The 47867-nt window shown below is 64.8% G+C and carries 51 protein-coding genes and 1 tRNA gene; 12 read left to right on the plus strand and 40 right to left on the minus strand.

Annotated features, from left to right (window positions below; all coding sequences use genetic code 11):
- The first annotated feature begins 154 nt into the window (after positions 1–154).
- Complete coding sequence (locus OCH7691_RS21715) at positions 155–703, plus strand: hypothetical protein (RefSeq protein ID WP_085885725.1); 549 nt, start codon at positions 155–157, stop codon at positions 701–703.
- A 492-nt stretch (positions 704–1195) separates the two neighbouring features.
- On the opposite strand, the gene OCH7691_RS21720 is transcribed toward OCH7691_RS21715, so the two are convergent.
- The 10 genes from OCH7691_RS21720 to OCH7691_RS21765 all read right to left on the minus strand — a co-directional run bounded on the left by OCH7691_RS21720 (position 1196) and on the right by OCH7691_RS21765 (position 8303).
- The gene (locus tag OCH7691_RS21720) at positions 1196–1891 is read right to left on the minus strand and encodes a hypothetical protein (protein WP_217808194.1); all 696 of its coding nucleotides are present in this window, start codon (positions 1889–1891) and stop codon (positions 1196–1198) included.
- Complete coding sequence (locus tag OCH7691_RS21725; RefSeq protein WP_085885726.1) at positions 1882–2625, minus strand: terminase large subunit domain-containing protein; 744 nt, start codon at positions 2623–2625, stop codon at positions 1882–1884. The genes OCH7691_RS21720 and OCH7691_RS21725 overlap by 10 nt, the downstream gene beginning before the upstream one ends.
- On the minus strand, positions 2612–3175 hold the full coding sequence (locus OCH7691_RS21730) for a hypothetical protein (protein ID WP_139839854.1): 564 nt from the start codon (positions 3173–3175) through the stop codon (positions 2612–2614). The genes OCH7691_RS21725 and OCH7691_RS21730 overlap by 14 nt, the downstream gene beginning before the upstream one ends.
- Positions 3176–3179: 4 nt before the next feature.
- Positions 3180–3437, minus strand: coding sequence for a hypothetical protein (locus OCH7691_RS21735; RefSeq protein ID WP_085885728.1), 258 nt, complete (start codon positions 3435–3437; stop codon positions 3180–3182).
- Between the two features lie 35 nt (positions 3438–3472).
- On the minus strand, positions 3473–4222 hold the full coding sequence (locus tag OCH7691_RS21740; RefSeq protein ID WP_085885729.1) for a hypothetical protein: 750 nt from the start codon (positions 4220–4222) through the stop codon (positions 3473–3475).
- 614 nt (positions 4223–4836) lie between these two features.
- Complete coding sequence (locus OCH7691_RS21745) at positions 4837–5904, minus strand: AAA family ATPase (protein ID WP_085885730.1); 1068 nt, start codon at positions 5902–5904, stop codon at positions 4837–4839.
- Positions 5901–6401, minus strand: a complete 501-nt coding sequence (locus OCH7691_RS21750; protein WP_085885731.1) for a hypothetical protein — start codon at positions 6399–6401, stop codon at positions 5901–5903. The genes OCH7691_RS21745 and OCH7691_RS21750 overlap by 4 nt, the downstream gene beginning before the upstream one ends.
- The gene (locus tag OCH7691_RS21755) at positions 6401–6628 is read right to left on the minus strand and encodes a helix-turn-helix transcriptional regulator (protein WP_085885732.1); all 228 of its coding nucleotides are present in this window, start codon (positions 6626–6628) and stop codon (positions 6401–6403) included. Before OCH7691_RS21755 ends, OCH7691_RS21750 begins: the two co-directional genes overlap by 1 nt.
- 83 nt (positions 6629–6711) lie before the next feature.
- The gene (locus OCH7691_RS21760) at positions 6712–7077 is read right to left on the minus strand and encodes a hypothetical protein (protein WP_085885733.1); all 366 of its coding nucleotides are present in this window, start codon (positions 7075–7077) and stop codon (positions 6712–6714) included.
- Positions 7077–8303 carry a tyrosine-type recombinase/integrase gene (locus OCH7691_RS21765; protein ID WP_176245203.1) on the minus strand — a complete coding sequence of 409 codons (1227 nt, stop codon included), beginning with the start codon at positions 8301–8303 and terminating at the stop codon, positions 7077–7079. Before OCH7691_RS21765 ends, OCH7691_RS21760 begins: the two co-directional genes overlap by 1 nt.
- Positions 8304–8556: 253 nt before the next feature.
- Here OCH7691_RS21765 and OCH7691_RS21775 point away from each other — a divergent pair, with 253 nt between their 5' ends.
- The 4 genes from OCH7691_RS21775 to OCH7691_RS21790 all read left to right on the plus strand — a co-directional run bounded on the left by OCH7691_RS21775 (position 8557) and on the right by OCH7691_RS21790 (position 12011).
- On the plus strand, positions 8557–9888 hold the full coding sequence (locus tag OCH7691_RS21775; RefSeq protein ID WP_085885768.1) for a serine/threonine-protein kinase: 1332 nt from the start codon (positions 8557–8559) through the stop codon (positions 9886–9888).
- Positions 9885–10595: a PP2C family protein-serine/threonine phosphatase gene (locus OCH7691_RS21780; RefSeq protein WP_176245204.1), complete on the plus strand. Its 711-nt coding sequence runs from the start codon at positions 9885–9887 to the stop codon at positions 10593–10595. The genes OCH7691_RS21775 and OCH7691_RS21780 overlap by 4 nt, the downstream gene beginning before the upstream one ends.
- Positions 10596–10871: 276 nt before the next feature.
- Positions 10872–11285: an STAS domain-containing protein gene (locus OCH7691_RS21785; RefSeq protein WP_139839855.1), complete on the plus strand. Its 414-nt coding sequence runs from the start codon at positions 10872–10874 to the stop codon at positions 11283–11285.
- Between the two features lie 138 nt (positions 11286–11423).
- Positions 11424–12011, plus strand: coding sequence for a HupE/UreJ family protein (locus OCH7691_RS21790; protein ID WP_085885737.1), 588 nt, complete (start codon positions 11424–11426; stop codon positions 12009–12011).
- A gap of 67 nt (positions 12012–12078) precedes the next feature.
- Here the strand turns inward: OCH7691_RS21790 and OCH7691_RS21795 are convergent, their stop codons facing one another.
- A complete protein-coding gene (locus OCH7691_RS21795; protein WP_503125010.1) occupies positions 12079–12528 on the minus strand; it encodes a DUF8744 domain-containing protein in 450 nt (149 codons plus the stop codon).
- A gap of 76 nt (positions 12529–12604) precedes the next feature.
- Between OCH7691_RS21795 and OCH7691_RS21800 the strand changes: the two genes are divergently transcribed.
- Positions 12605–13609 carry a LysR family transcriptional regulator gene (locus OCH7691_RS21800; RefSeq protein ID WP_085885739.1) on the plus strand — a complete coding sequence of 335 codons (1005 nt, stop codon included), beginning with the start codon at positions 12605–12607 and terminating at the stop codon, positions 13607–13609.
- Here OCH7691_RS21800 and OCH7691_RS21805 read toward each other — a convergent pair.
- The 21 genes from OCH7691_RS21805 to OCH7691_RS21905 all read right to left on the minus strand — a co-directional run bounded on the left by OCH7691_RS21805 (position 13602) and on the right by OCH7691_RS21905 (position 35256).
- Positions 13602–15632, minus strand: a complete 2031-nt coding sequence (locus tag OCH7691_RS21805; RefSeq protein ID WP_085885740.1) for a sensor histidine kinase — start codon at positions 15630–15632, stop codon at positions 13602–13604. The two genes, OCH7691_RS21800 and OCH7691_RS21805, sit on opposite strands and share 8 nt — an antisense overlap.
- Positions 15633–15753: 121 nt before the next feature.
- Positions 15754–15975, minus strand: coding sequence for a hypothetical protein (locus tag OCH7691_RS21810; protein WP_085885741.1), 222 nt, complete (start codon positions 15973–15975; stop codon positions 15754–15756).
- Between the two features lie 98 nt (positions 15976–16073).
- Positions 16074–16283 (minus strand): DUF2783 domain-containing protein, encoded by a 210-nt coding sequence (locus OCH7691_RS21815; protein WP_085885769.1) that lies wholly within the window; start codon positions 16281–16283, stop codon positions 16074–16076.
- A gap of 2 nt (positions 16284–16285) precedes the next feature.
- Entirely contained in the window at positions 16286–17977 is a 1692-nt protein-coding gene (locus OCH7691_RS21820; protein WP_085885742.1) for an FAD-dependent oxidoreductase, read from the minus strand.
- A 19-nt stretch (positions 17978–17996) separates the two neighbouring features.
- Positions 17997–19307, minus strand: coding sequence for a phenylacetate--CoA ligase PaaK (gene paaK, locus OCH7691_RS21825; protein WP_085885743.1), 1311 nt, complete (start codon positions 19305–19307; stop codon positions 17997–17999).
- On the minus strand, positions 19304–19834 hold the full coding sequence (paaI, locus tag OCH7691_RS21830) for a hydroxyphenylacetyl-CoA thioesterase PaaI (RefSeq protein ID WP_085885744.1): 531 nt from the start codon (positions 19832–19834) through the stop codon (positions 19304–19306). The genes paaK and paaI overlap by 4 nt, the downstream gene beginning before the upstream one ends.
- A gap of 35 nt (positions 19835–19869) precedes the next feature.
- Entirely contained in the window at positions 19870–20664 is a 795-nt protein-coding gene (paaG, locus tag OCH7691_RS21835) for a 2-(1,2-epoxy-1,2-dihydrophenyl)acetyl-CoA isomerase PaaG (RefSeq protein ID WP_085885745.1), read from the minus strand.
- A 163-nt stretch (positions 20665–20827) separates the two neighbouring features.
- Positions 20828–21790 carry a GGDEF domain-containing protein gene (locus OCH7691_RS21840; RefSeq protein WP_176245205.1) on the minus strand — a complete coding sequence of 321 codons (963 nt, stop codon included), beginning with the start codon at positions 21788–21790 and terminating at the stop codon, positions 20828–20830.
- A gap of 242 nt (positions 21791–22032) precedes the next feature.
- On the minus strand, positions 22033–22734 hold the full coding sequence (locus OCH7691_RS21845; RefSeq protein WP_085885770.1) for an ABC transporter ATP-binding protein: 702 nt from the start codon (positions 22732–22734) through the stop codon (positions 22033–22035).
- 5 nt (positions 22735–22739) lie between these two features.
- Positions 22740–23498, minus strand: a complete 759-nt coding sequence (locus OCH7691_RS21850; protein ID WP_085885747.1) for an ABC transporter ATP-binding protein — start codon at positions 23496–23498, stop codon at positions 22740–22742.
- Positions 23491–24459, minus strand: a complete 969-nt coding sequence (locus tag OCH7691_RS21855) for a branched-chain amino acid ABC transporter permease (protein WP_085885748.1) — start codon at positions 24457–24459, stop codon at positions 23491–23493. Before OCH7691_RS21855 ends, OCH7691_RS21850 begins: the two co-directional genes overlap by 8 nt.
- Positions 24460–24462: 3 nt before the next feature.
- Complete coding sequence (locus tag OCH7691_RS21860; RefSeq protein ID WP_085885749.1) at positions 24463–25386, minus strand: branched-chain amino acid ABC transporter permease; 924 nt, start codon at positions 25384–25386, stop codon at positions 24463–24465.
- A 108-nt stretch (positions 25387–25494) separates the two neighbouring features.
- The gene (locus OCH7691_RS21865; RefSeq protein ID WP_085885771.1) at positions 25495–26664 is read right to left on the minus strand and encodes an ABC transporter substrate-binding protein; all 1170 of its coding nucleotides are present in this window, start codon (positions 26662–26664) and stop codon (positions 25495–25497) included.
- A 163-nt stretch (positions 26665–26827) separates the two neighbouring features.
- Positions 26828–28471, minus strand: a complete 1644-nt coding sequence (locus OCH7691_RS21870; protein ID WP_085885750.1) for an AMP-binding protein — start codon at positions 28469–28471, stop codon at positions 26828–26830.
- Between the two features lies 1 nt (position 28472).
- Positions 28473–29921, minus strand: coding sequence for an oxidoreductase (locus OCH7691_RS21875; RefSeq protein WP_085885751.1), 1449 nt, complete (start codon positions 29919–29921; stop codon positions 28473–28475).
- A 1-nt stretch (position 29922) separates the two neighbouring features.
- Complete coding sequence (locus tag OCH7691_RS21880) at positions 29923–31095, minus strand: acyl-CoA dehydrogenase family protein (protein WP_085885752.1); 1173 nt, start codon at positions 31093–31095, stop codon at positions 29923–29925.
- Positions 31096–31115: 20 nt separating this feature from the next.
- On the minus strand, positions 31116–31937 hold the full coding sequence (locus OCH7691_RS21885) for an enoyl-CoA hydratase family protein (RefSeq protein ID WP_085885753.1): 822 nt from the start codon (positions 31935–31937) through the stop codon (positions 31116–31118).
- 3 nt (positions 31938–31940) lie between these two features.
- The gene (locus OCH7691_RS21890; protein ID WP_085885754.1) at positions 31941–32441 is read right to left on the minus strand and encodes a MarR family winged helix-turn-helix transcriptional regulator; all 501 of its coding nucleotides are present in this window, start codon (positions 32439–32441) and stop codon (positions 31941–31943) included.
- On the minus strand, positions 32438–33265 hold the full coding sequence (locus tag OCH7691_RS21895; protein ID WP_217808196.1) for an SDR family NAD(P)-dependent oxidoreductase: 828 nt from the start codon (positions 33263–33265) through the stop codon (positions 32438–32440). The genes OCH7691_RS21890 and OCH7691_RS21895 overlap by 4 nt, the downstream gene beginning before the upstream one ends.
- Positions 33266–33420: 155 nt before the next feature.
- Positions 33421–33663, minus strand: a complete 243-nt coding sequence (locus OCH7691_RS21900; protein ID WP_085885755.1) for an Lrp/AsnC ligand binding domain-containing protein — start codon at positions 33661–33663, stop codon at positions 33421–33423.
- 15 nt (positions 33664–33678) lie between these two features.
- The gene (locus tag OCH7691_RS21905) at positions 33679–35256 is read right to left on the minus strand and encodes a DEAD/DEAH box helicase (RefSeq protein ID WP_085885756.1); all 1578 of its coding nucleotides are present in this window, start codon (positions 35254–35256) and stop codon (positions 33679–33681) included.
- Positions 35257–35492: 236 nt separating this feature from the next.
- Here OCH7691_RS21905 and OCH7691_RS21910 point away from each other — a divergent pair, with 236 nt between their 5' ends.
- Both OCH7691_RS21910 and OCH7691_RS21915 read left to right on the plus strand, forming a co-directional pair.
- Positions 35493–36041 carry a hydrolase gene (locus OCH7691_RS21910; protein WP_085885757.1) on the plus strand — a complete coding sequence of 183 codons (549 nt, stop codon included), beginning with the start codon at positions 35493–35495 and terminating at the stop codon, positions 36039–36041.
- 10 nt (positions 36042–36051) lie between these two features.
- On the plus strand, positions 36052–36777 hold the full coding sequence (locus tag OCH7691_RS21915) for an alpha/beta fold hydrolase (protein ID WP_085885758.1): 726 nt from the start codon (positions 36052–36054) through the stop codon (positions 36775–36777).
- Here OCH7691_RS21915 and OCH7691_RS21920 read toward each other — a convergent pair.
- The 3 genes from OCH7691_RS21920 to parE all read right to left on the minus strand — a co-directional run bounded on the left by OCH7691_RS21920 (position 36774) and on the right by parE (position 40045).
- Positions 36774–37394: a hypothetical protein gene (locus OCH7691_RS21920; protein WP_085885759.1), complete on the minus strand. Its 621-nt coding sequence runs from the start codon at positions 37392–37394 to the stop codon at positions 36774–36776. The genes OCH7691_RS21915 and OCH7691_RS21920 overlap by 4 nt on opposite strands.
- Positions 37395–37407: 13 nt before the next feature.
- Complete coding sequence (locus OCH7691_RS21925; RefSeq protein WP_085885760.1) at positions 37408–37980, minus strand: hypothetical protein; 573 nt, start codon at positions 37978–37980, stop codon at positions 37408–37410.
- Between the two features lie 106 nt (positions 37981–38086).
- Positions 38087–40045 carry a DNA topoisomerase IV subunit B gene (parE, locus tag OCH7691_RS21930; RefSeq protein WP_139839856.1) on the minus strand — a complete coding sequence of 653 codons (1959 nt, stop codon included), beginning with the start codon at positions 40043–40045 and terminating at the stop codon, positions 38087–38089.
- A 146-nt stretch (positions 40046–40191) separates the two neighbouring features.
- Between parE and OCH7691_RS21935 the strand changes: the two genes are divergently transcribed.
- On the plus strand, positions 40192–40581 hold the full coding sequence (locus OCH7691_RS21935; protein WP_217808197.1) for an acyl-CoA thioesterase: 390 nt from the start codon (positions 40192–40194) through the stop codon (positions 40579–40581).
- A gap of 79 nt (positions 40582–40660) precedes the next feature.
- Here OCH7691_RS21935 and glnA read toward each other — a convergent pair whose 3' ends face one another.
- From glnA to OCH7691_RS21950, 3 genes are all read right to left on the minus strand, one after another.
- Entirely contained in the window at positions 40661–42073 is a 1413-nt protein-coding gene (gene glnA / locus OCH7691_RS21940) for a type I glutamate--ammonia ligase (RefSeq protein ID WP_085885762.1), read from the minus strand.
- Positions 42074–42156: 83 nt separating this feature from the next.
- Entirely contained in the window at positions 42157–42495 is a 339-nt protein-coding gene (locus tag OCH7691_RS21945) for a P-II family nitrogen regulator (protein ID WP_085885763.1), read from the minus strand.
- A 203-nt stretch (positions 42496–42698) separates the two neighbouring features.
- A complete protein-coding gene (locus OCH7691_RS21950; RefSeq protein ID WP_217808198.1) occupies positions 42699–43895 on the minus strand; it encodes a pyridoxal phosphate-dependent aminotransferase in 1197 nt (398 codons plus the stop codon).
- Positions 43896–43984: 89 nt separating this feature from the next.
- Here OCH7691_RS21950 and OCH7691_RS21955 point away from each other — a divergent pair, with 89 nt between their 5' ends.
- Complete coding sequence (locus OCH7691_RS21955) at positions 43985–45145, plus strand: aminotransferase (protein ID WP_085885764.1); 1161 nt, start codon at positions 43985–43987, stop codon at positions 45143–45145.
- 117 nt (positions 45146–45262) lie between these two features.
- Positions 45263–45339: transfer RNA gene (locus OCH7691_RS21960), tRNA-His, on the plus strand.
- A 533-nt stretch (positions 45340–45872) separates the two neighbouring features.
- Here the strand turns inward: OCH7691_RS21960 and OCH7691_RS21965 are convergent.
- A complete protein-coding gene (locus tag OCH7691_RS21965; RefSeq protein WP_085885765.1) occupies positions 45873–46541 on the minus strand; it encodes a hypothetical protein in 669 nt (222 codons plus the stop codon).
- A 66-nt stretch (positions 46542–46607) separates the two neighbouring features.
- On the minus strand, positions 46608–47150 hold the full coding sequence (locus OCH7691_RS21970) for a hypothetical protein (protein WP_139839857.1): 543 nt from the start codon (positions 47148–47150) through the stop codon (positions 46608–46610).
- A gap of 380 nt (positions 47151–47530) precedes the next feature.
- Between OCH7691_RS21970 and OCH7691_RS21975 the strand changes: the two genes are divergently transcribed.
- Positions 47531–47867, plus strand: a 337-nt coding sequence (locus OCH7691_RS21975) for an acyltransferase family protein (protein WP_217808199.1), incomplete at its 3' end; no start/stop codon positions are given.

Here is a 47867-nt window from a genome sequence, read left to right on the forward strand (position 1 = left end):
GCGCCCGACTCGCGCCAGGGCAACAAGCTGTTCCCTGAACTCAGGCGGGTAAGGGTTCCTCGTTCTCGGCATGATGACACTCTCCTCTCACAACTCGGATTGTGTCCACGAAACCGGGGGAACTCCAGAGATCGGTCGCGAGGCGAACCTGAGTATGGAAGAACTACGTAGTAACGCACTTGCGAAAACCGAGGAGAAGGAAACGACCTCCAAGATAGCGGAACTGGACTTGCAGGTCGCCGAACTCAAGAAGGAACTCGCTCGTCTTGATGCAGTGGCGAACTCCAAAGGTATCGATCCGCCTTGCTGGTACGACGAGATAGAGGCGGACGACGGTAGGCGCATCGAAAGAGCCGTTCCCTTGTTTGATGTTGCGGTGTTCGACAATCATATTGTTGTCAGGGACCGAATCCCCCCCGAGCGATACGCTAAGGAGCGGGCCGGGCTTCCAATCGGTGAGGGCATTTTCCTTCGCCCAGTGTCAGACCCCGAGTTCAGGGAAGTGATGCGTCCGATCCGGCGGATGGGCAAGGAAGACAGGCGGATTCGCCCTTATAGTTGTGTCTTCTATGTGCGGGTTTGGGACAAAACCTCTCCGGCATCAAAGGAAAGATGGAAACAAGCGACTGAGATCACGATCGGGAACGCGTTCTATCGCGAAACCGTTCGAACCGAACCGTGGGAACGAGCCGATGACGGTTGAATCCGCCGAGCGGCGGTTGGCCGAGATCCAAAAAGAAGTTCAGTCGTTAGTCGCGGACGCAAGGAAGTCGAGAAACCCAACCTTCAGTGCCTTGATTTTGCGGGTTTTCAGAGATCGTATTCGACGGCTGATCTGGTTTGCGCGACGATGAAGTTGGGGATAGCGACACTGTCTCCGTCCCATTTATCTATCTTGTGAAGTCCTGAATAAACGGCGACGTCATGTAACCGGCTCCCCTACGAGTCCGCGCTTAAAAGCTAGCCTTGTTCTGGGTTCGGTCGTCGTCCGACAATTGGTGTCGCTCCCGCGGCGCTAGCCCATCCAGGCTTGAAGTTTAGCGTTCATGATGGCAGTCGTCGCGCTAAGGCGCGATCAATCGGCAGGCATAGCGCGCGTTCGCAAGGAGATGCTCGTTGAGACTATCTACCAATCCGTTTTGCGTCGTCTGCTTCCTGATTTCCTCGATCTGGGATTGCGCGCTCTTCCGGGCCATCAGAGCCCCGCAATCCGGCCGACGCCGACGCGATATTGCTTCCGTTGGCCGTACCAGAGGGAAATCGCGGCCGCGAGCACAAGGTCGTCATGAGCGCCGACACGAGCGGAAAACGTCGCACGCCCGGCGGCCGTTACGTGACGCCGGAAGTCCTTCATCTCTGCGGCCAGCACCGATGCCTCACTGAGCCCGGATGCGATCTTCAACGCACCGACATGCAGACGGGCCTCAAGGGTCGAGATCAACTCGGTCTTACTTGCCCGCCATTGATCGTCCGCGACCTTCATGGACGACTCTCCGGCCGTGATGGTAACGCCGACAGCCGGCACACCGATTTTCTTGAAGAGGTCGAAGACCGGCCGCCCGACTCCCGACTGGTCAATGACAAGCGAGGCATTGCCGACAAGGGGCGGGCGCTGCATCAGCAGAGCCGTGTAGTCGACTATCTCGGGATAGCTCTTGCCGAGGGGAAGCCGTTCGAGGTGGCGAAGCTCCTGCCGCTCGATGCCGATCTCCCAACGTGACTTGTCCGGCCTGTACTCGCATTTTCCGGTGCCCTCGGTGATGTGCTCGATAATTGCAATCGCGGTCGGATCGACGGACTGGCCAAGGTCAACGCCGACGACGAAACGGCGGAGCGCGGCAACCCGATGCGTCTTGGGATCCGCGAAGTCTGTCTCGTGCGTCACTGCCATAGCGGCACCACATCGGCAGAGAATGCCGCGTCGATGATCGCGGTCGGGAACACGCTCTCGTCGGTATCCAGAAACTCGCAATCAAACTCCTGCCGGCAAATCAGTTCGCCCCGCATTTTCTTATACATTTCAACGAATTCAGGCTTGATGCGCGGGCACTGTTTCCAGGTGATTTCAGTGCGCTTCCAATCGTCGTCGCCGGTCCAAGCCTCGTAGAACCATCCCTGCCGGCCGTTCGGTGTAGACACTGCAATCAACTCCCCGTCACTTACGGCGAGCATGGGGACGACGGCGGATATCAGCGCCTCGGAGCAGAAGGCCGCTTCATCGGCGATCACGAGGGCCGGCGCAGAATAGCCGCGCACGGTGTCGTCACTTCCGGGCAGCGAGACAATCCGGGAGCCGTTCGCGAACTCCACCCGTAGGGCCGATTCGCGAGCGACCGGCGGCACGTCATGCAAGGCGTTGTAGGTCTGCATTGTCTTCAGGAACAGTTCCCCGGACTGCCGCAGGGACGGCGACAGCAAGAGGGTCAGGCTGTTCGGAAGGTAAAGAGCCTTCTGGAGCCCCTTTGCCGCGGACACGGTGCTCTTGCCCGACTGGCGGCAACATAGAAGCAGCTGCCGCTTGGCGGTGCTGTTCAGAACGTCCGACTGCCACGGGTCAGGCGGCATGCCGGCTTCGCGCATGATAGCACCAGCGTCCAGAGCACGGGCAATGTCACTCGCAAGCATCGATCACGCCCCTCTGCGCCGCGTCTTCGGCTTGTGTCAGAAGGTTTGCAACGGCTTGCCGGGCCTCGGGATACGGCTCAAGGGCACGCACGAGATTCACGCGAAGCTCAAGATACTCAGGCGCGATGATGAGGCTCTGGTGGATATGCTGCGCGGCGGTCTGAAGCTCACCCAGGAACTTTGCCTCCAGTTCCCATGCGCGCATCAACTTGTCATAGAAAACGGCTGCCAGCCGGTAGTCGCCGTCGTCGGTGCACTGGTTGACGATTGCGACCATGTGCCCCCGGTAAGCCACGAGGCTCTGGAGCAGTCCTTCGCCCTCGTCCCGGCGCAGCTTCTCAAGGTCGAGGTCGGACGGCCTCCGGTCTGCAATCAACGCCGCCTTGATGGCCGGTGGCATATGCCGGGCGCGATGGCGCGACAGTGCCGCCAGCGAGAAACAGCCAGGAAAACGTTCTTCAATCACGCGCAAGGGCACTGCACGCGCAAGCATCAGTTCGATGCGCGCTCGATCCGCGTGATGGCAGACCTTGCAGGAGTTCGACGCCACGCCGTCAGACCGTTTTCGCTCGCCCGGTGACGGTCCCGGCGGTGCCGCTGAAGCCGCTCCTGTCATAGTCGATGGCCTCGCCGTGGTTCGCCAGGAAATGCGACATGTGGGATAGCGCGCCGGCGGTCGGGCCGGTGCCGACTACCTGGACGGCAAAGACTTTTGCGTTGGCCGGGATGGTGGCGGGCATGGCGGTCGAGGTCTTGAGGACGGTCGTCTTGCCGTCGAAAGCGAATATCTTGAAGTGTCGGGTGGTGCTCATGGGTCTTTAGGGCCGGGATGCCGGCCGCTTTCCAGCTAGGCCGACGCGGCCTGTTCGGTGTTGTCGTCCTGCATGCCGATCTTCACCAGCGGCGCGCCATCGCCCAGGGCGTCGGTTATCTCGCTCTCGACAAGGCGGATGGAGTTCTCAACGTCGGCCGCTATGCGTGACAACTCGGCAAACTCACTGAAGGCATCGGCATCGCCGTCGAACAAAACAAGTTCGCGGATCTCCTTCAGCTTCTCGGGATCGGCGCCCTTCAGCGGCTCCCACGTTGCCGGAGCGCGAACCACTGCGGAAAGCGTCTCGTAGTCATCAGCCAGCTTCGCATTGGCGATAACGCCGGCGATGTCCGCCGCAGTGATCGTGCGGCGAATGTCCTGTTCCCGGAGTTCGCGCAGCAGGCGCATGATCGGATCTTTCGGCCCCTCCTGCCCACGCTCCCGCATCGCCTGTACCTGTCGTGCCAGTCGGCCGGCGAGGTGGCGCGTATGTTCCATTTCGGAGCGGGTCGCACCGGCAATCTTCACGATCTCGCGATGCCGGCCGATAGCGGTCAAGCCATCGTCCTTGTTCAACTCGGTGACGCGCTTGTTGAAATTGCGCCAATGGTCCCGGACCCGGACGATGGCGGATGTCCCCGTATGCTTCGGGCCGGACTCGAAGGCCGTGCCGCCGAAATCCTCCGGGGGCACGAGCCAGTCGGGCACGCCGCCGAAAACTGCAATCTCGCGGAATTCGTCCTCGGTCTTGGCTCCGGCAGCGTCGACAATTCGATAGCTCATATCGCTTCCTCTCGAAGAGCACGGGCCGGGCAGCAGAAAGGATCTGCAAAGGGCTGCCCGTTCCCGGCGCGCCAGCATCTCGCCGTCGCTGATGTCTGTGATGATGCCAGCGTCTCGCCGACTGGTGGGTACCGTTAAGCGCCGTAACGCCGCCCGGATGCGTACACAGTGTGTACTTCACTAATGATGGTATCGGATAATCCGCAGTTTTGCAAGTATTTCGGTGCAAAAACCCCGAGATTGTCAATCATGGGGTCGGATGGTGCCCGGCCGCCGTTCCACCCGGACGGGGCGCGGGCAGTAAACGCCCGGAATAACGTCGCAAGTTGTGACGAAAAGCAGGCTCTGTATGACGCGCGAAGGAATAATAGTGGGACAAATTGTCCCGAAAGTCTGTCCGCCATTCCGGGTCTGTAGACCCTTGGACAGGCCGCCGCTGAAAGGCGGCTGGTCCCCTACGTAGTAGAGGACACCGAACACCGACACACCCGTCAATGATATCAATGGGTTACAAGACACCGGACAACCGAGCAGGAACACCGCGTACACCTAATGAAATCAAAGACTTACGAGGAACCAAGTAGGACCGGGTAGGGACCGGGTAGGGCAGGGAATCAACCATCTGTCGGCCGGATGACGCGCCGGTTCCGGGATGGTGGTCCGACTGGTTCGAGCCGGATGTCGCCAGCGTCGAAGGCCTCATTCATCGCCCGGAGAAGTTCGCCGACCGCGTAGCCCTCGGCGTCGGCCATCGATGCCATGACGCGGGGTGCGAAATTCGACGCGTTGGAGGATTCCGAGACATCCCGTCCTTGAGCCATCAGAGCCCACAGGCAGGCCATGAAGGCATTTCGGGCTGTACCCCTCCGGATCGACGCCACAACGCCCTGAGCCCCTACCAGGGGCGCGAGAATGCCGTCCTTGAAGCGCAGGTCGATCACCTCGCCCGCCGGCGCGTAGTTGGACTTCTGGCGAGTGAGCTTGCGGCGATCCTTCGCGCCCTCGACGCCTTTTAGGTAGAGCCGCGACCTGACCGCGCCGTTCCAGGCCGTCGAGCCTGAATATCCGCTGCCGTCCGCCATGCCGGCCCGCGACGGGTGCGCGGTCAGAACGATAGCCCCGTTCATCTCCGTCGCCAGACAGCGAAGCGCCCCGATGAACGCCCGCGCCTGTGTCCGACTGTTCTCCGAGCCGGTAAAAAGGTCGTGCAGGCTATCAAGGACGCAGAGCCGAACGTCGCCGCCCGCCAACTGTGCATGCAGCTGGCCGAGTAGGGCCGATTCCGTGAACCGCTCAAATTGATCGAAGTGGCCTAACGAATTGTCGAGGCCGACGCGCGACGTCCATTCCATACGTTCGAGGTCGCGGAAATCGACGCCGTAGGCCGCATTGATCGCGGCCTGCCGGTGGTGAAGTTCGGCCGTCTCATCTTCGGCGAACAGACCGAAAGCGCGGCAGGGCGTCGTCTCGACGCCCAGCCACGGCTGCCCGATGGCGCACGCGGTCATCAGCTGCTGCGCCAGCAGTGTCTTCCCCTGGCCGCCGTCGCCGCCGATCATGGTGACAGACCGCGACGGGATCCACCCCGGAACGATCCACTCGCGCTCAGGGACGGGCTGCCCCTGGAGCGTGACAGGCGCGGTGATGTCGAGGGGGAATGGAATCTTTCTCGTCTCGTTCATGCAGCCGCCCGCAACGCCAGCCGGGGCGTCAAGTTGCGACGATGGAGTGCCGCGATGTCGCGGGCGTGGTCGCGGTCTTCTGGGACGATCTCCGCCCGGAGGGACAGCGGCCACATGTTGCCTAGGATCACGGCTCCGTCACACCCGGCGCAGAGCCACGCAAGGGGTGTGCGAAATAGTCTTATCGACATTTCTGACAGTGCGGCGGAAATCGCGGCGTCTTCGCCAAGGATCGCCGCCCCGCGCTCGCTCCACCATTGAGCAGGTCGGGTAGGCCGAAACGCAATGCGGTCCACGGTCACCCCACCTAAGGTCACCGGCGTCACCCATGCCGCGAAGCCGGTGCGGTCTTCGATGAACGTGTCGCCGTCGAGAAGAATTGATGCAGCGATCACCGGGACCGCGTGCAGCCGGTCATAGGCTGATATGATCGCGCGCCCGGTGATGCCATGCCGCGCCAGTTCGGCAGCGGCCGGCGTTGCCCCTTCCTCGACCATTAGCGGGCCTTGTAGCCGAGCGGCTCCGTCTTCGTGCTCTTGATCCAGTCGGCAACATCGGCGCGAAGGAATAGCACCCGCTGCCCGACGCGACAGAACGGAGGCCCGACACGGAAATGCTGCCAGTTGGCGATGGTGCGAACAGTAACCCCGAGTTCCTCGGCAAGTTCTTCGCGGCTCAGATAGTCCGACAGGAGGTCAGATTTGTGGGTAGCAGTATCGGGCATTTCAAATTCCTTTCGCATCGCTCGGAGTGAAGAATTCATCCGGCTTCGCGAAAGGTAATTCAGGCTCGATATGTCCCTTACGGCTAGGATCCAACTTTCTTGGTGAGAAATTTCCGAAGGTGTCCGGGCTCGAATTTCGTCTTGAAGTTGGCCAGTTGGTTGGTATTTACAAGCCATTCAGCCGCAGCCTTCGCGCCGCGTTCCGGGTGCCGAAGGAAGTATTCGTCGGCCAAGCGTTGTGCCTCGGCTAGATATTCGGCCCTGTCGGGACGCGTGCCAAGATGGCGATTTCGCGGACCCGCCCCCGACCTTTCAGACGTCTCGTCAAGCATTGTCGATGCCGTTATGGCCGCATCCCTGCTGAAGTCGAAGACCTTCTTGCGGGTTTTCGACAAGTTGTATTCGTCCAGTCTGGCAACGACTTGGGCGATTTTCGACTTGTCGTCCATCACGCGCCTCCGTCGATAAGGGTAAGGCTCGGCTTTCCGGCTGCGCTGTCGATGATCGATCCCACGGAATCCGCCGCTGCCCGTTCGCGTTCCTTGAAGATGTGTCTGTATCTTTCCGTCGTCGCCTGCGATGCGTGGCCCAGAATTGCCCCGATATCGCCAAGGCCGTATCCGGCATCGGCCAGCAGTGATGCCACAGTGTGGCGCAGGTCATGGATGCGCAGGTCTTCGATTTCGGCTGCCTCGCAGATCTCCGCCCAGGGCTTCTTAAGCTCCCGGAAGGGTTGCCCGGGTCGGCGCGGCGACGGGAAGACATACTCGGACACGCGGGGAAGTCCGCGCAGCATGGCGACTGCACCCGGCGGTAGGTTGGCCCGGTGTTCGGTCTTCTGCTTCGTAGTTGAACCCGGCTTGATCCAGAGGCCGGCGTCGAGGTCGAAGTCTGACCACTTCGCGGCGCATGTCTCGCCCTTTCGCGCGCCCGTGTAGAGAAGCAATCTGAGAATGGCACCAGCAGTCTTGTTTCGGTGTGCGGCGATGGCTGCGAGCAGGCGCGGCAGTTCCTCTCGCGTTACGTAACGCTTGCGGCCCTCTTCCCGATTCTTGATGGCTCCTTTAACGGGATTGTGATCGACGCTTTCGCCCACTTCCCGGTTGAAAATCGTTGAAAGCAGCGACCGTACGCGATTGGCCCGCACCGGCTTTCCGTCGTCACGGATCTTCCGCAGCAGACGGTTAATGTCGTCCTTGCGAATGTCTCGCGCCTTCATGTTGCCGAGATGCGGCTTGATGTGGTCGCGGATCATTCGCCGGTCGTCCTCGGCGCTGGCGGGTCGTTTGTCGGGAAGGTGGTTCTCGACATAATCGTCGCACAGGTCGGCGACAGTCTTCGCGCCGCGTTCCTCCGCCCGCTTCTGTGTGGCCTCGTCACGGGCCTTTCGAGCATCGACAACAGGGTCTGCGCCGCCCCGGATCGCTGCCAACATGTCGCGAGCCTCGCGCCGTGCCGCCGCGACAGACAGCAACGGGGCAGGCCCGAACCGCCCTATGGTCGCTCGGCTCTGCCGTCCCGTCTTGGTGCGATAGGTGAGGATGAATGACCGGACGCCGGTCGCCGTCACCCGGATGCCGAATCCCGGAGTCGTCGCGTCGTCGTCGTAGGTCAATCTGTAGCCCTTAGCGGGCGGCGGCAGGCGCTCGATGAGTTCTTTCGTCAGGTGCGGCATTCCGGATACCCCTTGCACATGTGCACGCCATGTGCACGTCGTTTGGTGTCCTCTGCTGCATCTAATATGTATCAGATTTCCTTTGCGCGCAATGCGATTTCCCTTTGTCAACAATGAATTAGATGGGTAGTTGCCGAAATGTTCTTTGAACTCAATGTGTTGACAAACGACAATCATCGAGACTTCTAATCTTGTGGTCGCAGGTTCGAATCCTGCCGGGGTCACCATTTTTCGACCGTATTGAGGGCCAGCAATGAATCTTAGTTACATTCGAGGACTTGGCAGCGGCGGCTTTGGGGTGGTTGATCTCGTTCAGGACGACCAATCGAACCAGTATGCAAGGAAGACTTTTTCTGTTTCACAAACGCTAAATTATCAAGTGATTGAAAACGTAAAAAGACGATTCTCTCGAGAAGTAAAAATTCAGTCTGGAATTAATAATCGCAACATTGTTCCGGTATTGTATTCAGACTTGAACGCAGATCCGCCCTTTTATCTGATGCCCCCTGCAATATGTAGCCTGCAAGATGAAATTTCGAAGGATAAATTTCTATACGGAAATTGGATTTCTGCAATTAGTGATATCGTGTCGGCATTAGATGAACTGCACAGCGCAGGAATTTATCATCGTGATCTGAAACCACAAAACGTTCTAAAATACGAGTTTATCGGTCCCAGTGGAAAAGAATATCATTATGCGGTTAGTGATTTTGGCTTGATTGCTATGAACGAGACCCGAGTGTCTGTTCTTACTGTAACAGGAATGGCTAAAGGGACTGATTACTACACTGCTCCTGAAATCACATCCGATCTGCGGCGAGCCTCACCGCAGTCGGATATATACTCTCTAGGTTGCATTTTGCACGAGATGGTTGGAACTGCCCCCAGAATTCCCTGCAACGAAATTAGAGAAGAAGGCCTCTACGGCGCAATTCTTCGAAACTGTACGCGAAGTGATCCGGCTCGACGATTTGGTTCAGTCCGCTCTGTGCTAGATGCAATAATGACAGTCTCGGCGGGATTGCCTCCAGTTACAACAGCTGTCCCTATCGAGTTTTCAGGTAAGTTGGCCACTGGAGAGCTCTTAGACGTTACCTCTTGGCAAGCGCTCGTTACTTTCGTTGAAGATAACGAAGGGCAAACGAGTGCCGATGATGTATTGACGCGCCTACAGTTTGATCAAATTATCCACCTTTATGAAAATTGGAAAGATCTCGCAGATCGCCTAGCTATAACTTACGCGCAGTGGGTTCATCGTACTTCATTTAATTTCAACAGATGCGATTCTCTTGCGAATATTCTAGAAATATTTGTAAATTTCGGTTCATTTGAGGCGAAATCTGACGCATTGATGTCCCTGTTGGAATTAGGAACTTCGCACAACCGTTGGTATGTGGAGGAGAAGTTTCATAGATTGTGTGGCTTTGCGATGGACAATTCATTGGCGAAGCGCGTCGCAATCGAATTTCGTGCGGCTCCAGAAAAAGTATGCCGGTCAATCAGTCATTTAGAAGCGTCTATTGGCGTCAATCGAACGAAGTTGCACCCGGTCCTTCAACATACTCTCGCAGAAATCTGCCGATGAGGTTCAAATACGCAACTGCATCTGAGGCTGGTCCGCGCACTGTCAATGAAGACGCAATCGGGGTGTGGCGCGAAGGAGAAGATAAACTTGCGGTCGCTATTGCCGATGGATTGGGCGGCTATCAAGGAGGCCAACAAGCCGCTGATTTATCCATTCGTATGTTCGGATCCGCTATAGGCCGAGGCGCTGATTTTGACATCAAGAACATAGCGTTCGCCATAAACGGCGCTATCCGTCGAGAGCAAGAAGCTAATCCCGAATTTCGGGGGATGGCCACGACATTATCTGCTGCTGTTTGCGGCGATGGCCGCGTGGATTTCGTGCATTGTGGCGACACGCGTATTGTATTGCAGAGGCATAATGGTATACGACGCTTGACAGTAGATCATACTGAGGCTCAGAGACTTTTCGATTTAGGGGTAATTACCCGTCAAGAATTCTCAAATTACCCTCGAAAAAATGTTCTTGAAAGTGCCTTGGGGATTTCCGATTCCCCCCGAGTTGATATTGGGCAACAGGAAATATTGTCGGGGGATCGGATGTTCGTTATGTCTGATGGAATTCATTCGAAAGTCTACCTGCGGGAAATCCGTGACATTTCTGTCCGTTCACGTGAACCATCTGAGGCAGTCCGAGACATCGTCGATCTTGTCAGCGCGCGAGGCCCGGAAGACAATTTCAGTATCGTGGCAATTTTCATCGACTGATTCCATTCTAGCCGGTTCGATAGCCGTCTACGTGATTTAACGACCACACACCAATATATTTGCGGATCCCGAAGTTGTTATAGTGGCAGATCACTAGGCATGTTGTTTCAGGGCGATCCATTAATACTTGTGACAAAATGCGTTTGCGGATTTCAATGCGATCTTTGGCCATATAGTTGAACACTTTCTTAACCGTCCCTGTTCACTCTGGAACCATTGGCGTGCCCGTCAATGCCGGCTCCTGTCTGTCGGCGGGGAAAACGCCCGGAGTTGTTCATGCCAGGGCGCATTACCGTCTCGACCGAGCATCGCGAACACATCATGGTCATCGCCATGACCGGCGAGATCGTCGAAGAGGATATCGTCTACGCGATCCGGACCAATTATCCGAAGGCCCGCAACCTGGACGTCATCTGGGACATGAGCGGCGCCTCGGTCTCGGGCATCGAGACGGAGGGCTTCCACCGGATCGCCCGACTGGCACGCCGGATCACCGGGCGGCGAAGCGGGCGGCGAACCGTGCATGTCGGCAGCGGCTTCGCCCCGGCGCTCTACCGGATGTACGGCGCAATCGCCCATTCGGCCGGGCTCGGCGCCGAGTACCGGGTCTTCGAAACGGTCGAGGACGCACGCGGCTGGCTTCTTTCCGAACGCGCCGCGGGGCACCGGCCACGGGCCGCCACCGGCTGAGCGTTCGGCGCCTCGCGCCCGGTGGTTGACGTTGCCGGAAGCCCGAGCCTTGGGGCCGTCATCGTCGTTGCCCTTCATGTTGCACTGCAATAAGCTCGATCGCGGCAGCGTTCGAAAAGCTAATCTGCAGGAGGCGACATGCGTTTTCTCACAATCCTCGTACTGGCGGTTTGCGCTGCCACGACAGCCGAAGCCCATTCCGCGGCCGGCGTTGCGGCCAGCTTCGCGCAGGGCTTCGTCCATCCGCTCGGCGGTCTCGACCATCTCCTCGCCATGACCGGCGTCGGGCTGTTCGCCTGGCATCTCGGCGGGCGGGCGCTTTGGGCCCTGCCGCTTGCCTTCCTCGCGACGATGGCGACCGCCGCGGCGCTCGCCGGCCTCGGCCTCGTCCTGCCGGCGGTCGAACTCGGGATCGCGCTCTCCGTCGTCGTCTTCGGCGCCCTGGTGGCCTTCGGCCGGACCGTGCCGACAGCGCTCGCCGCGGTCCTGGCAGCGGTCTTCGCGGCCTTTCACGGCCACGCGCACGGCGCCGAGATCCCGTCTGGCGCCACCCTGTCCGGCTACGCCCTCGGCTTCCTGCTTGCCACGCTGGCGCTGCACGGTGCCGGTCTTTTCACCGGTTACCTCACGGCCCGCGTGAACGGGGCCCGCGCCCGCGCATTCGCCCGCCTTGGCGGCGCGGCGATTTCGGCGGCAGGTGTCGTCCTGCTCGGCGGCGCGGTCTGACAGGCGCCGCGGCACCCGGCAGGGAAACCGCGAGGCGGCATTCGCGGCCTTCGACGGTCGGCGGGACTCAGCGCGCGGTCGCGGGCCGCTTCATGGTGAACAGCATGAAGGCGAACATCAGCGTGCCGACCAGCACGATGAGGCTGCCGATAGCGACGACGGCCATGTCGGTCGGATCGTTGCTGACCAGTATCTTGCCAACGACCAGGACAACCGCGCCGATCTGGTAGATCCAGTATTGCGCGACCGCGAGCCGGGACTCGCGGAGCGCCGGCAGGACGATCACTATCAACCCGAACAGCGCGGAAAGCACGAAGCCGACAAGGTTGGCGTGCGCGTGCGGGTTGGAATATTGCAGGTTCTCGGTTGCCCCCAGCCAGGCGCCGAAGGTCATGCCGACCAGGAGCCAGATGAATCCCGTTTTCAGATAGATCTCGCCGAGACGTTCGCGCATCGAGTTTCTTCCTCTTTTCGTGGCCGGATCCCGAGATGGACGATCAGGATTTCCGTGGCTTATTCAGGCGTCGAGATTGAGCCTATCAGAGCCGGAAATCACGTGGAAATTCATATACGGAATTCATACTATTGATGGCATGAATTTCGCGACCTTCGATCTCAACCTCCTGCGAGTCCTCGACGCCCTGTTCCGGGAGGAGAACGCGACCCGCGCGGGCGACCGGCTGCGGCTCAGCCAGCCGGCGGTCAGCGCGGCCCTGAACCGGCTGCGCCGCCATCTCGACGATCCGCTTTTCGTGCGCCAGAAGAACCGGATGGTGCCGACCGCGAAGGCGCTGGCACTGAAGGATACGGTGCGGGAGGCGCTTGTCGGCCTGGAAGAGGCGATGACCGCCATTGCCGGCTTCGACCCGGCCTCCGCCCGGCGTTGCTTCCGGATCTACGGATCGGATTATTTCGCCGACATGCTGATGCCGGCGCTGTCGGCGACACTGCGCCGGGCGGCGCCCGGAATCGTCCTGCAACTGATCGACAACAGCAGCGGCGACATGCAGGACCAACTGGCCGACCGGGCTGCCGATCTGGCGCTCGAACCGGCGACCGCGGTGCCCGCATGGATCTCCTGCGAACCGGCGTTCCATTCGAGCTTCGTGGTCGTCGCCGCCGCCGACAACCCGGCAATTCGCCGGCTCGGCCTGCAGGAGGGCGAGGAAATCCCGCTCGATGCCTTCTGCGCGATGCCGCAGACATTCGCCTCGGCGAATGGCCAGCTTGCCGGAATCGTCGACAAGGCCCTGGCGGTGGTCGGGCGGCGCCGAGAGGCCAGCCTGACCCTGCCGCAGTTCCACAGCGTCGCCGTCGCGGTCGCGGAAGGCACGCTGGTCGCGACCCTGCCGCGCGCCATCGCGACCAAGTATGCAGCATCGCTCGGCCTGCGGATCTATGCCGCGCCGGTCGCCGTTCCGCCGGCCGACCTGCGCCTCTACTGGCACGTCCGGCATGACGCCGACATGGGCCACCAGTGGCTTCGCGCGCGCGTCAAGGCGATCCTGGCCGGCTATGACGAGGGACCCGGATCGGCGAGGCAGGGAACGCATTCCGCGGCCGCCGGGAACGCCAACGGCAGGCCCGCGCCTACTTGACGAGGCGGAGCGGCTGGCGGGGCATGCGGACCCGTTCCGCCGGGAAACGCACGGTGAAGGTCGAGCCCTTGCCGAGTTCGCTTTCGATCAGGAACTGGGCATTGTGCAGCCGGGCGAAGTGGCTGACGATGTTCAGTCCGAGACCGATGCCGCGGCTGATGCGGCGCCGGGTCGAGGGCCGGTCATGGTCATCGCCGGCCTGGAAGAACGGTTCGGTCAGCCGGTCGAGATGCTGCTCGGCGATGCCGTTGCCATCGTCCCGGACGAACAGTTCGCCACAGCCGTCCGCGTCGATCGACCAGCCGACGGTGATCGCCGCATCGTCGCCCGCATACTTGATCGCGTTGCCGATCAGGTTGTCGAGAATCTGTATGACGACCCGGCGGTCGGCAAGCAGCCGACATTCCCGCCCGGCCCCGACGGTCGTGATCCGCTCCAACAGTTCGCCGTCGCTTTCCGGCGCGTTCCGCGCCCGCGCCAGGTCAAGCTCCCGGCCGATCTCGAGCCATTCCTCGTGCAGCGTGTACTCGCCGCTTTCGACCTTGGCGAGTTCGAGGATGGTGTCGACGAGCTGCACGAGCTGGTTGCCGCAATCGTGGATATGGTCGGCATATTCCTCGTAGCGCTCGTTGTCGAGCGGGCCGAAGATCTTCGACTGCATGATCTCGGAGAAGCCGACGATGGCGTTGAGCGGCGTGCGCAGGTCATGGCTCATGTTGGCGAGGAACTCGGACTTCGCCCGGTTGGCCTTGTCGGCTTCGGCACGAAGCCGCCGCAGATCCTCGATGGCGACGATTTCCCGGGTCACGTCGCGGCCGGTGCAGCGATAGCCGGCGAACGCGCCCCGGGCATCGAAGACGGGTTTGCCGCTTGCCGACAGCCAGACAGTGGTGCCGTCCGGCCGGGTACGCGAGTTGACGAAGTTGCGGAACTCGCGGCGTCCGGTGAGCGTCGCGAGGTGGGACTGCCAGAGTTCCGCCTCGACACCCGGCGGCCGTTCGCAGTCGGCAACTGTCCTGCCCAGAAAGCCAGCGGCCTCGAGTCCGGTGACTTCTCCGAAGCGGGGCGAGAAATAGCTGTAGCGAAGTCTTGAATCGAGTTCGTAGAAATAGTCCGAACTGGCCTCGGAGAAGTCGCGGAAGCGTTGCTCGCTGACCATGATCGTCGCGTTCTGCCGCGTCACCAGCCAGATGAACCAGGCGATCGCCGTCGAGACGGCGAGACCGGCGACCAGCAATATGCCTTCGACGGAACCCGCCCGGCTTGCCGTCAGCGCCGGCTGCGGCGACAGGGTCAGCGTCCATTGCCGGTTCCGCAGGCCGATCGACCGGCTGACCGCGTCGTTGGCGTCGGCGGCAATCCGCTCGCCATAGATCGTCGCCGCGGAATCGACCATTGCGATGCGGTAGTTGGTGCAGATCTCGGGCGAGAGAGCGGCCTCGATCAGGGGCCCGGCTCGGAAGACCAGATTGACGAAGCCGGTGACAATGCCCTGCGCGACGATCGGGCGATAGGCGACGACGCCGGTGCCGCCCTGGGCAAGTTCGAGCGGGGCGCTGAGGACAGTTCGTCCGCTCTCCCTGGCTTGCCGCAGGAATTCGCCCGCGAAGGGATGGTTTTCGATGTCGAGCCCGAGCGCCTTGCGGTTCATCTCCAGCGGCACCGCCTCGGTGATGATCCCGGCCGCGTTGATCCGATTGACCGCAAGGGTGTCGGGGAAACGCTCGACGAACGCCTCCGCTTCGATCCGGAAATCATGCTCGAGGATTCCGATCCGGGCGCCGTGGGCCTGCACCTGGCCGAGGTCGGTCGCGACATGTTCGATGATCGAGAGGCGGGCTTCGATGAAGGATTCGACGCGGGTCGCCACGGCAGCGGCCACGAGTTCGTCGGACTTGGCGTGGGACTGCTTGCGCAAATCGCCGATCACCCGAACCCCGGTCGTCACCATGATCGCCAGGATGAGGCCGACGGCGGCGGGCTTCCAGAGGGTCGCGAAGGCTGACCGCACGCGCGAGATCATCGGCAATCCGAACGGCGGATGGCCGGGCTGTCGGCAGCCTGTTCCATGCCCGCCCGAACGGCGCAGCAAACCGCGACACCCACCATACCACTACCCGACTTTCGGGAACCGCCGACGACCGTCAGTGAATCGGTCCGCGGAACTCCATTTCAATCAGCTTGTCCATCGCGTTGATCAGGGCGACGCAGGTTCGATAGTCTTCCTCGACCCCGTTGGCGCGCATTTCCTCGGCACGCAGCTCGAGCAAATCCCGCCCGTCCGTACCCTGGGCGGAGAATATCTCGAACGCGGCCTCGAAAATATCCTGCGGCGTGTTGATCGGATACTGGTCGGACAAGCGCATGGCAAACTCTCGGTACTGTTCTGGACCGTACAAGTACGAAGAATTTTATTAACCTGGCGTAAACAAACCCTTAACGCGCCGAACACATATCAGGGAAATCAGGCGGCGGGCTCGCCGGCGGCGGCAAGACGCAGGGCTTCCGCCAGGATCGCGTGATCGCCGACATGGTTGGCGAGCAGCAGGATCAGCCGGGCCGAGAAGGCGAGCGCCTCTTCCGGCGGCAGGTCGCGGCACGATTCGACGAGGGCCGCGTAGAAGCGATCCGGATCGTCGAGATTGGCGTCGAGGATGAGGGCGGAACTGCTCATGATCATGCTCCCCTCGGATTGACGGCGCCGGACCGGCCGCAGATCCGGTCGAGCGCCGATGCGACCCGGGCCGGGTCGAAGGCAGGCCAGCGGGCCGCGACATGCTGGTCGGGGCGGACCAGCCAGCAGGCGCCGTCCTCCGCCCCGAAGGCGTCGGCAAGCAGCCCGCCGGGATCGGGCAGATGATCGGCGTCCGCCGTGCCCCCGGCCCGGTCGACGATCAGGGTCCGGACCGGAATATCCGCGCCGGCCAGCGCCGCGAAGGCGCGCCGGTCATCGGCCGACAACGTCGTTCGCCCGTTGACGAACAGCAGGCAGACGAACCCGGCGCCGTCGAGCCGCCCGAGCAGATGGCCGGGTGCGCCGTCGCAGGAAATGGCCGGAAGGTTGGGGCAGGGGGCACCGACCGGGACCCCCGACCGGACCGTCGAACCGCCGACGTTCCCCGGTCCGTCCGCCGGCAGCACGGTCGCCGTCGACAGCCGCCCGGAATTGACGAAGGCCCGCGCGAAGGGCAGGCGTCCGGCGAGTTCCAGCGTCGCATCGCGGAAAATCCGGCTGACATCGGTCTTCGGCGTGATGAACTCGGTGGCCCGGGTCGAGTGGCCGATATTCTCGTCGGCCGCGTGCACACGTTCGGCGTCATAGCTGTCGAGCAGGCTTTCCGGCGCCCGCCCGTCGAGCACGAGGGCAAGCTTCCAGCCGAGATTGTCGACGTCCTGGACGCCGCTGTTGCCACCGCGCGCGCCGAACGGCGAGACCTGGTGGGCGGCATCGCCGACGAACAGCACGCGGCCGTGGCGGAAGCGATCCAGCCGGCGGCACTGGAAGGTGTAGATGCTTACCCATTCGAGCTCGAAGGCGATATCCTCGCCGAGCATCCGGCGAACACGGCTCCTGACGGCCTCGGGCTCGAGTTCCCTGTCCCGGTCGATGTTCCAGCCGAGCTGGAAATCGAGCCGCCAGACCCGGTCGGGCTGCATGTGCAGCAGCGCCGACTGCCCCGGCGCGAAGGGCGGATCGAACCAGAACCGCCGCTCGGCCGGGAAGGGCGCGTCCATGACGATATCGGCGATCAGGAAATGGTCCTCGAAGACCTTGCCGCGAAACTGGAGGCCGAGCTGGCGGCGGATGGTCGAGCGCGCCCCGTCGGCGGCAATGACGTAGCGGGCGGGCATCTCGTAGCCGCCTTCGGGTGTCTCGACGCCGAGCCGCAGCGGCTCGCCGGCGACATCGATCGCGGTCACCCGGTTGCGCCAGCGGAGATCGATCAGCGGTTCGCGGTGTGCCGCCTCGGCAAGGGTCGCCTCGACATGATACTGCTGCAGATTGATGAAGGCGGGGAAGCGGGCCCGGGAATCCTTGCGCAGGTTGAAACTGTAGAGCTCGCGGTCACGGTGATAGACCCGGCCCTCGTTCCAGGTCACGCCGCGCGCCATCATTGGCTCCGCGAGGCCGAGGCGGTCCCAGACCTCCAGCGTCCGCTGCGCCTGGCAGATGGCGCGACTGCCGTGGGAAACCGTGTCGTCCTCGTCGAGAACCACCGTCCCGACGCCGCGCCGGGCCAGCTCCAGCGCCATGGTGAGGCCGACCATGCCGCCGCCGACGATGGCAACGTCCGCGGTCGACGTGCTTCTGGCCTTCAACTCGGCGAGCGGCCGGGCGGCGTAGCGTGGGTAGTCGTAGGTTCCCATGCAGGCTCCTCCGGCCGCGCTACTTGCCGCGCAGGTCGATCACCCTCTTGGCCTTGCCGATCGAGCGCTCGACCGTTCCCGGATCGACCACCCGAACTGCGGCCGTCACCCCGAGGAACGACTTGATATGGGCCTTGAGCTCGCGTTCCGCGGCCGCCCGCGCGTCCGCGTCGCCGGCCAGCGCAGGCGTCACCTCGACAACGGCGGTGAGCGTGTCCAGGCTGCGCTCGCGCCCGAGCTCGAGCACGTAGTGCGGCGACAGCCGCGCGTCGCCGACCACCAGTTCCTCGACCTGGCTCGGGTAGAGATTGACGCCGCGCACGATCAGCATGTCGTCGCTGCGGCCGGTGATCCGGGTCATCCGCCGCATGCTCCGCGCCGTGCCCGGCAGCAGGCTGGTCAGGTCGCGGGTCCGGTAGCGGATCATCGGCAAACCCTCCTTGGCGAGGGTGGTGAAGACTAGCTCGCCGGTCTCGCCGTCGGGCAGGGTCGCGCCGGTCTCCGGGTCGATGATCTCGGGATAGAAATAGTCTTCCCAGACATGGAGGCCGTCCTTGCTCTCCACGCATTCCTGGGCGACGCCGGGGCCGGTGATCTCGGACAGCCCGTAGATGTCCACGGCATCGATCCCGAAGCGCTCCTCGATCTGCCGGCGGATCGGCTCTGTCCAGGGCTCGGCGCCGTGGATCCCGACCTTCAGCGCGGTCGCGCGCGGATCGAGCCCCTGGCGCTCGAACTCGTCGCCGATCGCCAGCATGTAGGACGGCGTGACCATGATCGCGGCGGCGCCGAGATCGCGGATCAGCTGGACCTGACGCTCGGTCTGGCCGCCCGACATCGGCACCACCGTGCAGCCGAGCGCCTCGGCCCCGTAATGGGCGCCGAGACCGCCGGTGAACAGGCCGTAGCCGTAGGCGACATGGACCACGTCGCCGGGCCGGACGCCGGCGGCGCGCATCGATCGCGCGACCATCGCCGACCAGATGTCGAGATCGCGCTTCGTGTAGCCGACCACGGTCGCCTGACCGGTCGTGCCGGACGAGGCATGCAGGCGCAGGATCTGCTCGCGCGGCACGGCGAACATGCCGAAGGGATAGCCGTTGCGCAGGTCCTGCTTGGTGGTGAAAGGGAACTTCGCGAGATCCTCGAGCCGCCGGCAATCGTCCGGATGCACGCCGGCCTCGTCGAAGCTGCGGCGATAGTGGGGGACATTCTCGTAGGCATGGGCGAGCGACCATCTGAGCCGCTCGAGCTGGAGTGCCGCGATCTCGTCACGGCTGGCGATCTCGATCGGCTCGAGACTGTCCCGGGGCGCGGGGCTCGCTTTCATGTCTCTCTCCCCTGCTTGTTCGGGGCGGCCGCCGGTCCCGGACCGGGATCCTCGGTGACCCTGCCGCCGATGGTACGTGACTGGCCGCGGAAGAGCGCGATCACGCGCCCGTTCTGGTCGCTGACTGTGATGTCGTAGATGCCGCTGCGGCCGGCACGGTGCTGTTCGCGCGCTTCCGCGGTCAGCCGGTCGCCGGAATGGCCGGCGGCGAGAAAGCGGATATCCGCCATCTGGGCGACCGCACGCTCGTCGTACGAGTTGCAGGCATAGGCGAAGGCGCTGTCGGCCAGGGTGAAGGTCATGCCGCCATGCAGAAGGTCGTGGCCGTTGACCATGTCGGGGCGGACCGTCATGGCGAGCCGCGCATAGCCCGGGCCGACCGCCTCGATCGATATGCCGTGCGCCTTGACCGCGTGATCCCGGGCATACATCGCCTCGGCGACCCGTTCCGCCAGCCGCGCGGCCTCGCTCGGCCCCGCCTCGTTTCCTGCCGCCGCCTGCACGGCGCCCCCATCGTTGTCCGACATCGCTGCTGCCTCCGCTTCCGCCGATCCGGGACCGCTCATTTCCCCTTGAAGGTGGCCGGACGCTTGCCGAGGAAGGCGGTGACACCCTCGGCGAAATCGGCGGTGCGGCCGGCGTCGCGCTGCAGCACGCGTTCGAGGCCGAGCTGCTGGTCGAGATCGTTGCCGAGGCTGGCATTGAGCGCCCGCTTGATCATGCCGAGCCCCCTGGTCGGACCGTTCGCGAGCTTCGCGACGAGTGCCGCGGCGGTCTCGCCGAGCTTGTCGTCGTCGACGCACTTCCAGATCAGTCCCCAGCGCTCGGCCTCCTCGGCCGGCAGTTTCTCGCCGAGCAGGGCCATCCCGGCGGCGCGGGCGGAACCGGCGAGGCGGGGCAGGAAGAAGGTGCTGCCGGCGTCCGGCACCAGGCCGATATTGCAGAATGCCTGGAGGAAATAGGCGGAGCGGGCGGCGACAACCACGTCCGCCGCCATGGCGAGACTCATCCCGGCGCCGGCGGCCGGACCGTTGACCGCGGCGACCACCGGCTTCGGCAGTTCGCGCAGCCCCTTGATCAGCGGATTGTAGTGGCGCTCGAGGGTGAGGCCGATATCCATGCCGCCCTCGCCGTCGCTGGCCGGGCCGGTCTGGGTCAGGTCGGCGCCGGCGCAGAAGGCCCGTCCGGCGCCGGTGATCAGCAGGCAGCGAATCGTGTCGTCCGCGGCCACCGCATCGAGCGCCTGACGGAGCTCCCCGTGCATCCCGTCCGTGAAGGAATTGAGACGGTCAGGACGGTTCAGGCGGATCGTCGCGGCCTGATTTTCCGTCGTGAATTCGATGCTCTCGAAGCCCATGCGCGCTCTCCCGATACGGTATCCGTCACTTCGGCGGACGGCTTTCCGATCATGATACAAAAACCCGAGAGCGCGGGCAAAATTTGTAATCCTTCGGGAGTTCTCGGTCGGCCGGGACGGGCGGAAGCCGGTCGCGACGTCCGCCTGTTCTTCGGCCGGCCAGTCAGGGGGCGCAGGAAACCCGGTCGCGCCCGCCATCCTTGGCCGCATAGAGCGCAGTGTCGGCACGCTGGATGAAGTCGCATGCCTGCTCGCCGGGGCGGAGCAGGGCGACGCCGAGCGACATGGTGATCCGTCCGACCGACTGGCCGGTCGACTTCTGCACGAGCCGTTTCTCCGACAACCGCTGGCGCAGCTGCTCGGCGACCGTGCAGGCGTCGGCAAGGCGCGTGCGCGGCAGCAGGACGGCGAACTCCTCGCCGCCGTAGCGCGCGACCAGATCCTCGCCCTTGATCCCGCCCATCAGTGTCGCGCCGACCAAGCGCAGCACCTGGTCGCCCATCTGGTGGCCGAACCTGTCGTTGAACTTCTTGAAATGATCGATGTCACACATCACCAGCGCAAGCGGCTCGCCCTTCGCGGCCGAGCTGCCGATGAGTTCCGCCAGGCGCACGTCGAAGCTTTTCCGGTTGGCAACACCGGTAAGGGGATCGGTCAGGCTTTCCTTGCGGACGTTGTGCAGGGTTTCCTTGAGTTCGCTGATTTCGGATTTCGCGTTCTTGAGACGTTTGCGAAGACGGAACGCCTCATCGCTCATGAGGCGGGTTTCCTCGAGCACGGCGGTCACCAGCTCCTGCCAGCGTTCCCGGTGGCCGTCCGCGATCTGGTTGGAGAAATCCTTGAGCGCGGAGGAGTATTTCGCCGTCTTGCTGTCGGTCTCGCCGAGCGAATGCATGACGTCCTGCATGGAGCGTTCGTACATCTGGCCCGACTGCTCGATGACCGCGCTCTCAAGGCGGTTGCCGAAATAGCGGTCGAAGATCTCGCCACAGCGTTCGTCGTCGAGGATCTCGGTTGTCTCGATCAGTTCTTCGAGCGTTCGGTTCAGGCCCGGATTGCGCTCGGCAAAGAATTCGTACCATAACGTGAAATTCTTCGGGTGGAGACAGATGCTCTGCTTCTGCATGAGCTCCAGCGCTGATTGCGCAAACCGTTCAGCCGCTTCGCGCGATTCCGAATAAGTCACCCTTGTCCCCCCGGACACCCATTTTCGCCGCAGGATGGTGAAACCCACCATCGTTCATGTGCGCGAAGAGCATGCAGGGAGGGCGTTAAATATCCGTAAAACCGGCAACTATCTCCTACACGAAAGAACTAGATCGATCGTGAGAAAGTGGTCCGGATATTCTCCGGTATGGCGCCATCCATTCACACGCCGAGATATCTCAGTTGAATATCGTCGGCGGACACGAGCTCGGCGGATGTACCCGTCCAGACCACGCTTCCTTTCTCGATGATATAGTGGCGGTCGGCGATACGTGTCATTTCCCTGATGTTCTTGTCGATCACGAGGATCGACTGGCCACCCTGCCGCAAGCGCGACAGGCAGGACCAGATCTCCGCCCGGATGATCGGCGCCAGTCCCTCGGTCGCCTCGTCGAGGATCAGCAGGTGCGGATTGGTCATCAGGGCCCGGGCGACCGCCAGCATCTGCTGCTCGCCGCCCGAGAGCTGGTTGCCCATGTTGTTGCGCCGTTCGGCCAGCGACGGGAACAGCTCGAGCACCTTGGCGAGGGTCCAGGGATCGTCGCGCCCGCTGCGATTGGCGGCCGTCGCGATCATGTTCTCGGTCACCGTCAGGTTCGGGAAGATCTGCCGTCCCTCGGGCACCAGGCCGAGGCCCAGCTTGGCCACCCGGTACGAGGGCAGACTGTCGATCCGGACGCCGTTGAAGCGGATCTCGCCGGCCCGCACCCGGGTCAGTCCCATGATTGAGCGCACGGTCGTGGTCTTGCCCATGCCGTTCCGGCCCATCAGCGTGACGACCTCGGCCGCGCCGACGCTGAGACTCATGCCGAACAGCGCCTGGCTCTGGCCGTAGAAGGTGTCGATGCGATCGACTTCCAGCATGGCGTTCACGGCCTCTCGTCACCCAGATACGCGTCGAGCACGGCATCGTTGCTGCGGATCTCGTCCGGCGTGCCCGAGGCGATCGCCGCGCCGTAGACCAGCACCGTGATCCGGTCGGCGAGCGCGAAGACCGCGTCCATGTCGTGCTCGACCAGGAGGATCGACAATTCGTCCTTGAGGCCGCTCAGGATCTCGACCATGCGGGCCGATTCGTCCGGCCCCATGCCGGCCATGGGCTCGTCGAGCAGGAGCAGTACCGGGTCGGTGGCGAGCGCCATGGCGATCTCTAGCTGGCGCTGCTCGCCATGGGACAGGCTGTGCGCGACATCGTCGCGGCGGCGGCCGAGGCCGACCCGTTCGATCACTGCCTCGGCCGGGGCGATCAGGCGCCGTTCCTTCCGGGCATCGGCGAAGAAGCGGAAGCTGTGCCCGGCATGGGCCTGGACGGCGAGGCTGACATTCTCGAGGACCGTGAAATCGAGAAAGATGTTGGTGATCTGGAACGACCGCGCCAGCCCGAGATGGGAGCGGCGGTGGACCGGCAACCCGGTGACGTCGCGGCCGGCGAACAGGACCCGACCGTCGTCGGGGCGGATCTCGCCGGTCAGCTGACCGATCAGCGTCGTCTTGCCGGCGCCGTTCGGGCCGATGATCGCATGAACCTCGTTCTCCATGACCGTGAGGCTCAGGTGATCGGTCGCGGTCAGTCCGCCGAAGCGTTTCATCAGCGATACGGTTTCGAGAAGCGGCACTGATCTAGTCATCCGGTCTGCTCCGGGGACCGAGCAGGCTGTCGATGCCGCCGCGGGCGAACAGGACCACGAGGATCAGCATCGGCCCGAAGAAGAGCTGCCAGGATTCGGTGATCGAGGGCAGGATATCCTCGAGCAGCAGGTAGGCGATGGTACCGAACAGCGGCCCGAACAGCGTCCCCATGCCGCCGAGCACGACGATGATGATCAGGTCGCCGGACTTGGTCCAGTGCATCATCGAGGGGCTGACGAAGTCGGTCTGGTTGGCGAGCAGGAAGCCGGCGATCCCGGTCATCACGCCGGAAATCACGAAGGCGACGAGACGGTAGGGATAGGTCGGGAAGCCGATCGCCTTCATGCGCCGGTCGTTGAGCCTGGCGCCGCGCAGCACCATGCCGAAGCGCGAATTGATCAGGCGCCAGGACACGAGCAGGCAGGCCAGCATGGTCCCGTAGGAGACGTAGTAGAGCGTCGTCCGGTCGTTCAGGTCGAACAGCCCGGGAAACTCGCTCCGCGTGTAGAGCGACAGGCCGTCGTCGCCGCCGTATATCTCCAGCCCGACGGCGACGAAGAACAGCATCTGCCCGAAGGCGAGCGTGATCATGATGAAATAGACGCCGCGGGTGCGCAGGCAGATCGCGCCGATGAACAGCGCGACCAGGGCCGAGGCGACGATCGTCGCGGCGAGCTGGACATAGCCGTTGCCCATCCACTCGGCGCCGTCCTCGAAATAATGGAAGATGAAGATGCCCGCGACATAGCCGCCGACGCCGAGGAACGCGGCATGGCCGAAGCTCACCATGCCGCCGAAGCCGAGGATCAGGTTGAGCGCGATCGCCGCGATCGACATGATCAGCATGCGCGCGAACAGCACGGTGTAGTAGCCCTGGTCGACCCAGCTGGCGATCGGCGGCACGAGTGCCAGGCCGAGCAGGACCAGGATGACCGTCACGCTGCGAACGGAAAGCGTCAACGCCTAGGCTCCTCTCGGCGGGAACAGGCCGGCCGGGCGGATCGCCAGCACCAGCGCCATCAGCACGTAGGTCAGCATCGAGGAGAGCGCCGGCGCGGCGGTGCTCGCCGCCGCCTGCGGCAGCATGAGGTTCAGCAGGTCCGGCAGGATCGAGCGGCCGACCGTGTCGATCAGCCCGATGATCAGGGCCGCCAGGAAGGCGCCGCGGATCGAGCCGATGCCGCCGATCACGATGACCACGAAGGTATCGATCAGGATGCGTTCGCCCATGCCGACCTCGACGGTCAGGATCGGCGCCGCCATCATCCCGGCGAGCCCGGCAAGCGCCGCGCCGAGCCCGAAGACGATCGTGTAGAGCAGCTTGATGTCGACGCCGAGCGCGCCGACCATCTCGCGGTTGCTGGCGCCGGCGCGGATCAGCATGCCGATCCGGGTGCGGGCGACGAGCAGGTAGAGGAAGAGCGCGACCAGCAGGCCGACGGCGATCACCGCGAGGCGATAGGTCGGGTAGGGGATCCCGGGCAGGATCTCGACGCTGGTATTCAGGAAGTCCGGCAGCGGCAGGTCCAGCCCCGCCGGACCCCAGATGATCCGCACGAGCTCGTTGAAGAACAGGATCAGGCCGAAGGTGGCCAGCACCTGGTCCAGGTGATTGCGGTCGTAGAGCGTTCGGAGCGCCACCACCTCGACGACGATGCCGAGCAGCAGCGTTGCCGGCAGCGCCAGCAGTACGCCGATCACGAAGCTGTCCGTCCAGCCCGCGAAGCTGTAGGCGAAATAGGCGCCCATCATGTAGAGCGAGCCATGCGCCAGATTGACGAGATCCATGATCCCGAAAATCAGCGTCAGGCCGGCTGCGAGCAGGAACAGCAGCAGTCCGAGCTGGATCCCGTTCAGGATCTGTTCGAACAAAAGGAGCCAGTTCATCAGGGCACGCCTGGCGTGAGGAGAGAGTTCAAGCGAAGGGAACAGGCCGAAACGACGGCGGCGACGTCATGCCACGGGGACATGCCGTCGCCGCCAATCGTCAACCGGCTATTTCATCTCGCATTCGGACGCGTAGGGGTCCTGGTGGTTCTCGTAAACGGTCTGCACGACGCTGGTCGTGAACTTGCCGTCGGCGTCCTTGATCACTTCGCGGAGATAGAAATTCTGGATCGGGAAGTGGTTGTTGCCGAAGGTGAAGGGGCCGCGGACCGAGTCGAAATTGGCCTTCTTCATTTCCGCCCGCATCTCGTCGCGCTTGCTCAGGTCGCCGCCCACCGCATCGACGGCGCTCTTGATCAGCATGATCGTGTCGTAGGACTGGGCGCCGTAGAACGACGGATACTTGCCGTACTTGGCCTTGTAGTCGGCGACGAACTTCTTGTTCGCCGGGAAGTCCAGGTCGGGAACCCAGAACTGCGTCATCAGCGTGCCGAGGGCGAGGTCGCCGAGCCGGTCGATATTGATCGAGTCAACCGAGAACACCGAATAGAGCGGGATCTTGTCCTTCAGACCGGCCTGCGCGTACTGCTTGAAGAACTGCGGGCCGTGGCCGCCGGGATAGAAGATGAAGACCGCTTCCGGATTTGCAGCGCGGATCTTCGCCAGTTCGGCCGAGAAATCGAGCTGGTCGGGGAACTTGGTCAGATCCTTGCCGACCACCTCGCCCTTGTAGGTCCGCTCGACGCCGGCGACCATGTTCTTACCGGCGGCATAGTTCGGCGCCATGATGTAGAGCGACTTGATGCCCTTCTGGTTCAGCACCTCGCCCATGGCCATCGGCGTCTGGTCGTTCTGCCAGGAGGTCGAGAAGAAGTCCGGATCGCACAGCTTGCCCGCGATCTGCGACGGGCCGGCATTGGACGAGATCAGGAACGGCCCCTTGCCGACCACCGACTTGTAGGACGCCAGCAGGACGTGGCTCCAGATGTAGCCGGCGACGAAGTCGACATGCTCCTTCTCGACCAGCTTGACGGTTTCCTGCTTGCCGACATCGGGCTTGAACTGGTCGTCGGCATAGATCACCTCGACGTCCCGTCCGCCCATCTTGCGGTCGATATGGTCGAGCGCGAGCTCGACCGCGTTCCGCATGTCCTCGCCGATCGCGCCGGCGTTTGTCGTCAGCGTCGTGACGAAACCGATCTTCACCGGATCCGCCGCCATGGCCGGGGTGGCCAGAAGCGCCACGGCGCTGACCATCCCCACGATTAATCTCTTCATCGACATCCTCCCTGTCTTCCTGCAGGCCAGCCTGTACTGGCATGATACGTCATGCGGGCGGGTTACGAAAATCCCGTCTTCCGCCAGCGCCGGTTCCCGGACGCCCGTGCCTCGACCGCGTTGTCGCGATTTCGGCGCAGTGTCGGGCAGATTGTTGGATCTATCAACATTTTTCGGCCGCCTCGCGCTCCGCCTGGCGCAGCACGAAGCGCTGGATCTTGCCGGTCTGGGTGCGCGGCAGAGTTGTCACGAACTCGATCGCCCGGGGATACTTGTACGGTGCGATCTCGGCCTTCACGTAATCCTGCAGTTCGCGCGCCAGGGTCGCGTCGGCGACGACACCGTCGCGCGGAATGACGAAGGCCTTGACGATCTCGCCGCGTTTCGGATCCGGCGAGCCGACGACCGCGCATTCGAAAACCTTGGGATGCTCCAGCAGGATGCCCTCGACCTCCGGCCCGGCGATATTGTAGCCGGCCGAGATGATCATGTCGTCGGTCCGGGCCTGGTACCAGAAATAGCCGTCGGCATCGCGCATGTAGGCGTCGCCGGTCAGGTTCCAGCCGTTCTGCACGTAGCCCGCCTGGCGATCCGGATCGTCGAGGTAGCGGCAGCCGGTCGGGCCGCGCACGGCGAGCCGACCGACCACGCCGTCGGGCACGTCCGCGCCGGTCTCGTCGACGACCTTCGCCTCGAAGCCGGCCAGCGCCCGGCCGGTCGCCCCGGGGCGGATATCGTCACCGGCGGAGGTGATGAAGATATGCAGCATCTCGGTCGAGCCGAGGCCGTCTATCGTGCGGATCCCGGTCGCCTCGTGCCAGGCCTGCCAGGTCGCGAGCGGCAGCGACTCGCCGGCCGAAACGCAGGCCTTCAGCGAGGAAATGTCGTGCTTCGGCAGCAGGTCGATCATCGCCCGGTAGGCGGTCGGTGCGGTGAACAGCGTCGTCACGCCGTAGGCGGCGATCGTCTGCAACATCGTTTCGGGCGTGTATTGCTCGACCAGCACGGTCGAGGCGCCGACGAACATCGGGAAGGTCACCAGCGCGCCGAGGCCGAAGGTGAAGGCGATCGGCGGGCTGCCGGTGAAAATATCCTCGGGCCCGGGACGGAGCACCTCGGCGGCGAAGGTCTCGCAGATCGCCATGACGTCGCGGTGATTGTGCATGCAGCCCTTGGGCTTGCCCGTCGTGCCCGAGGTGAAGGCGATCAGGCAGGTATCCTCGGCCGCGGTGTCGCAGGTCTCGAACACGGCCGGCTTCGCCGCCGCCGCCCGGTCGAGGCTGTCGGCGCCGTCGATGCCGAAATAGAGCGCCCGTTCAAGGTTCGGCGAGACCTCGATGGCCTTCTCCATCTCGTCGCGCAGGCGCTGGTCGCAGAGCGCGACATGGATTTCCGCCTTGTCCGCCATATGCACAAGCTCGCGCCAGCGTAGCAGCGGCATGGTCGCGACGGCGATCGCGCCGACCTTCATCACGGCGAACCAGCAGGCGACATACATCGGGTTGTTGGGCGCCCGGAGCATCACCCGGTTGCCCGGCACGACGCCCAGATCCTCGACCAGGACATGGGCGATGCGGTTCGCCTCGGCGTTCAGGTCGGCATAGCTCCAGACCTTGTCCTGATAGTGAATGACCGGGCGATCGGCGAATTTTTCCGCTTGCTTGTCAAGCAGTTCGGTCGCGCAGTTGATGCGCGGGGGCAGCCTTTTGAGGCGCTCCGTGCCGTCCAGGACCAGTTTCGGCCAGGCCGCCGGCGGCGGCAGGTGACGGGCCGCGAAATCATCGGTATGGGCACTCTTCTCCGGCATCTCATGCAACTCCCCGCGATGGTGCGTAATCGGGCATTGGCATGTCGACGGTCACGCTGTCGGACGGCGCGCTCGCCCGACCCTGGGCGTCGAAGGCGCGCACGAAATAGCGGTAGCGGAAGCCGCCCAGCACGGTGCGGTCGCTGTATTTCCGGCTCTTGACCGCCTCGACCGCGACGATCGGGCCGTCATCCTCGGCGCGGTAGATGTCGTAGCCGATCACCGCGCCCTCGGCGCCGTTCCAGGCGAGCTTGACCTGGCCGCCGGTGATCTCCGCCTGCAGGCCGGCATCGCCGGCGGGCCAGACCGGGAAGACGTCGGACGGATCGTCGGCCGGTGCCTGGCGGGCGCCTTTCGGCCAGAGGAAGCAGTTGACCTCGCGGAACTTCTCGTCGAGCTGCTTGCAGACGTTGCAATAGATGCAATGGACGATGCGGTCGGCGCGATCCTCGGCGATCTTCTTCACCCAGTCCGGGTCCGCCAGCAGCTGGCGGGCCATGCCGATGATGTCGGCCTTGCCGTCCTGCAGCAGTTTCTCGGCATCGGCCGGGCGCGAGATCTTGCCGACCGAGATGACCGGTACGTCGAAGCCCTTGTCGTTCAGATACTGCTTCACGCCGTGGGCGAGATGGGCATGGGGCAGCGGCGGATACCAGTCGCCCGGCATGCAGCGGTCGCCGGAATAGCCGGTGTAGGGGTAGAGCGGTTCGCCCTCCCGATGCTCGGCATCCTCGAACTTGCCGCCGACCGAGAGCGAGATGTAGTCGACGCCGAGGCTCGCCATCCGGTAGGCGATGCGCTTGGCATCCTCCAGCGTGTAGCCGTTCTTGATCGCCTCCTCGGCGAGGAAGCGGACGCCGACCGGGAAGTCCGCCCCGACCTTCTCGCGGACCGCCGTCATGACCCGGCCGAACATGTGCAGGCGGCCTTCCAGCGTTCGCCCGTCATAGTCGTCGCGTCGCGGATTGCGCCGCGAGAGGAAGGAGGACAGCGTGTAGGCATGGGCCGAATGGAGCTCGACGCCGTCATAGCCGGCCTCGCGGGCGCGGGCCGCGGCGTCGCCGAACTCGCCGACGATCCGGTCGATGTCGGCGACGCTCAGGCTGTCGATGGTCTGCCGCCAGCCGGATCGGGCAACCTTCAGGAAGTGGATGATCTGCGGCACGATCTTCGAATCCGAGATGTCGTGCACGCGGCTCACCATGTCGCGGTGGCCGGCGATGAAGGCGTCGTCGGAAAGACGGAGCAGGGGCCCCGACTTGTTCCGGTGAACAGCCGTCGCCTCGACCACGATCAGCCCGACCTGGCCCTCGGCATAGCGGGCGTAGCGGTCGGAGATGTCCTGGTTCACGTAGCCGTCCTCGCCGGACAGCCGCGTCACCATGGCCGGGACCGCGACCCGGTTCGGCAGCACCATCCCGCCGACGGCGAGCGGTTCGAGAAGCTTCATGTCACTGACCCTCGGCGAAGCGGGCGAGCGTCTGGCCCGCGATCACCATGCGGTTGATCTCGGTCGTGCCTTCGTAGATGCGGAGCGCGCGTACCTCGCGGTAGAGCTTCTCGACCGGCGCGCCGAGCACGAGGCCGTAGCCGCCATGCAGCTGGACCGCCTCGTCGATCACCTTCTGGGCCATCTCGGTGGCGTACATCTTCGCCATCGAGGCTTCGCGGGTGACGCGGACGCCGGCGGTATCTTTCAGCCACGCGGCCCGGTAGACGAGCAGGGCGGCGGCGTCGATCTCGGTCGCCATCTGGCCGAGCTTGCCCTGGGTGGTCTGGAAGCTCGCCAGCGGGCTGCCGAAGACCTGGCGTTCGTTTGACCAGCGGCAGGCCTCGTCGAGCGCCCGGCGGGCGAAGCCCAGCGCCGCCGCGCCGACCGACGAGCGGAAGATGTCGAGATTGCTCATGGCGATGCGGAAGCCCGCGCCCTCGCCGCCAATCAGCCGGTCGGCCGGAATGCAGCAGTTCTCGAAGGCGAGCCGGCCAAGCGGGTGCGGCGCGATCAGTGGAATGCGTTCGGCGACCGAGAAGCCCGGATCGTCGGCTTCGACGATGAAGGCCGAGATACCCTTGGCGCCCGCAGCAGGGTCGGTCTTGGCGAAGACCGTGTAGACGTCGGCGATCCCGGCATTGGAGATCCACATCTTCTCGCCGTCGAGGCGATAGCCGTTGCCGTCGCGGACTGCCGTCGTGGTGATCCCGGCGAAGTCCGAGCCGGCATTCGGCTCCGACATGCCGAGCGCCGCGATGCGGCGGCCGGCCGCGATCTCCGGCAGGTAGCGGGCGCGCTGCCCGTCCGATCCGAACAGCGAGATCGGTCCGGCGCCGAGCCCCTGCATGACGAAGGAGAAATCGGCGAGGCCATCGTGATAGCCGAGAATCTCGCGGATCAGGCAGATCGCCCGGACGTCGAGGGCGCTGCCGTCGGCGGATACCGAGAGCGAGAGGAAGTCCTCCTCGGCGAGCGCCTTGACGAAGCCCCGGCAGAGATCGTCGAGGTCGGCTTCCGTGTGATTGCCGGCGAGCGGCGCGACCCGGCTCGCGGCGAAGGAGCGGGCGCGTTCGGCGAGCGCCCGGTGGCGGTCGTCGAAGAAGGGCCAGTCGAGGAAACTCAGGTCCGCCATGCGCCGCTCTCCCGTGCCACTCAGTTGCCTTCGAAGACCGGCCGCTGCTTGGCCACGAAGGCCCGGTAGGCCCGCTCGAAATCGGTGGTCTGCATGCAGATCGCCTGGGCCTGCGCCTCGGCCTCGATCGCCTCGTCGACGCCCATGTTCCATTCCTGGTGCAGCGTCTTCTTGGTCATCGCATGGGCGAAGGTCGGCCCGGTCGCGAGGCTGTCGGCGAAGGCGAGCGCCTCGGCCTCGAGCTGATCGGGCGCCAGAAGCCGGTTGTAGAAGCCCCAGCGTTCCGCCTCCTCGCCCGGCAGCGCGCGGCCGCTGTAAAGGAGATCCGAGGCGCGCCCCTGGCCGACGATCCGGGGCAGCATCGAGCAGGCACCCATGTCGCAGCCGGCCAGGCCGACCCGGGTGAACAGGAAGGCGACCTTGCTGGCGGCGGTACCGAAGCGGATGTCGGCGGCCATCGCGATGCAGGCGCCGGCGCCTGCACAGATGCCGTCGATCGCCGCGATCACCGGCTGCGGACAGGCGCGGATCGCCTTGATCAGGTCGCCGGTCATTCGGGTGAAGCGGAGCAAGGCCGCCATGTCGCCGTCGTTCTTCATGCCGACCAGCGGGCCGATGATCTCGTGCACGTCGCCGCCCGAGCAGAAATTCCCGCCGGCGCCGTTCACCACCACCGCATGGACGTCGTCGCAGTATACGAGGTCGCGGAACAGGTCGCGCAGCTCGGCGTAGGATTCGAAGGTAAGCGGGTTCTTCCGCTCCGGCCGGTTCAGCGTGACGACGGCCACGCGCCCCTCGACACGAAAGGCAAAATGTTCGGGCTTGAATTCGGCCGCCTTCATCGATCAATCCTCTTTCAGGCTGTGTTTCAGTTTGCCGAGCAGGCTCAGCAGGGTCTGCATATCGTCGCGGTCGAGGCCGGACATCGCCTCGTGGATCCAGTCCCCGTGCGACGGCGTCATGGCGTCGAAGCTGCGCTTGCCGGCCGGGGTCAGCGCCACGGTCTGGCTGCGCCGATCGGTCTCCGACGTTTCCCGGCGCACCAGGCCTTCCTCGACCAGGCGGTCGGTCAGCCCGGTGATGTTGCCGTTCGAGACCATCATCCGGGTCGACAGCGCGCTCATCGTCAGGCCGCCGCCGGCCCGGTCGAGCTGGGCCAGCAGATCGAAGCGCGGCAGGGTGATGTCGAACCGGGCGCGAAGCCGGCGACGGACCGTGCGCTCGATCATCGTCGAGCAGGTCAGCAGGCGAAGCCAGAGCCGGAGTTCGAGCTTCTCGTCGTCGCGGATGCCGCTCTCCAGGTCGACATGGTCGCCGCCGGCGGCCGCCGAGCCGAGTTCGCTCACGGCATCACCTCGCCCCCGGCGACGGCGATCGCCTGGCCGGTGATCGCGGCGGCGGCCGGGCTCGCAAGCCAGCCGACCGCGTCGGCGACTTCCTCCGGCGTGACCAGCCGGCCCTGCGGATTGTGCCGGGTCAGTTCGCGCCGCGCCTCGTCCTCGCTGCGGCCGGTCTTCTCCATGATGTTGCGCAGGCTCTCGACCGTCATTTCGGTTTCCGTGAAGCCGGGACAGACCGCGTTGACCGTGATCCCCTTCGCCGCATATTCGACCGCCAGCGCCCGCGTCAGCCCGATCACGCCATGCTTGGCGGCGCAATAGGCGGCGACATAGGGGTAGCCCTTCTGGCCCGCCGTCGAGGCGACGTTGATGATCCGCCCGCCGCCGCGCTCGAGCATCGCCGGGACCGCGGCGCGGCAGCAGAGAAAGGTGCCGTGCAGGTTGACGTCGATCATGTCGAGCCAGTGTTCCGGCGTCATCCGGTGAAACGGCGTACTGGCGGCCGCACCGGCGTTGTTGACGAGGATGGAGACGGGCCCGAGCATGTTGCCGGCCCATTCGAAGGCGCGCTCTATCTCGTCCGGCTCGGTGATGTCGGCCTGGACCTCGTAGGCGGTGATATCGTGCTCGGCGGCAATCGTGCCGCTCTGTGCCTTCAGCCTGTCCCAGTCGCGGCCGAGCAGGGTCAGGTCGCAGCCGGCGGCGGCGAGCCGGGCGGCGATTGCCGCGCCGATGCCCCGGCCGGCGCCGGTGACCAGGGCGTGCTGGCCGGCCAGCGGCCGTTCATCGACCGTCGTCTTCTCGAAGATGGCGCGCAGTTCGTCCGTCAACGGTTCCGTCCTCCCTCGCAATTATTTTAAGTCTAAAATAATTGCCGGTCCGAGAGCAAGGGGAACCGCACAGCGGCGCGCACGGCGCAGATGCGCCGCGACCGGGATGGCGGGAATGGGGGAAGGGCGCGGGCGTGACCGGCCGGACGGGGAGGTTAGCTGAACGCCTTGAAGGTGATCATCGTGAAGGTGTCCTTCACGTTCGGCAGGCGCTGGATCTGCTCGTTCACGAAATGCCCGATGTCCTGATCGTCATCCAGATAGCATTTCATCAGCAGGTCGTACTGGCCGGAGATCGAATAGACCTCGGAAACCTTCTCGACATTCTGGACCGCCGCATCGGCGACGCTGTAGGCCTCGCCGAGCGCGCATTTCACCATGACGAAGATGGTCTGCATCGGGCTCGCTCCGGATCAGGAACTGGATGGCGTACGGATCGGCCGGGCCAGGAAGGCCGGCATGTGATCGCCGAAGGCGACGACGGGCTCGTCCGCCTCGTTGTCCCGGTTGCGGCCCTGGCCGCCCCGTTGGCGTTTCGGCGCACCGCCGCGCGGGCTCGCCTCGCGGGGCGAGGCGGGGGCCTTGTCGGCCCGCTTCTCCGCGGGCGCCTCGGCCGCAGCCGTCTCGGCAACCGGTTTCTCGGCAGCGGGCTGCTCGACAGGTGCCTCGGCGGCCTGCGTCGCTTCGACGGTCTGCGTCACTTCGACGGTCTCGACCGGCGCTTCCGCCTCGGCCGGTGCCGCCTTCGAGCGGCCGAGCCCGGAACGGGAGCCGCGCTCGCCGCTGGCCGGGGCCTTGGCGCTGCCCGACGACTTGCCGCCACGGCCGCGCGAACGCTTCGTGCCGCTTTCCAGCGCCAGGTCCTCGCCGCCGATCTCCGGTATGACATGACGCGGGATGGGGCCGCCGATCAGGGTCTCGATCTGCGCCACATACTTGCCGTCCTCGGGCGTGGCGAAGGTGAACGCGCGCCCCTTCTGGCCGGCCCGGCCGGTCCGGCCGATGCGATGGATATAGTCTTCCGAATGGGTCGGGACGTCGAAATTGAAGACGTGGCTCAGGCCCTGGATGTCGATCCCGCGTGCGGCGACGTCGGAACAGACGAGGATGGTGATGTCGCCGGCCTTGAAGCTTGCCAGCGTCTCGGTCCGCACGCTCTGGTTCATGTCGCCGTGCAGCCGGCCTGCATTCAGGCCATGCTTCTCCAGCGAGCGGAAGAGGATGTCGACGTCGCGCTTGCGGTTGCAGAAGATCAGCGCGTTCTTGACTTCCTCGTTCCTGATCAGCGTGCGCAGGGCGTCGCGCTTGTCGGCGCGGTCGACGACGATCAGGTGCTGGGCCACGGTGTCGGCGGTGCTTTCCGGGCGCGATACGGCGATCGCCTTCGGATTGATGAGGAACTTGTCGGCCAGCTTGCGCATGTCGGGCGACATCGTCGCCGAGAAGAACAGCGTCTGGCGAAGCGGCGGCATGAGCGAGACGATCTTCTCGACATCCGGGATGAAGCCCATGTCCATCATCCGGTCGGCCTCGTCGATGACGAGGATCTTCACGCCGTTCAGCAGGATGCCGCCGCGACCGAAATGGTCGAGCAGGCGGCCCGGCGTGGCGATCAGCACATCGACGCCGCGATCGAGCAGGGTTTCCTGGTCCGAGAAGGAGACGCCGCCGATCAGCAGCGCCATCGACAGCTTGTGGTACTTGCCGTAGGTCTCGAAATTCTTGGCGACCTGCGCGGCAAGCTCGCGCGTCGGCTCGAGGATCAGCGAGCGCGGCATGCGCGACTTCGCCCGTCCGGCGGCCAGGATGTCGATCATCGGCAGGGTGAAACCGGCGGTCTTGCCGGTTCCCGTCTGGGCCGTGCCCAGCACGTCGCGACCCATCAGAATGATGGGGATCGCCTGTTCCTGGATCGGTGTCGGCCGCTCATAACCTGCGTCGGAAACGGCACGTACCACTTCGGCGCTGAGGCCGAGATTTTCAAAACTCATATGGGAACTCGATGGCCGGCCGGTCGCATGGCCTCGTTAGCCGAAAGTCGCCGGCATTCAATGGTCGCTCGGCGGCACTTTATGTATCGCTGACGTTCTGTCAATGGAGGTGTCCGGATTCTCTACGGAATCGGCCCTTTTGTCGCACATTATGCCCGGTTTCACGATCAGCGGCGTTGCTTTTCGTCCGCCAACCCGGATGATGGCCCGACCTGAGAACACAGCCGAGAGACGCCATGCTGATCGATCCCGCCCGTTCGTTGCTCCTCATCGTCGACATGCAGGAAAAGCTGTTGCCGGCCATGTCCGGGACGGACAGGCAATCAGTGCTCGACAATTGTGTCAAGCTCATGACCGCCGCCCGCGAGCTCGGCTGCCCGATCCTCGTGACCGAACAATACCCGCAGGGCCTCGGGCCGACCGTCGAGGCGATCCGTGCGCTGGTCGGCGAGGAGAACGTGATCGCCAAGACCGCCTTTTCCGCGCTCGGCGAGGAGCGGGTGCGCGACCGGCTGGCCGACAGCGGGCTGGATCAGGTCGTCATCGCCGGGATCGAGGCCCATGTCTGCGTCGCCCAGACCGCGCTCGGCCTTGCCGAACTCGAGGTCCCGACCTTTGTTGTCGCCGACGCGACGACCGCGCGCGAGCCGGCGAACCGGGAGCGGGCCGAGGCCCGCCTGCGCGCCGCCGGCGTCGATATCGTCAGCACCGAGATGGTGATCTTCGAATGGCTCCGGGATTCCGCCAATCCATCCTTCAAGGCGCTGTCGCCGCTGATCCGCTGACCGTCCGGCGATGAGCGCGAAGCTTCCGCTGGTCCTCGCCCCCGGCCTGCTCTGCACGGGCGAGCTCTGGGAACCGCAGATCGCGGCGTTCGGCCACGATCGCGAGATCGTCGTCGTCGACAATGCGAGCGACGACGACATGGCGGCGATCGCCCGCCGGGCGCTCGCGGAGGCGCCCGGGCATTTCGCGCTCGCCGGTCTCTCCATGGGCGGCTATATCGCGCTCGAGATCGCCCGACAGGCGCCGTCCCGGGTGCGCGGCCTGGCCCTGCTCGACACCTCGGCGCGGGCCGACACGCCGGACATGATCCAGCGCCGCAAGGATTTCATCGCGCTCTCGCGGCGCGGCAAGTTCCATGGCGTGACCGAGCAGCTGCTGCCGATCATCCTCCACGAAGACCATCTCGGCGACCAGACCCTGGTCGAGACCGTTTACCGGATGGCTGCCGAGACCGGGGTCGACGGCTTCCTGCGTCAGCAGCTCGCGATCATGGGACGGGCGGACCAGCGTGCCCGGCTCGGCGAGATGAGCATGCCGGCGCTGGTCCTCTGCGGCCGCGAGGACAAGCTGACGCCGCTGGCGCTGCACGAGGAGATGGCGGCCGGCCTGCCCGACGCGACGCTCGCGATCATCGAGCGCTGCGGCCATCTCTCGACTTTGGAACAGCCGGCCGCGGTCAACGAGGCGATGGCCGGCTGGCTTGCCCGGATCGAAGGTCCGGCCGCGGCCGCCTAGCAGCCCCGCATCGGCAGCCGCCCCGGGCAGAAATCGTCGCGGTCCGGATTGCGCATCGGCAGCAGGCTTCTGAGCGCCTGGCCCATGGCCGCGGCATAAACCGGATCGGCCGGCGTTTCCGGTTGAGCGGCGTCGGTGACGACGCTGGAGGCGAAGCGGTCGCCGGTACAGAAGACCGCGTAGATGCGCCATTCCGGTCCGGCCCCGGCGAGCGGGATCGAACCCGGCGCCCGGCAGGCGGTGTCGCCGTTCGTCGGCAGACGCGCCGGGTTCATCACGAAAACCACCCGATGTCCGTTGTTCGCGGCATATTCCGGCCGCGTACCGGGCTTCGTGGTCAGCGGCAGCGAACTGAACCAGCCCGGGGTGCGGAGCGGCTTCATCGCTTCCTCCGCCGGGATGCCCGGTTGGCGGAACGGGTCGCCGTGGAACTCGGCCGCCAGTTCGCCGTCGCCGATCGCGTAGCGGACGGCGGACGGGCCGTAGTGGCTGCGGAACTCCTCGCGCGTCGTGCGGATCAGGCCGCCCGGGTCGATACAGGCGGACAGCGCCAGGGCGAGGGCCAGCGAGGCGGCAACAGCGGCGACGAAGCGCGGTTGCGCCTTTCCCGCCGTCACCGTCGCGCCCCGCTCAGCAGGGCCGCTTGCCGCAGCCGCCCGCTTCCGGGTCGCGGTAGGGAATGACATTCAGCACCAGTTGCCCGAGGAGATCGTGGATGCCGGCCGCACCCTCGTCGGCGCCGACGCTGCCGTAGCCCCAGGAATAGGCGCGTTCGCCGATGCAGAAGGCGGCCAGTATGTCGGTGCGCCCGCCGTCGGCCCGCACCGGGATATCGTCCGGCGCCCGGCAGACCCGCGCGGCGTTGACCAGCCGTTCCGGGTTGACGAGGAAGACCAGCCGGTAGCTGTTGTTACCGGCCTTCGCGCCGTCGTCCGACGGCCGGGTGGTGAGCAGGGCCGGGGGATGGCCGCCCGACGTCGTCAGGCCGCCGAGCGCGGCCTCGCCGCTCTGCCCGCCCGGCAGCGCGTCGCCCCGGAACTCGACGGCGAACTCGCCGTCGCGGGCAGCGTAGGCGACCAGCGAGGGGCTGTAGGGATTGTCGACGCTGACGAAGCTGATCGTCGTGGCGGCGTCGGCCGCTGCCGTCGCCGTCGTCAGCGCCGCGGCCAGCGCCGCCGTCCGTGTCCAGTGCCTGATGGTCATCGCCGAACCCTCGTTCCGCCGGTACGGGACAGATATGGGAACGATGGCGGCCGGCCTCAATCGCCGGGATCCGTCGCCGGACAGGTTCGTCGCGGGATGCGGCCGCTCAGATGTCGAGATTGTCGACGAAGCGGGCATTCTCCTGGATGTAGGCGAAGCGGAGTTCCGCCTTCCGGCCCATCAGGCATTCCACGAGGCGGGCGGTTTCCGGCCGCTCGTCACCCTCGACGCAGACCTGCAGCAGGGTGCGCCGGCCCGGATCCATGGTGGTTTCCTTGAGCTGCGCCGGCGGCATCTCGCCAAGGCCCTTGAAGCGGCTGACCTCGACCTTGCCGCGCCCGTTGAAGACGGTCTTCATCAGTTCCTCGCGATGCAGGTCGTCGCGGGCATAGGCGGTCTTGCCGCCCTGGCTCAGCCGGTAAAGCGGCGGCATCGCCAGGTAGAGATGTCCGTCATCGATGAGCTGCCGCATCTCCTGGTAGAAGAAGGTCATGAGCAGCGAGGCGATATGGGCGCCGTCGACGTCGGCGTCGGTCATGATCACGACCTTCTCGTAGCGCAGGTTGGTTTCCCGGTAATCCTTGCCGGTGCCGCAGCCGAGCGCCTGGATCAGGTCGTTGATCTCCTGGTTGGCGCGGATCTTGGCGCCGGCCGCCGAGGCGACGTTCAGGATCTTGCCGCGGATCGGCAACACCGCCTGGTTCTTGCGGTTGCGCGCCTGCTTGGCCGAGCCGCCGGCGCTGTCGCCCTCGACGATGAAGATCTCGGCCCCGTCGGAGGCGGTCGACGAACAGTCTGACAGCTTGCCGGGCAGGCGCAGCCGGCGCGTCGCGCTCTTGCGGCTGACTTCCTTCTCCTGGCGCCGGCGCAGCCGTTCCTCGGCCCGCTCGACGACCCAGCCGAGCAGCTTGTCGGCCTCCTTGGGGGATTCGGCGAGCCAGGTGTCGAAGCGGTCCTTGACCGTCTGCTCGACCAGCTTCGCCGCCTCGGGCGTGGCCAGCTTCTCCTTCGTCTGGCCCTGGAACTGCGGCTCGGTGATGAAGATCGAGAGCACCCCGGCGGCGCTCGCCAGGATGTCGTCGGCGGTGATCTGGCCGGCCTTCTTGTTGCCGGTCATCTCGCCGTAGGCCTTCAGCCCGCGCAGCAGCGCCGTCCGGAAGCCCTGCTCGTGGCTGCCGCCATCGGGGGTCGGCACGGTATTGCAGTAGGAGCTGAGGAACGGCTCGCCCTCGGCCCGCCAGGTCATCGCCCATTCGACGCGGGCGTGGCTGTCGGTCGCCTGGACCCGGTCGGCGAAGGGCCGGTCGGTCACCACTTCGTCGCCGTTGATCAGGCTCTGCAGGAAGTCGGCGAGGCCGCCGGGAAAGTGGAACACCTCCTCGGCCGGGGTGTCGTCGCGCAGCAGTTGCGGGTCGCAATGCCAGCGGATCTCGACGCCGCGATAGAGATAGGCCTTGGAGCGCGCCATGCGGTAGAGGCGGGCGGGGCGGAAGGCGAGGGTGGGGCCAAAGATCTCGCGGTCCGGGCGGAAGCGGATCGTCGTGCCGCGCCGGTTCGGCGCCGCGCCGATCTCCGCCAGCGGCGCCTGCGGCACGCCGCGCACGTAATCCTGCCGCCACAGCCGGCGGTCGCGGGCGACCTCGACGGTGAGCGCCTCGGAGAGCGCGTTGACGACCGAGACGCCGACGCCGTGCAGGCCGCCCGAGGTCTGGTAGACCTTGTCGGAGAACTTGCCGCCGGAATGCAGCGTCGTCAGGATGACCTCGAGCGCCGACTTGTCGCGGAACTTCGGATGGCGGTCGACCGGGATGCCGCGGCCGTTGTCGCTGATGCCGAGGCCGCCGTCGGCGAACATCTCGATCTCGATCCGGCTGGCATGGCCGGCGACCGCCTCGTCCATGGCGTTGTCGAGCACCTCGGCAGCGAGATGATGGAGCGCGCGCTCGTCGGTCCCGCCGATATACATGCCGGGGCGTCTTCGGACCGGTTCCAGGCCCTCGAGAACTTCGATATCCTTGGCCGAATAGTCGCTCTCGGCGACGGCGCGCTGAAACAGGTCGGACATGGGCGCGGCTTTGGCTTTCGCGTGTCGAATTGACTGATGGGTCACTATAAGGTAGGCGCGCTTTGACGACCAACAAGATATAGCCCCGGCTGGAGCCCGTCGCCCGTCGATGCGGCGCCCGGGTTCATCGCATGAATGGAGCGGACATGGCAAGTGCAGGCGACCTGAAACACGCGGACCCGATCATCAGGACGGCCCCCCAGCCGCGCGACTGCAACGCCAGCGGCGACATCTTCGGCGGCTGGGTGCTGTCGCAGATGGACATCGCCGGCGGCGTCACCGCGGCGCGGCGCGCCAGGGGCCGGGTCGTCACCGTCGCCGTGCAGGCGATGACCTTCCACCAGCCGATCCGGGTCGGCGACATCGTCTCGATATACGGCAACGTCACGAAGGTCGGCCGGACCTCGATCCATGTCGAGCTTGTCACCCTGGTCCAGCGCCAGCTCGCCGAGGAGCCGATCACCGTCACCGAGGGCACCTACATCTTCGTCGCCGTCGACGAGAACGGCCGGCCGCGCCCGGTGCCGCCCGCCTGAGCGCGACGGTCCGGGACAAGAAAAAACCCCCGCCGGCGGACCGGCGGGGGTTTCCTGTTCGATCGGCCCTGGAGGCCGGTCAGACCGAGTAGTACATCGCGAATTCGACCGGATGCGGGGCGGTCTCGAAGCGCATGACTTCCTGCCAGCGCAGCTTGAGATAGCCGTCGATCAGGTCGTCGGAGAAGACGTCGCCCTTCTTGAGGAAGTCCCGGTCGGCGTCGAGCGCGTCGAGCGCCTCGCGCAGGCTGGCGGCAACGGTCGGGATCTCCTTCAGCTCCTCCGGCGGCAGGTCGTAGAGATCCTTGTCCATCGGGTCGCCCGGATGGATCTTGTTCTCGATGCCGTCGAGGCCGGCCATCAGCATCGCCGCGAAGGCGAGATACGGATTGGCCGCCGGATCGGGGAAGCGGATCTCGACCCGCTTTCCCTTCGGGCTGGTCGCGTAGGGAATGCGGCAGGAGGCCGAGCGGTTGCGCGCCGAGTAGGCGAGCAGGACCGGCGCCTCGAAGCCCGGCACCAGGCGCTTGTAGGAGTTGGTGGTCGGGTTGGTGAAGGCGTTCAGCGCCTTCGCATGCTTGATGATGCCGCCGATGTAGTAGAGGCAGGTATCGGACAGGTCGGCATAGCCGTTGCCGCCGAACAGCGGCTTGCCTTCCTTCCAGATCGACTGGTGGCAATGCATGCCCGAGCCGTTGTCCTCGAACACCGGCTTCGGCATGAAGGTCGCCGTCTTGCCGTAGGTATGCGCGACGTTGTGCACGACATACTTGTAGGCTTGGATCCAGTCGGCGGACTGCACGAGGGTGCCGAACTTGTGGCCGAGTTCGTGCTGCGACGGGGCGACCTCGTGATGCTGCTTCTCGACCGGCAGGCCCATCTCGGCCATCACGGTCAGCATCTCGGAACGGATGTCCTGGGCGCTGTCGACCGGCGGAACCGGGAAATAGCCGCCCTTGACGCCCGGACGGTGACCGATGTTGCCGCCCTCGATCGCCTCGCCCGACTTGTGCGGGGATTCGCTCTCGTCGATCTTGTAGGACATCTCATGCATCGAGGTGCGGAAACGCACGTCGTCGAACATGAAGAATTCCGCCTCGGGACCGAAATAGGCGGTGTCGCCGATGCCGGTATAGGCGAGATAGGCCTCGGCCCGCTTGGCCACCGAGCGCGGGTCGCGATTGTAGCCTTCGCCGGTCGACGGCTCGACGATGTCGCAGGTCACGATCAGCGTCGGCTGGGCGAAGAACGGGTCCATCACGACCGAGGAGAGGTCGGGCAGCAGGCTCATGTCGGATTCGTGGATCGCCTTCCAGCCCGCGATCGACGAGCCGTCGAACATCACGCCCTCGGTGAAGAAGGCTTCGTCGACCGCCTCGATCGCATAGGTCATGTGCTGCCACTTGCCGCGCGGGTCGGTGAAGCGAAGATCGACGAACTTGACGTCGTTCTCGCTGATCAGGTCCATGACCTTTTTGACATCGTCGGACATCGGGGAATTCTCTCTTTCTCGTTCTCGCTGGATTTACCCGGGCGACCGGCCGGTTCGGGGCCGGCAACCCGACATTCGTTGCTTCAGACGGCGTCGGGGCCGCGCTCGCCGGTGCGGATGCGGATCACTTCCTCGACCGGGGTGACGAAGATCTTGCCGTCGCCGATGCGCCCGGTGCGCGCGGCCTGCTGGATCGCCTCCAGCGCCCGCTCGACGAGACCGTCGTCGAGGACGATCTCGATCTTCACCTTGGGCAGGAAATCGACCACATACTCGGCCCCGCGATAGAGCTCCGTATGGCCTTTCTGGCGACCGAAACCCTTGGCCTCGATCACCGTGATTCCCTGCAGGCCGATTTCATGAAGGGCTTCCTTCACTTCATCGAGTTTGAACGGCTTGATGATCGCCTCGATCTTCTTCATGGGTACTCCGACATCCTTGCGGCCAGGTCTGGCGTGCAGTCGGCCAGGGCCGACGCACAACGATTAAGCATGGCGCGTGCCAAACGGGCGAAAAGGCACGAGGCCGCGGAAAAATTCATGGCGTGCCGGGCGCAAGGCGCCCGAACCGGCCAACGGCTGCACAATAATCGCCCATTATGCACATTTTTCAGGCAAACGATGCCTCAAAGCGAGCCCAGGAAGTCGCCGACCCGGCCAAGCGCCGCCTCGATGTTGGCGATCGAGTTGGCGTAGGAGAAGCGCACGAAGCCCTCGCCATGGGCGCCGAAGCTGGTGCCGGCGATCACCGCGACGCCGGCCTCGGCGAGCAGCCGGTCCTGCATCGTCCGGGCATCGAGACCGGTGCCCGCGATATTCGGGAAGGCGTAGAAGGCGCCCTTCGGCCGGGCGCAGCGGACGCCGGGCAGGCGGTTCAGCCCGTCGACGATGACCGCGCGGCGCTCGTCGAAGGCCGCGACCATCGCCTCGGCCGCATCCTGCGGCCCTTTCAGCGCGGCGATGCCGGCGAACTGGGTCGGCGCGTTGACGCAGGAATGGACGTTGATGCAGAGCCGGGTCACCGGCTCGACCAGAGCCGCCGGCCAGTAGCCCCAGCCGAGCCGCCAGCCGGTCATCGCGTAGGTCTTCGACCAGCCGTCGAGCACGATCAGCCGCTCGCGCAGGCTCTCGTAGTCCAGCAGGCTGACATGACGCTCGCCGTCATAGGTCATGCGGCTGTAGATCTCGTCCGACATGACATGGACATGCGGAAAGCGTTCGAGGCCCGCGACCAGATTGTCGAACTCGGCCCGGGGGACGACGCCGCCGGTCGGGTTGGCCGGGCTGTTCAGGATGATCAGTCGCGTCCGGTCGGTGATCTTGGACAGCACCTCGTCGGCATCGAACGAGAAGCCCGAGGCCTCGTAGAGCGGGATCGGCACCGGCGTCGCGCCGGAGAAGCGGATCATGCTCTCGTAGATCGGGAAGCCCGGGTTGGGGTAGAGGATTTCGGCCCCGGCCTCGCCGAACAGCAGCATGGCGAAGGCCATCGTCACCTTGCCGCCCGGCACGATCACGACCCGGCCCGGATCGATCTCGACGCCGCGATAGGTCCGAACGTCGGCGGCGACCGCCTCGCGCAGCGCCGGCAGGCCGTTCGCCGGGCTGTAGCCGTGCTGGCCGTCGCGCAGCGCCCTGACCGCCGCCTCGACGATATGCGGCGGGGTCGGGAAGTCGGGCTGGCCGATGCCGAGATTGATGATGTCGCGGCCCTGGGCGGCCAGCGCATTGGCGCGCGCCAGCACCTCGAAGGCGCTTTCCGTGCCGAGGCGACCCATCCGGGCCGCGAGCGCGCCTTCCGCCATCGTCATCCTCTCGTTCATTTCCGCCTCCCGCGCTGCCATCGACCCTGCTTGCAAGGCCCCCCGGCTTTTGACATTGTTCGACGCCTCTAGGCAAGGAGGAGGCGAGGGTGAAGCCGGCCAACAGCGTACTCGGCGGCTATGGCACCACGATTTTCGAGGTGATGTCGAAGCTTGCGATCGACCACGGGGCGATCAATCTCGGCCAGGGCTTTCCCGACGTGGACGGGCCGGAGGACGTGCGCCGCACGGCCGCTGAGGCCCTGCTCGGCGGTCTCAACCAGTATCCGCCGATGATGGGCCTGCCGGCGCTCCGCCAGGCGGTGGCGGACGCCAACCGCCGCTTCTACGGCCTCGACATCGACTGGACGCGCGAGGTGATGGTGACCTCGGGCGCGACCGAGGCGCTGACCGACTGCCTGATGGCGCTGATCGAGCCGGGCGACGAGGTCGTCCTGTTCGAGCCGCTCTACGACTGCTACCTGCCGATGGTGCGCCGGGCCGGCGGCGTGCCGAAGCTGGTCCGCCTCGATCCGCCGCACTGGGAATTGCCGGTCGAGGCGCTGAAGGCGGCCTTCTCGGCGAAGACCAAGCTGATCCTCCTCAACAACCCGATGAACCCGACCGGCAAGGTCTTCGACCGGGCCGAGCTCGAGATCATCGCCGGGCTGGTCGAGGCGCACGACGCCTACGCGCTCTGCGACGAGGTTTACGAGCACATCGTCTTCGACGGCCTCGCCCATATCCCGCTGATGACCCTGCCCGGCATGCGCAAGCGCTGCATCCGCCTCGGCAGCGCCGGCAAGACCTTCTCGCTGACCGGCTGGAAGGTCGGTTACGTGACCGCCGACGCCGAACTGATGAGCGTGCTCGCCAAGGCGCACCAGTTCATCACTTTCACGACCGCGCCGAACCTGCAGAACGCGGTCGCCTACGGGCTCGCCAAGGGCGACGACTATTTCACCGGGCTCGCGGCCGGGATGCAGGGCAAGCGCGACCGCTTCCGCGACCGCCTGGGCAAGGCCGGCTTCGCCGCCGCGACCTGCGCCGGGACCTATTTCCTGAACGTCGATTTCCGCCCGACCGGCTTCGACGGCACGGACGAGGAATTCTGCCGCCGCATCACCACCGAGGCCGGCGTCGCCGCGGTGCCGGTCAGCGCCTTCTACCAGTCCGACGGCGCGGTCCGCCATTTCGCCCGGCTGTGCTTCGCCAAGCGCGACGAGGTGCTGGACGAGGCGGCGGAGCGGCTGGCGAATTTCTTCGCCTGACACGGCTCGGAGGCCGGCGCCCGGAGCGGGCGGGGAGGGCGCCTGAAGATTCCCGCCGGCGGGCTGCCTCGTCGCTTGACCCGCATCGCGCCCGGCATTAAATAGGGCGCCTCTGTGGCGGGAGTAGCTCAATTGGTTAGAGCGCCAGATTGTGGATCTGGAGGTCGCGGGTTCGATTCCCGTCTCTCGCCCCACTTTTTCCCCTGAGAATTCAACAGGTTACGGTCGCGACCGGTGAATGGGCCGCCCTCACGGGCGAATTGCGCCCCGTTTTTAACCCGTTGATTCCCTTACATTTCATCAATCCTCCTCGCTAAGCCTCTAACAAGGTGAAATGGAAGGCACGAAACCGCCGCCCGGGGCGGCTTCGGCCTGCAGGGCGTTGAGGCGCGCGCGGAGTGTGCCCCGCGGAATCTAGCGGTGTCCTTGCTAGCGCCGGTCGCCTGTGAACGATCCCGGTGAGGGGCGGCCGCTTCTGCCGCGCACTAGTCGTCCCAGGGTCGTCCTGGTGCCCGGCGCACCGTGCGCGGGTCTTCCTGCCGGCCGACCAGCAGCCGGCGCCGCTCCGGAGCGTGCCGGCATGAACGGTCCCGTTGCTGGCCTTCAATTTTCGAGCTGTTCCCTTTTCCAATCGGCCGGGTTGAGTCTGCCGCCGCCGCGAGACAGGCGAACACTACCCCGAAACGGAGGATGTCGCGTGAGTGCCCCCTGTCGCGCCTGCGCCGCGTTATTTGCCCTTTTGGCCCGATGCGGAGATGGTGCCGCCGCCGTTCATTTCGGCCGTCCCTTGCCGGTGCTGCCGGTGCGCGCGAATGACAAGTCGTTCGGCTTCGAGCTTCTCACACAGTTCGTCATAGGTCGTCTCGCCGTTCTCGTTTTGGCGCCTCACCACCTCTACGAAGTTGGCCGAGTTGCCCCCGCACAAGAACAAGGCGTCGGACAAAGCTTCATTCGCGCGCTCGACAGCTAGCGCCTCTTCGCGGCTGATCAGCCCCAGCGCCTCCCAGTCAAAGAATATCGGACCCAGATCGATCGCCGCCGGCGCATAGCCACGAGCGACAATCGCCCGCATGGCTGTCTCAAGTTGGTCGAGGCGCATTTTGAATAGCGTGTCGAGGTAATATCGCAGGTTCTCGGCGCGCGCTTCTCGGTTCTCCCGGTCGCGTCGCGCAACAAGTCTGTGATCCTCGGCGACGGACGCCATCATCATTTTACCCGTGATCAAGGCTCCGAACGTGCTTCCAGCCAACACAGCAACGGCCGTGATACCGATACCCCACCGGTCCAGCCAGTCACTGATCGTCCTGGCCCCGAAGAACACGTCGTAGGCGAGCGTCATCAATGCCATTCCGACCATGGCGCCGACGATCAGCCAGGCAATGTCATCCTTTCGCATCGCGCGATAATGGCGCGACCCATGCGACCGGAGCAAGAGGCGGGCAGGGCCTGCGCTGGCCGATATTCAGCCGTATTCGTCGTCGTCGTCGTAATCGTACCTCTTCGAGGCGTCGCCGATACTCTGCCACGCGGTATCGGTAGCCCGCCGCGCGGCCTCGACCTTCTTCGCGCGCAATGCTTCCGCCTCGGGGTCGGTCGCGCTCAGAAGCACGCGAACCTCTTCCCATTTCTCCCGCGCCGCTTCGAGATTGCGCACGATTTCCCAGTTGTCCCGTTTCGCGTTGCGATCGACCCAACCGTAGAGCGGGTGTCGGTCCGTCAGCGGCAGGCCGGGGGTGACGGCGAAGGGAAGCGTGTCCGTCAGATCGCCCCGTTTGAACTTGTCAGCGAATGCCCGCATCTCGCCGTCGAGGCGTTGGTATTCCGCCTCCATCTCGAGGGTGAGGGAACGCGCCCGCGCGCGCCGGTACGTGTTCTCGGAGATGGTGATCTGCGACCGGATCTCCTTCAGGAAGCGGTCGCCGAGCCGGCGCATGCCGTAGAGCGTCACGGCGACGGCGCAGGCGAGCAGGACCGCGATGCCGAGCAGCAGGAGCCAGATCGACATCGGCTCCGCCGACCCGTCACTGGCCCGGGCCGTCCCGGCAAGCATGACGAACGCCGCAGTGGCGGCGGTTGCAATATTGCAATCCTTTCGCATCGCAACAGTCCTCCAAGCGCGCGAAGGGCGAAAAATGCCAGTCTTGTGCGACCACGGCAAGAAGCGGTTGAGGGTAGAGCGTGAACAGCGAGAGTTTCGTTCCGCTCGGCGAGGCGGTACGTCATGGTCCGTCGACTGGTGCGGCGGGGCGGCCGGGCCGGCCTCGTGACGGTCGCCACAATCCGGCGATTTGCGACTCGATTTCTTAATATCTGTTCTGGCAATAGATACATTCGGGCAAGGTGATACGACGCCCGCTGTCGGGGCCAGTCAGGGAGTTGCGTAGCGTGAGTCAGATTGAATCGGCAGCCGTCGCCGGGCATCGCGACGGAGCCGGCGCGGCGCGTCCAGCAGTCAATTACATGCCGCAGCTCGACAGCCTGAGGGCGCTCGCCGCGCTCGGCGTCTTCATGCAGCATTTCCTCGCCGAGGATAACCTTTTCCGCTCGACCCTGCCGATGGGCGATCTCGGGGTGCGACTGTTCTTCGTGCTGTCCGGTTTCCTGATCACCGGCCTGCTGCTGCAGGGGCGCGACCAGATCGAGCGCGGCGTGGCAAGCGGCACCACGGTCGCGCGGAATTTCTTCGCCCGCCGGGCGCTCCGGCTGTTCCCGATCTATTTCC

The organism is Oceanibacterium hippocampi (assembly GCF_900172325.1).
Classification (GTDB): domain Bacteria; phylum Pseudomonadota; class Alphaproteobacteria; order Sneathiellales; family Sneathiellaceae; genus Oceanibacterium; species Oceanibacterium hippocampi.

Coding starts and splice junctions, on each gene's coding strand:
- OCH7691_RS21925 (WP_085885760.1), bottom strand. CDS start 37,980: ATGACCATCAGGCACTGGACACGGACGGCGGCGCTGGCCGCGGCGCTG.
- OCH7691_RS21755 (WP_085885732.1), bottom strand. CDS start 6,628: ATGCCCGATACTGCTACCCACAAATCTGACCTCCTGTCGGACTATCTG.
- OCH7691_RS21870 (WP_085885750.1), bottom strand. CDS start 28,471: ATGCCGGAGAAGAGTGCCCATACCGATGATTTCGCGGCCCGTCACCTG.
- OCH7691_RS21725 (WP_085885726.1), bottom strand. CDS start 2,625: ATGCTTGCGAGTGACATTGCCCGTGCTCTGGACGCTGGTGCTATCATG.
- OCH7691_RS21790 (WP_085885737.1), top strand. CDS start 11,424: ATGCGTTTTCTCACAATCCTCGTACTGGCGGTTTGCGCTGCCACGACA.
- OCH7691_RS21800 (WP_085885739.1), top strand. CDS start 12,605: ATGAATTTCGCGACCTTCGATCTCAACCTCCTGCGAGTCCTCGACGCC.
- OCH7691_RS21735 (WP_085885728.1), bottom strand. CDS start 3,437: ATGAGCACCACCCGACACTTCAAGATATTCGCTTTCGACGGCAAGACG.
- OCH7691_RS21720 (WP_217808194.1), bottom strand. CDS start 1,891: ATGGCAGTGACGCACGAGACAGACTTCGCGGATCCCAAGACGCATCGG.
- glnA (WP_085885762.1), bottom strand. CDS start 42,073: ATGTCCGACGATGTCAAAAAGGTCATGGACCTGATCAGCGAGAACGAC.
- OCH7691_RS21715 (WP_085885725.1), top strand. CDS start 155: ATGGAAGAACTACGTAGTAACGCACTTGCGAAAACCGAGGAGAAGGAA.
- OCH7691_RS21740 (WP_085885729.1), bottom strand. CDS start 4,222: ATGAGCTATCGAATTGTCGACGCTGCCGGAGCCAAGACCGAGGACGAA.
- parE (WP_139839856.1), bottom strand. CDS start 40,045: ATGTCCGACCTGTTTCAGCGCGCCGTCGCCGAGAGCGACTATTCGGCC.
- paaK (WP_085885743.1), bottom strand. CDS start 19,307: ATGAAAGCGAGCCCCGCGCCCCGGGACAGTCTCGAGCCGATCGAGATC.
- OCH7691_RS21970 (WP_139839857.1), bottom strand. CDS start 47,150: ATGTCGATCTGGCTCCTGCTGCTCGGCATCGCGGTCCTGCTCGCCTGC.
- OCH7691_RS21815 (WP_085885769.1), bottom strand. CDS start 16,283: ATGAGCAGTTCCGCCCTCATCCTCGACGCCAATCTCGACGATCCGGAT.
- OCH7691_RS21785 (WP_139839855.1), top strand. CDS start 10,872: ATGCCAGGGCGCATTACCGTCTCGACCGAGCATCGCGAACACATCATG.
- OCH7691_RS21875 (WP_085885751.1), bottom strand. CDS start 29,921: ATGAAGCTTCTCGAACCGCTCGCCGTCGGCGGGATGGTGCTGCCGAAC.
- OCH7691_RS21910 (WP_085885757.1), top strand. CDS start 35,493: ATGCTGATCGATCCCGCCCGTTCGTTGCTCCTCATCGTCGACATGCAG.
- OCH7691_RS21945 (WP_085885763.1), bottom strand. CDS start 42,495: ATGAAGAAGATCGAGGCGATCATCAAGCCGTTCAAACTCGATGAAGTG.
- OCH7691_RS21850 (WP_085885747.1), bottom strand. CDS start 23,498: ATGACTAGATCAGTGCCGCTTCTCGAAACCGTATCGCTGATGAAACGC.
- paaG (WP_085885745.1), bottom strand. CDS start 20,664: ATGGGCTTCGAGAGCATCGAATTCACGACGGAAAATCAGGCCGCGACG.
- OCH7691_RS21865 (WP_085885771.1), bottom strand. CDS start 26,664: ATGAAGAGATTAATCGTGGGGATGGTCAGCGCCGTGGCGCTTCTGGCC.
- paaI (WP_085885744.1), bottom strand. CDS start 19,834: ATGTCGGACAACGATGGGGGCGCCGTGCAGGCGGCGGCAGGAAACGAG.
- OCH7691_RS21750 (WP_085885731.1), bottom strand. CDS start 6,401: ATGGTCGAGGAAGGGGCAACGCCGGCCGCTGCCGAACTGGCGCGGCAT.
- OCH7691_RS21820 (WP_085885742.1), bottom strand. CDS start 17,977: ATGGGAACCTACGACTACCCACGCTACGCCGCCCGGCCGCTCGCCGAG.
- OCH7691_RS21965 (WP_085885765.1), bottom strand. CDS start 46,541: ATGCGAAAGGATGACATTGCCTGGCTGATCGTCGGCGCCATGGTCGGA.
- OCH7691_RS21880 (WP_085885752.1), bottom strand. CDS start 31,095: ATGGCGGACCTGAGTTTCCTCGACTGGCCCTTCTTCGACGACCGCCAC.
- OCH7691_RS21915 (WP_085885758.1), top strand. CDS start 36,052: ATGAGCGCGAAGCTTCCGCTGGTCCTCGCCCCCGGCCTGCTCTGCACG.
- OCH7691_RS21845 (WP_085885770.1), bottom strand. CDS start 22,734: ATGCTGGAAGTCGATCGCATCGACACCTTCTACGGCCAGAGCCAGGCG.
- OCH7691_RS21810 (WP_085885741.1), bottom strand. CDS start 15,975: ATGCGCTTGTCCGACCAGTATCCGATCAACACGCCGCAGGATATTTTC.
- OCH7691_RS21860 (WP_085885749.1), bottom strand. CDS start 25,386: ATGAACTGGCTCCTTTTGTTCGAACAGATCCTGAACGGGATCCAGCTC.
- OCH7691_RS21760 (WP_085885733.1), bottom strand. CDS start 7,077: ATGGACGACAAGTCGAAAATCGCCCAAGTCGTTGCCAGACTGGACGAA.
- OCH7691_RS21905 (WP_085885756.1), bottom strand. CDS start 35,256: ATGAGTTTTGAAAATCTCGGCCTCAGCGCCGAAGTGGTACGTGCCGTT.
- OCH7691_RS21840 (WP_176245205.1), bottom strand. CDS start 21,790: ATGCAGAAGCAGAGCATCTGTCTCCACCCGAAGAATTTCACGTTATGG.
- OCH7691_RS21765 (WP_176245203.1), bottom strand. CDS start 8,303: ATGCCGCACCTGACGAAAGAACTCATCGAGCGCCTGCCGCCGCCCGCT.
- OCH7691_RS21935 (WP_217808197.1), top strand. CDS start 40,192: ATGGCAAGTGCAGGCGACCTGAAACACGCGGACCCGATCATCAGGACG.
- OCH7691_RS21745 (WP_085885730.1), bottom strand. CDS start 5,904: ATGAACGAGACGAGAAAGATTCCATTCCCCCTCGACATCACCGCGCCT.
- OCH7691_RS21900 (WP_085885755.1), bottom strand. CDS start 33,663: ATGCAGACCATCTTCGTCATGGTGAAATGCGCGCTCGGCGAGGCCTAC.
- OCH7691_RS21780 (WP_176245204.1), top strand. CDS start 9,885: ATGAGGTTCAAATACGCAACTGCATCTGAGGCTGGTCCGCGCACTGTC.
- OCH7691_RS21885 (WP_085885753.1), bottom strand. CDS start 31,937: ATGAAGGCGGCCGAATTCAAGCCCGAACATTTTGCCTTTCGTGTCGAG.
- OCH7691_RS21950 (WP_217808198.1), bottom strand. CDS start 43,895: ATGAACGAGAGGATGACGATGGCGGAAGGCGCGCTCGCGGCCCGGATG.
- OCH7691_RS21775 (WP_085885768.1), top strand. CDS start 8,557: ATGAATCTTAGTTACATTCGAGGACTTGGCAGCGGCGGCTTTGGGGTG.
- OCH7691_RS21805 (WP_085885740.1), bottom strand. CDS start 15,632: ATGATCTCGCGCGTGCGGTCAGCCTTCGCGACCCTCTGGAAGCCCGCC.